Here is a 47217-nt window from a genome sequence, read left to right as displayed (position 1 = left end):
GGCCTCGGCGATGACCTGGATGTTGTCCCAGCCGACGAAGTTGGGGTTGAGCGAGCCGAACAGGGCGACGACGGCGACGAGGGCGCCGATCAGGCTGAGGTTCTGGCCGCCGATCGCGGCGAGCAGGGCGCGCGGGCCGCCGGTCCGGACGGGCAGGGCCCCGGCGTCCGGCGCCGGGGCGGTCGGGGGAGTGGCGGTGGTCATCGGGTCTCTCCGGTCTGGGCGGTGGTGGTGGCGGCGAGGTCGTCGGCCATGGCGAGGGCGAGGACGGCCTCCTCCGTCGCCCGGTCACGGGTCAGTTCGCCGGTCGTGCGGCCGTTCTGCATCACCACGACCCGGTCGGCGAGGCCGAGGACTTCGGGCAGTTCGGAGGAGATGACCAGGACGGCGGTGCCCTCGCGGGCGAGGTCGGCGATGATCTGGTAGATCTCGGCCTTGGCGCCGATGTCGACGCCCCGGGTGGGTTCGTCGAGGATCAGCAGGTCGGGCTTGCGGGCGAGCCAGCGGGCGAGGACGACCTTCTGCTGGTTGCCGCCGGACAGGGTGCGGACCTCGGCCTCGATGGAGGGGGCTCGCACCCGCAGCCGGTCGGCGTACTCCTGGGCGAGGGCCTTCTCCTGGCGCTGCTTGACGAACCGCCATCGGCTGAGCCGGCGCAGGCTGACCAGCGAGGTGTTGTCGCGGATCGTGCGCTGCAGGAACAGGGCCTGGGCCTTGCGCTCCTCGGGGGCCAGGCCGATGCCGGCGGCGATGGCGGCGCGCGGGTCCTTCAGGCGCAGGACCTCGCCGTTGAGGGCCACCGTGCCGGAGTGGATCGGGGCGTCGCCGGCCAGGGCGAGGGCGAGTTCGGAGCGTCCGGCGCCGATCAGGCCGGCCAGCGCCACGACCTCGCCGGCCCGGACGGTCAGGCTGACTCCGTGCACGTCGTCGGTGGTGAGGTCGCGGACGTCCAGCACGACGCGGTCGGTGGCGACCTGCTGGCGGACGAACAGCGAGGACAGGTCGCGGCCGACCATGAGCCGGACGAGTTCGCTCTCGTCGGTGGCGGCGGCCTCCACCACCCCGGCGACCCGGCCGTCGCGCAGCACGGCGATGCGGTCGGCGAGCCGGAAGATCTCCTTCATCCGGTGGGAGACGTAGACGACGGCGATGCCCTCGTCGCGCAGCCGCCCGATCAGGGCGAACAGGGCCTCGACCTCGTGCTCGGAGAGCGAGGAGGTGGGCTCGTCGAAGGCGATCGCCCGCGGCGGGACGGCGCCGGTCAGGGCCCGCATGATCTCGACCAACTGGCGCTGCGCGGCGGTGAGTTCGGACCCCAGAAGGTCGGGGTCGAGGACCTTGTCGAAGCCGAGGCGGGCCAGGTCCGCGGTGATGCGGCGGCGCAGCTCGGCGCGGTCCAGGCGGCGGCCGGCCCGGCGGGGCAGCGAGCCGGCGTAGACGTTCTCGGCGACCGGGACGTGCGGGATGATCTCGGGTTCCTGCGGGATGATCCGGATCCCGGCGCGGCGGGCGTCCTGGGGGGACTGCAGGTCCACGGTCTCGCCGTCCAGCAGCACGCGTCCCTCGGTGGGGCGGTGGTCGCCGGTCAGGATGCGCAGCAGGGTGGACTTCCCGGCGCCGTTCTCGCCCATCAGGGCGGTGACCCGGCCGGGCGGGAAGGTGAGGGTGACGTCCTCCAGGGCCCGGACGGAGCCGAAGCGCTTGGACACGCCCTCGGCGCTCAGGCCGGGGGCGCCGCTCGCCGGCGGGACGGGTGACGGTGCGGGTGTGGTCATCGGGGCCTCGTTGGCAGTGCGGTGCGTACGGTCTGGGGGAGCCGTGCACACGGTCGGCGGTGCCGGTGGTCGCGGTACGGTCTCCGGGAGCGCGCCGGTGCGGCGGGCGGATTCGGCAGGTCGGTGCCCGCCCGCCCCACCGGCGGCTCGGCGAGGCGTCAGCTGCAGGACACGCCCGCGGACTGCCAGGTGGCGGCGTCGACCATCGTGGTCGGGGCGAAGGCCTCCTGGGGGAAGTCCTTGCCGTTCTTGAGCTTGTCGTACATGGTCTGCACGGACAGGGCGCCGACGTCCTTGCCGTTGATGAACAGGGCGGCCTTCATCCCGGAGGGCTTGCCGGAGGCCCAGTTCTTGCACGCGAGGTAGGCGCCCAGGCCGACGCCGTCGATGTCGTCGGGGTTGATCCCGGCGTTCTGCAGGGCGGTGACGGCGCCCTGGACGTTCTCGTCGTTGCAGCCCCAGGTCACCCAGTGCTTGACCCCGGGGTTGGCGGTGATGGTGGCGGCGACCTTGTCCTGCGCGCCGGTCGGGGTGTTGTCGGTCGCGACGTCGATCAGCTGCACGCCCGGCACGGCCTGGTCGAAGGCGTCCTTGGCGGCCTTCACGCGGTCGCCGCAGACGGTGACGTCCTGCTTCCAGGCGGAGATGATCCGGGTGTCGGCCGGGTTCCAGCCGGCCTTCTTGAACTCCTCGGCGGCGCGCTGGCCGACCTGCTGGCCCATCTGCCGGCCGGAGAAGCCGATCCGGGGCACCAGGTCGGTCGCCGCGCACTGGGCCGGGGCCGGTCCGCTCGCGCAGACCTGGTCGTCGGAGGTCAGCAGTGCGGCCTTCGCGTCCCGGGCCGTCTGGACCACCTGCGGGCCGACCGCCGGGTCGGGCACCACGATGATCAGGCCGTTGCTCTTCTGCGCGATCGCGGCCTGCACCTCGCCGACCGTCTTGTTCGCGTCGTTGCCCAGGTTCACCACCTTCAGCTCGGCGCCGAGCTCGGCGGCCTTGGCCTTGGCGCCCGCGGCCTCGTCCACGAAGTACTGCTGGTCGCCCTGCTTCTGCAGGTAGGTGATCGTCACCTTGCCGGACACCGGGGCGACGGGCGCGTCCGCGCTGTTCGAGGACGTCTGCCCGGTGGAGCAGGCGGTCAGGCCGACGGAGGTGATCAGGCTCAGCGCGGCGATCGAGGCCAGGCGGCCACGGAGGGGGAGGTGCATGGAGGGGGCTCCTGAGGGTGGGGGCCGATCGGCAAGAAGCAACAAAACCAATCAGAAAGCACCACGATCAAACGTGGTGGGTCAAAAGAAAACGCCTGGCCCTGAGCTGAGTCAAGCTCATGTTTCCGGATCGGAGCCATCGAGACCGTCTCGTTATCCCGTCGCGCCGCGGATGGGGGGCCGAAGCCGGCGGATCGGGCCGCGATCTTCCGGATCGGAGCAGGTGGTGGCGTGTTCATCGGAACTTACTGATTGGTAGGTTGTTGTCGTGGACAGCTTCGGGCAAAGCCGGGGCGGCGTCAATAGCGCCTGGCAGGAGCATGTCTGAGGGGTGGTGCTGTGCCCCTGTGGCAAGCCGGCTCGGCCGCTGCCACCTGGTGGCGACCGGCCGATCGCGTTGTATTTCATCTGAAGTTGTTGATTACTGTTGAATGTTGGGTCTACTGTCCTCCCCGGCATGTCGGCATGCACCCGCCAGTCCCGGCCGCCCCGGCCGGGCCGAGTCCTGGTGGGCCCCGCTCCGGCCGACCCAGCCCGAGGACAGGAGTAGTCGATGACCGAACCACCCCACCCGCTCCGCCGGGGCGTCACCGCCCTGGCGGCGCTCGCACTCGGCGTCGCCGCCGCCCTGGCCGCGCCGGCCGCGGTGGCCGCGCCGGCTCCCACGACGAAGTCCGTGACACTGGACGGCCGTTCGCCGGGGCGGGCGTACGACGGACTCGGCGCGATCAGCGGCGGCGGCGCCACCTCGCGTCTGCTGGTCGACTACCCCGAGCCCCAGCGCAGCCAGGTGCTGGACTACCTGTTCAAGCCCGGTTACGGCGCCTCACTGCAGATGCTGAAGGTCGAGATCGGCGGTGACGCCAACTCCTCGGACGGCCCCGAACCGTCCCACATGCGCACCCCCACCGAGGTCGACTGCGACCGCGGGTACGAGTGGTGGCTCATGGAGCAGGCCAAGGCCCGCAACCCCGGGATCACCTTCTACGGCCTGGAATGGGCCGCGCCGGGCTGGCTGAACGGCGGCGTCTGGTCCCAGGACAACATCGATTACCTGGAGTCCTGGCTCGGTTGCGCCCGGCAGCACGGACTGAACGTCGGCTACCTCGGCGGCTGGAACGAGCGCGGCTACGACAAGGCCTGGTTCGAGAAGCTGCGCGCGGACCTGGACGGCCACGGCCACCAGGGCACCACCCTGGTCGCGTCCGACAGCGACGACGAGCACTGGTCGATCGCCGCGGACATGGCCGGCGACCCCGCCTTCGCCAAGGCCGTCGGCGTCATCGGCCTGCACGGCACCTGCTGGCACTCGACCCCCGTCTACACCGCCTGCCCCGGCAGCGACACCGCGACCGGGCTGGGCAAGCGGCTGTGGGCCTCCGAGGACGACAACGACAGCTACGGTGCCGACCCGGCCGCGCTGGCCCGCAACGTCAACCGCGAGTACCTCGACGCCCGGATCACCTCGGACATCAAGTGGGCGCTGGTCAGCTCCTGGCCCTCGAACCTGCCGTACGCGGGCGCCGGGCTGATGGCCGCCGACCAGCCGTGGTCCGGCAACTACGCGGTCGGCCGCGACATCTGGGTCATGGCGCACACCACCCAGTTCGCCAAGCCGGGTTGGCAGTACCTGGACGGGTCCAGCGGCTACCTGACCGGGACCGGTGCCAACGGCGACCCGCACAGCGGCAGTTACGTCACGCTCAAGTCAGGCCGGGACTACAGCACGGTCATCGAGGCCACCGACGCCACCGCCGCGCAGACCCTGACCTTCAAGGTCGCCGGCGGCCTGTCCACCGGCCAGGTGCACGTCTGGGCCACCGACATGAACTCCACCGACCCGTCGAAGTGGTTCGTCCACGCCCAGGACGTGACCCCGAAGAGCGGCTCGTACTCGCTCACCGTGCAGCCCGGTTACGTCTACACCGTCACGACCACCACCGGACAGGGCAAGGGCACCGCCGTGCCGCCTGCACCCGCCGCGATGCCACTGCCGTACCAGGCCGACCTCGGCGGCTACCGCGAAGGGGCCACCGCCCGCTACTTCCACGACTGGGCGGGCGCCTTCGAGACCGCGCCCTGCCCGTCCGGAGCGACCACCCCGGTGTGCCTGCGCCAGGTCATCAGCCGGGCGCCGATCCCGTGGCACGACGACATGAACTACACCCCGCTGACCCTCCTGGGCGACCCGTCCTGGGCCCACTACCAGGCGAGTTCGGACGTCGCCCTCGAACAGGCCGGCACCTCCGCCGAACTGCTCGGCCGCATCGACCACGTCGACCACGACCGCTCCGGCTACCATCTGAAGATCGACGACACCGGTGCCTGGAGCCTGTTCAGCGAGGACCGCTCCGGCGCCGACACCGTGCTGGCGAGCGGCAGCTACCCCGGCGCGGGGGCCGGAACCTGGCACAACCTCGCGCTGGCCGTCCAGGGCCAGACCATCACCGCGTCGATCGACCGCACCCAGGTCGCCTCCGTCGCCGACGCCGGGCACGGCATCGGCCAGATCGGCCTGGGCGTCGGCGGGTTCCAGCACGCCGACTTCGCCAACACCACCGTCACGCCGCTGGCCGCGCCGGCCACCCACACCGTGACCAGCGTCAACAGCGGCAAGTGCCTGGACGTCACGGGCGCTTCGAGCGCCGACGGCGCCCAGGTCGTGCAGTGGACGTGTGCCGCAGGCAAGGCCAACCAGCAGTGGACCCTCGTCCCGGACACCGGGGCCCGCATCCAGCTGGTCTCGGCGAACAGCGGCAAGTGCCTGGACGTCACGGGCGCTTCGAGCGCCGACGGCGCCCAGGTCGTCCAGTGGACCTGCGCCTCCGGCCGGGCCAACCAGCAGTGGACCGTTTCCTGACGGGACCGAGACGCCCCTGCCCGGACGTCGTGCCGGGCGCCCCGACCGGGCGCCCGGCACGGAGCAACACCGCCCCCACCCCTCCCCACCCTCGGAGACGCCCATGGGCCGTCAACACCCCTCCTCGACCTGGCGCACCGCCCTGAGCGCGGCGCTCGTCCTCGCCGGCGCGCTCGGCGGCCTGGCCGCGCCGCAGGCCGCCCTGGCCGCGACGGAGAGCGCCACCACCCCCACCGCCGCCACCTCCACCGCCGTCACCCTCGACGGCACCAAGCCGGGCCTGACCTTCGACGGGGTCGGCGCGATCTCCGGCGGCGGTGGCAACTCCCGCCTGCTGGTGGACTATCCGGAGCCCCAGCGCAGCCAACTGCTGGACTACCTGTTCAAGCCCGGCTACGGCGCCTCGCTGCAGGTGCTGAAGCTGGAGATCGGCGGCGACACCAACTCCACCGACGGCGCCGAGCCGAGCATCGAGCACACCAGGGGCACCGTCGACTGCAACCAGGGCTACGAGTGGTGGCTGGCCGAGCAGGCCAAGGCCCGCAACCCCGACATCACGTTCATCGGCCTGTCCTGGGGCGCCCCCGGCTGGATCGGGAACAGCGGCAGCGGCGGCAACTTCTGGTCCCAGGACTCCATCGACTACGTGATGTCGTGGATGGGCTGCGCCGGCCAGCACCACCTGAACGTCTCCTACCTCGGCGGCTGGAACGAGCGCGGCTTCGACAAGGCCTGGTACGAGAACCTCAAGAGCACGCTCGTCGCGCGCGGTTACGGCGCCACCAAGGTCGTCGCCGCCGACGACACCTGGGAGGTGGCCGACGCCATGGCCGCCGACCCGGCGTTCAAGAACGCCGTCGACGTCGTCGGCGTGCACTACCCCTGCGGGTACATGAGCTCCTTCACCGAGTGCCCGAGCACGCCGACCGCCCAGGCGCTCGGCAAGCCGCTGTGGGCGAGCGAGAACGGCTCCCAGGACCTCAACAGCGGCGCCCCGGCGGTGGCGCGCGGGATCAACCGGGGCTACCTCGACGGGAAGATGACCTCGTTCATCAACTGGCCGGTCATCGCCGCGCTCTACCCCGACCTCTTCTTCTCCACCGACGGCATGTCGATCGCCAACCAGCCGTGGTCCGGCAACTACGGCATCGGGAGGACGACCTGGGTCACCGCGCACACCACCCAGTTCACCAAGCCCGGCTGGAGCTACATCGACGCCGCGAGCGGCTACCTCGGCGGCGCACGCGCCAACGGCAGTTACGTCACGCTGAAGAGCACGAACAAGCGCGACTACAGCACCGTCATCGAGACCCTGGACGCCACCGCCGCCCAGACCGCGAACTTCACCGTCACCGGTGGCCTGTCCACCGGCAAGGTCCACGTCTGGTCCACCGACCTCGGCTCCACCGACCCGGCGCAGTGGTTCGTCAAGCAGAAGGACGTCACCCCGTCCGGGGGCCGCTACACCCTCACCCTCCAGCCCGGCCGGGTCTACACCGTGACCACCACCACCGGCCAGGGCAAGGGCACCGCCACCCCGCCGGCCGCCGCGCCGATGAAGCTGCCCTACGCGGACGGCTTCGACACCCCGGCCACGACCACCTCGCCGAAGTACTTCACGGACATGAACGGCGCCTTCCAGACCGTCGCCTGCGGCGGCGGGCGCACCGGCACCTGCCTGCGCCAGATGGCCCCGACCTCGCCGATCCGCTGGACCGACGAGCGCTACAACGCCCCGTACACGATGATGGGCGACGGCAGCTGGTCCAACTACACCGTCACCGCCGACACCATGTTCGAGCAGTCCGGCACCGTCGAGCTCCTCGGCCGGGCCAACCAGCAGGGCCGCAACAACAACGGCCTGAACGCCTACCACCTGCGGGTGAGCGACACCGGCGCCTGGTCCATCGACAAGAGCGACACCAGCTGGAACTTCACCACCCTCGCGAGCGGCACCACCGCCGCCCTCGGCACCGGCCGCTGGCACACCGTCGCGCTCACCCTCGACAACGAGACCCTCACGGCGAGCATCGACGGTGCCGCCGTGGGCAGCGCCACCGACGCGAGCTTCACCAACGGCCGCGCCGGCCTCGGCGTGACCGGCTACCAGACCGACCAGTTCGACAACTTCGCCCTCACCCCCGGCACGCCCACCACCCACACCGGCCCGATCGCCTCCGCCCTGCCCGGCACCTGCGCCCGTCCCGCCACCGGCACCAGCGGCGCCGCCGTGCAGCTCTGGGCCTGCGACGGCAGCGCGCAGCAGGTGTGGACCCGCTCCAACGGCACCCTCACCCACAACGGCAAGTGCCTGGACGTCACCGGCGGCGCCACCGTCAACGGCTCCCCGGTCGAACTGTGGGACTGCACCGGCGGCGCCAACCAGCAGTGGACGCCCCAGCCGGACGGCACCCTGAAGAGCACCCAGTCCGGCCGCTGCCTCGACGACCCCGCCGCGGCCACCGCCGACGGCACCCCGCTGGAGATCTGGGACTGCAACGGCGGCGCCAACCAGCGCTGGACCCTGCCGTAGCCGATCGACCCGCGGGGATCCGGAAGACCCCGCACGCGACCGGCCGGGTGCCCGTGACATCGCGGGCGCCCGGCCGGTCGCGCTCCTGGGTCCGGTGGCTGCTCGGCCGGGCCGGTCCCCAGGGGCACTCGTGCTCGGACTTTACATGTTGAGTGCGTGTTGCTGCTTATTTCGCCCGCCATCTTGTCAAGAACGAGCAGAGCCCCGTACAACTGATCCGGCTGGGACCACAGCAGCCACCCATGCCCTGACCCCGAGATCCCGTGAGGTCGAAGCGTGTCAACTGCCCTCCGCCGGTGGCTCCGTACCACCGTCGCCTGCTGTACGACGCTCGCCGCCGTGTCCACCGCTGCGCTCCTGGCACAGCCCGCGGTCGCCGCGGAGCCCTCCCCGCCCGGCACCGTCGCCGAGTACCCCAACTACGCCCCCACACCGCCCATGGGCTGGAACGACTGGTCGTACTACCAGTGCGGGATCGACGAGAAGGCCATCCTCGACAACGCCCGGGCCCTCGTCTCCACCGGGCTGGCGAAGAAGGGGTACGACACCGTCACCATCGACGACTGCTGGATGTCCGGGCAGCGCGACGCCCAGGGCAACCTGGTCGCCGACCCGCAGCTGTTCCCGCACGGCATGGCCTACATCGGCCGTCAAGTCCACGACCTCGGCCTGAAGTTCGGCATCTACGAGGACGCCGGGACCACCACCTGCGGCGGCTACCCCGGCTCCCTCGACCACTGGCAGCAGGACGCGGACCTGTTCGCGTCCTGGGCCGTCGACTACGTCAAGCTCGACGGCTGCAACGTCCCGGTCAAGCCCGGTGAGACCGAGGAGCAGAGCTACCGCGACACCTACACCGCGATGAGCCGGGCGCTGCTCAACACGCACCGCAGGATGGTCTTCTCGATCTCCGCGCCCGCCTACTTCCAGGGCACGCCGAACTGGGACTCGGTGATCCGCTGGTCCGCGCCGCTCGGCAACCTGTGGCGGGAGGGCGCGGACATCGCACTCGGCCAGGCCAGTGGCGCCGAGAAGTGGGCGTCGATCATGTACAACTACGGCTACAACGTCGGACTGGCCGATCTGCAGCGCCCCGGCCGGTGGAACGACCCCGACTTCCTGCTCGCCGGCGACTCCGGGCTCAGCCAGGACGAGATGCAGAGCCAGATCTCGCTGTGGGCCATGATGGCCGCGCCGCTGATCTCCAGCACCGACCTCACCCGCCTCTCCCCGGCCGCGCTGGACCTGCTCGGCAATCGCGACGTCATCGCCGTCGACCAGGACCGGCTGGGCGTCCAGGGGCGCGTCGTCCAGCACGGAACCGGCTACGACGTGCTGAGCAAGCCGCTGGCCGGCGGGGACCGCGCGGTCGCGCTCTTCAACTCCTCCGACACCGCGCAGACCATCACCACGACCGCCGCCCGGGCCGGCCTGCCCGCTGCCGCCGGCTACAGGCTCGACGACCTGGTGACCAAGCAGGTCGTCGGGACGACCGGCGTGATCTCCGCGAACGTGCCGCCGCACGCCACGGTGCTCTACCGGGTCCACCCCGGCGCGACCCACGGCCTGGCCCCCGCCACCGCCGTCACCTGGCAGGACGTCAGCACGGCCCAGGAGCCCGGGACGTACCGGATCACCCTGGCCGACCACGGCGCCGTCGCGCTGAACGACACCAACCTGCGGATCAGCGCCCCCGCCGACTGGACCGTCACCCCGGCGACCGTCGCGCTCCCGCGCATCGCTCCGGGCGCAACCGCGTCGGCCACGGTGACGGTGCACGGCCCCCAGGGCGCTCCCGGGACCACGGTCACGGCGATCACCGCCACCGCGAGCTACCGGGCCCGGCCGGCCGGGGTCGACACCGTCAGCGGTGAGCAGACGATCGTGCGGACCGTGCCCTACCCGTCGCTGGAGGCCGCGTTCAACAACGTCGGCGCCACCTCCGAGAGCGACACCGCTCCCGGCAACTTCGACGGCGCCGGGAACAGCTACTCGGCGCAGGCCCTGGCCCGGGCCGGCGCCACCGCGGGCGCCACGATCAGCGCCAACGGCCTCAGCTTCACCTGGCCGTCCGCGGCCGCCGGCACCAACGACAACGTGTCGGCCGCCGGCCAGGAGATCACCTTCGGCGGCCAGGGCAGCGCGCTGGGCTTCCTCGGCGCCGAAGCGGGCTTCGCCTCCGGCACGGTCACCGTCGCCTACACCGACGGCACCACCAGCAGCGGCCAGTTGGGCTTCCCCAACTGGTGCTGCACTCCGACCGACGCCTACGGCGCGAAGACCGCGTTCACCACGGACCACCGCAACACGCCCACCGGACCGGGCAACTTCGGCATCGGCTACGGCGTGTTCACCAACACCGTCCCGTTGACGCCCGGCAAGACGATCCGTTCCGTCACGCTGCCCAGTGCCGCAGCGATCCACGTGTTCGCGCTGGCCGTCCAGCCGTGATCCGCGCCGCCCGGCCCACCGGACCGGTTCCCGTGGGCCGGGCGGGCGGCGTTCCCCTGCCCGGGACTCCGCCCCTCCCCGCGAACGGCATCCAGGACCCACCCATGACCGTCACGAACCGCATCACCCTGGCCGGCGCCCGCCTGGTCCTGCCCGGCGGCGTCGTCGACGGCGACCTCGACCTGACCGGGTCCACCGTCGTCCCCGGCTTCGTCGACCTGCACGTCCACGTGGCGCTGTCGTGCGAGCCGATGGTGAGGGCGACGGTGCCGGTCGAGCGACTGGTCCGGTGCGCCCACAGGTCGCCGGTCGGGGGACGGCCCGGGCGGCTCACGACCTCGAAGGGGCGGTGGCCGGCGGCGTCGAGCGCGTCGGCCGCCACCCGTACCGCGCCGGCTTCCACGCCCGGCTCCGCGGCGCGTCGTCGTCCGCCGCCGAGCGCGTGATCGAGGCGGATGCCCCGTGCGATCCACTCTCCCCGGCGGGCGGGAGCCCGATCCGCTCCAGGATCTCGGCCGCGACCTCCGTCCCGGGTGCGGTGATGCACCCCCAGGACCGCGCGACCGCCGAGGCCGTGGACCCGTCGTCCCTTCGCTGCTCCGGCACGGGCTCAGCCGGCTCCGGCGAGGTTCTTCTCGAACGCGGCGAGGTAGTTGGGCAGGTGGTGGTCCTTGATCGCGTCGGTCTCGGGGGCGAACATGTCCTGGCGGTAGCCCTTCACCCGGTCCTGCAGGCCGGCGATGAGCGGCATGGCCTCGTGGAGCTCTCCGTCGGCGTCGAAGTAGCGGAGCGCGTCGACGTGGGTGTAGGCGGGCTCGGGCGGGAGCCGCGGAACGATGTCGTTGTTGTTGACGAAGCGGTAGCAGCGGTCTCTGAAGGCCGCGTTGTGGGCGCCGGCGAGGAGGCGTTCGCAGGTGCGGGGCTGGCCGAAGGTGTAGACGCCGTCGGGGAGTCGGCGGGGCTCCTCGAAGTACCAGCGGGCGCCGGCCAGCATGGCGAGGGCGCCGCCGAGGCTGTGGCCGGTGAACCAGACGCTCTGCCCGTCGCTGCGCAGTTCCTGGACGGTGTCGCGGATCTGGGGGTAGACGGACTGCAGGGCCTGGTGGAAGCCGTAGTGGACGAAGCCCTTGTTCGCCGGCCCGGGGACGGGCGGGGTGTCGACGTCGGTGAGCCAGTCGTAGATCTTCAGGACCTCGGTGCCCCGGAAGCCGGTGACGATCATGCGGTCGCTGGCCATGGTGTAGGCCTGGGTGTCCTCGATCGGGAACGGCATCCGGTGTGTCGACTCGAAGTGGCGTACTTCGTCGAAACCCCAGGCGTGGGCCCGGTCCTCGATGCCGGCGCGGTCCAGCACGGCCAGTCCGGCGGCCCGCGCCATCCAGTAGGCGTGGGGGAGGGAGTAGCGGGTCGTCGAGTGGTCCAGGGCGGGGATGGCCATCGGTGTCCTCCGAAATGCGCCGGCGGGTCGTCCAGCACCGTAGTGCTGTGTGCGAACGAAGAGGAGCCGGCGGCACTCAAGGTCACCCGGACGGACGCGATCGCTGCGGAAACCGGAGCCGTCGGGGCTTGTGAGGACCCGATCGCCGTCGCTCGGCGGGTCGGGGATCAGGTGGCCGGCCTCTCTCCCTCCGGCGGGTGCCGTCGTCACCCTGCCGGGCCTGCCGGAAGGGTGACCCGGTGCGACCACCGGCCGGTACTTGCGGTGCCGGTGGCAGTCCTCCGGTCGCCGGAGGACTGCCGGGCCCCTACGGTCGTGTTCTGACACGGGCCCGTCGTCGCGGAAGGCCAGGATCAGGATGCGGTACTACCGGTGGATTCTTGAGACGCAGGACGACGGCGGCCGCTGGTCCCGGCAGGACGGTGCTCCCATGCCGGACCCCGTGGAATACGAAGGGCCGCCCCAGCAGGCGGCCAATCATCTGCGGGACGTGTTCGTCCGTACCCTCTCCAGGCCCGCGCCCGGCCCCCGGGCGATCAGGCTCCGGGTCTGGGAGGGCCGGCATACGGTCGGCGAGCCCCAGGCCGAGACCGAGTGGTCACGCGAGTAGCCGGACCGGCCGCGGCCGTCGGGTGTCAGGGAGAGGAGGCCCGGTCGGTCCGGTGAGCCGGCCCGTCGGGGGAGGGGCGCTACGCGGAGAGGGCGGCGCGCCGGGGTGCCCGGCGTCGGTCGGAGGAGCCCTGGTTGTCGCGGCCGGAGGTGGCCCGGGTGTTGCCGCCGGTGGTGGCGGGGCCGCCGCGGCCGCGGCGGCCCCGGCTGGTGGACGTGCTGCGGCGCGGCCGCTCGACGACGGGGTCGGGGATCACGACGGGCACGCCGGTGGGCACCCGGGCGCCGGTGATGCGGACGAGCTCCTCGTCACCGGCGGTGACCCTGGTGGTGACGGGGGTGATGCCGGCGGTGGTCATCATGCGGGCCATCGCGCGGCGCTGGTTGGGCAGGACGAGGGTGACGACGGTGCCGGACTCGCCGGCCCGGGCGGTGCGGCCGCCGCGGTGCAGGTAGTCCTTGTGGTCGCCCGGCGGGTCGAGGTTGACGACGAGGTCGAGGCCGTCGACGTGGATGCCGCGGGCGGCGACGTTGGTGGCGATCAGCGCGGTGACCTGGCCGGTGCGGAACTGTTCCAGGGTGCGGGTGCGCTGGGGCTGGGACTTGCCGCCGTGCAGGGCGGCGGCCTTGACCCCGTTCGCGAGCAGGTTCTCGACCAGGCCGTCCGCGCCGTGCTTGGTGTCGGTGAACATGATCACCCTGCCGTCACGCGAGGCGATGTGGGCGATCGTGGCGTTCTTGTCGTAGTTCTGCACCTGCAGCACGTGGTGCTCCATGGTGCTGACCGTCGCCGCGGACGGGTCCACGGAGTGGGTGACCGGGTCCTTCAGGAAGCGCCGCACCAGGCGGTCGACGTTGCGGTCCAGCGTGGCGGAGAACAGCAGGGTCTGGCCGCCTTCGGCGACCTGTTCGAGGAGTTCGGTGACCTGGGGCAGGAAACCCAGGTCGGCCATCTGGTCGGCCTCGTCGAGCACCGTGATGTCGACCCGGTCCAGCCGGCAGTCGCCGCGCTGGATCAGGTCCTTGAGCCGGCCGGGCGTGGCCACCACGACCTCCGCCCCGCGGTTCAGCGCCTGGGCCTGGCGGCCGATCGACGTCCCGCCCACCACGGTCGTCATCCGCAGCCGTACCGCGTGCGCGAAGGGGGTGAGGGCGTCGGTGACCTGCTGGGCGAGCTCGCGGGTGGGGACCAGCACCAGGGCCAGCGGCTGGCGGGGGTCGGCCTTCCGGCCGGCGGTGCGGGCCAGCACGGCGAGGCCGAACGCGATGGTCTTGCCGGAGCCGGTGCGGCCCCGGCCCAGGACGTCGCGTCCGGCCAGCGAGTTCGGGAGCGTCGCGGCCTGGATCGGGAACGGCGCGGTGACGCCCTGCCGGGTCAGCGTGGAGAGCAGGGCCTTGGGCATGTCCAGTTCGGCGAACGCCTCGACGGCCGGGAGTGCCGGGGTGGTGCTCACCGGCATCGCGAACTCGTGCTGGGCGGAGGAGCCCTGGCGGACGGTACGGCCGCCGGAGGGCCGGTCTCCGTAGAAGGAGCTGCCACCGGCGCGGGTTCCGTGGGCGCGGCTGGAACGGGAGTTGGCGTTCTGGTACGAGGAGCGAGTGGAGCGGTTCATGCGGGAGACCTTCCTCGGGGCGGCACGTCACGGGGAAGGCTCCGGGGCGCGGTGCGCCGACGGAGACCGCAAGGGAACGGGCCGAGAGCTGTGACGGGTGGGGCGTGGACGGGGCAACCGTGCGGCACGCCACCTGCGGTCGGCGCCCACCGGCATGGGCGGGAGCGAGGACCTCGAATTGAGATGTCACGGCAGGGGGGTGATTCGGACGCGGCGCTGTGCGTCTCGCGTGGGGGCGACCGCCGGTGGCGGTGCTTGTCAGGGGGCCCGATGGCCGGGGGCGCGCCCGGGGCAACGCCGAGGGGCCCGCACCGGGCATTGTGTACGCGGTGCGGGCCCCTCGCTGCTTGGCGGGTGCCGTGGCAGAAGAATTACAGCGGGCGAATGTTCTCGGCCTGCGGGCCCTTCTGGCCCTGAGTGACGTCGAACTCCACCTTCTGGCCCTCGAGCAGCTCACGGAAGCCGTTGGCGTTGATGTTCGAGTAGTGGGCGAACACGTCCGGGCCGCCACCCTCCTGCTCGATGAAGCCGAAGCCCTTTTCCGAGTTGAACCACTTCACGGTGCCATTAGCCATTAAAAATCTCCTTCAAGGGGCTTGCCGAAGCACGCACAGCGCGAGCTCCGAGTCGCCGCGATGAGCACCCACCCGGGGAAGAGCCGGGAAACAAAAATGCGCCTGCGTAATACATCAGCAGGCGCACACAAAGTTCATGGGAACCACTACTGCAACTGAAACGACTCTAGCAGGCCCGGGCGGGCAACGGGCGGATATTTCACCTCCGGTTTCGGGGCAGCCTCGTCCGGGGCCGCCGGTCCCGAGCGAGGCAGGGACCCAACAGGCTTTGAGGGCAAGATGGTTGGCATGACGAGCACGGTCCGTGGCGGCGCCTCCCACCGGGGTGAATCCTCTGGGCGCGCCGTGTCCGACCGCGCACCCCTGCGCCCTGGCGCACTCCGAACGGGACACGTCCCCGTCGGCGACCGCTTCACCCGCGACACGTACGGGGACCGGGCCGTGCCCTACCCTGGGAACCATGTCGAACCCTGATGGGCTGCTCGTCGACATCGCCGCGATGGTGGAGTCCGAGCACAGCAACCAGATGGCCTTGACCGTGGTGGTCCCCGGCGCGGTGATCACCGGCAGACTCGCACCGGTGGCCCTGTGGTGGGAACGGGTGGCGGAGGTCCTCCAGGCCTCGGATCACCTGAAGCCGTTCGCCGCCCTCTTCGCCCCGCCCGCGGACGGTCCGCCCGCACGGCCCACCCACCTCCACCTCCACCGGGCGAAGATCCTGCAGGGCGACTTCGCGCTGCCCCACACCGGCGGCATGTACCGCATCGCCATCGAGGACATCAGCAGTTGGACGATCGGGGACCTCAGCTATTCCGACACCTGACAGCCCCGGCAGGCCGAGTGGTCGCAGGGCTTTGCCTCCTACGCCCACATGCCTCCGTGCCCGCCGCCCCGGCACTGCGCCGGGGTGGCGGGCGGTCCGGCCACGGTGCCGCCGCTTGCTAGACGTGGAACGGGACGGTCGTGACGACGACCTTCGGCAGGGGGCGCAGTGCCCGCCGCAGCCGAGCGGCGAGTCGGTTGTGCAGGGGGCGGTGGCGCCAGTGCCGCACGACGATCTCCGGGAGGATGACGGTCAGGGTGAGGTCCGGGCGCTGGTGGTGCAGCGACTCGATGTAGTCGATCAGCGGTGCGACGATCGCGCGGTAGGGGGAGAGGACGATCTTCAGCGGTAGGTGGTCGCCCCACAGGTTCCAGTACTCGCGGAAGCGTTGGGCCTCGTCCGCGCTGGAGCTGATGTGGATCGCGAGGACGGGCTGCTGGAGCGAGGCGGCGTAGGCGAGGGCTCGCATGCCGGCCTGGTCCAGTGTGGCGACCGGCACGATCGACAGCGGGTGGATCTCCTCGGGGGTCTCCTCGCTCTCCGCTTCCGCCCCGGCCTCGACCGCCGCCGGGGGCCGGGCGGCTCGTGGCATGCCGGCCCCCGGGCCCGGCGGCGTGATGGTACGGCTGGGGACTTCGACGGTGTGGGGGTGCAAGGCGACTGCTGCACGGACCGTGTCGTAGTGGTGCCGGATCCTTGTCGTCACCAGGATGAACAGTCCCACCGTGAGCACGGCGAACCAGGCGCCCTCGGTGAACTTGGTGATGCCGGCGGTGACGAAGACGACCGCTGAGAGCAGGGCGCCGGTGGCGTTGAAGGCCAGGCTCTTGCGCCAGTGGCGGTCGCGCAGCCGCCACCAGTGCACGACCATGCCTGCCTGTGACAGCGTGAAGGCCAGGAAGACACCCACGGCGTAGAGCGGGATCAGCGGGCCGGTCCTGCCGCCGAACGCCGCGTAGATCGCCGCCGCCGCGGCGGAGAGCAGGATGATCCCGTTGCTGAACGCCAGGCGGTCGCCCAGTCGCAGGAAGATCCGTGGTGCCTGGTGGTCGCGGGCCAACAGGTACAGGACGCGGGGGAAGTCGTTGTAGGCGGTGTTGGCGGCGAGGAGCAGGATCGCGGCGGTGGCGGCCTGGGTGAAGACGTACAGGAAGCTCGACCCGAAGGTGCGATGGGCGAGCTGCGACAGGACCGTCTCCTGTGAGTTCGGGACGATGCCGTCGAGGTGGACCAGGGCGATCGTGCTCGCGAACAGCGCGACGAGCAGGCCGACCATCCAGGTCAGTGTCGTGCGGGCATTGCGCCACTCGGTCGGCTGGAAGGCGGGTACCGCGTTGGAGATCGCCTCGATACCGGTCATCGCCGTCGAGCCGGAGGCGAAGGCCCGCAGGACCAGGAGCAGGCCGACGCCCTCGGTCGCGGTCAACGGTGGTGTCGCCGTCGGGTGGAAACCGCGGTCGGCCGCATCGGACAGACCCACGACGACGAGTACGAGGACCGCGAGGACGAAGGCGTACGTCGGTGCGGCGAACAGCGCACCCGCCTGCCGCACGCCGCGAAGGTTCCCCGCGAGCAGCACGGCGATCACGACGACGCCGATCGGCACAATGTCGGGTTCGAGCGACGGGAGCGCCGAGGTGACCGCCGCCATCCCGGAGGCGATCGAGACCGCGACCGTGAGGATGTAGTCGGTCATCAGACCGGCAGCCGCCGCCAGCCCCGGAACGCGGCCCAGGTTGGCGGTGGCCACGATGTACGAACCACCGCCGTGCGGATAGGCGCGGATCGTCTGACGGTAGGACACCCCGACCGCAAGCATCAGGAACACGATCGTCACGGCGATCGGCACCGAGTACCGCAACCCGGCGCCACCGGCGAGGACGAGGACGGTCAGCATCGCCTCGGGCCCGTACGCGACCGAGGAGAGCGCGTCGGCGGAGAGCACCGGCAACGCCACAAGCTTGCGCATCCGCTCGTGCGCGATCGCGGTACTCCGCAGCGGAGCCCCGAGCACCACGTGCCGCACCCTGGAACCGACCCGGCCGAGCCGGGAAGTCCACAGGCCCTCGCCGGTCGCCTCGACCGCCGGCGGTTGCCCGCCAATCGCGGCGACCCGCACGAAACGACCGAAGCGGACCGGCAGGACCTCCGAAGGAGCGGGATAGCGACCGAGATCCGGATCCACCGGCAGCGCACGCCGCCAGGCCTGCGGATCCCCGGAAACCCGGCCCCATTCAAGTCCCACCCGGCTCAACACCCCGAGCTGCTCCGCGTCCAGCGCCGACAGCGGGGCGTCGGGGCTCGGCGCCCCGCCTTCCTGGGCACTGCCACTGTCGCCACGGCTTGTACTTGACACGGGACACAGTGTTACGCACGGCGCCCCCGGCCCGGCGCAAGGCACACCTCAAGCCGCCACACGCTCGGCAGGGCGTGCAAGGGGCTTCGTGCACGTCCCTGCGGTCATGGGATGCTGAGCCGGTCCTCGAAGAAGAGCGAGAACCGGTTCGGCGCGCGGCGGACGGGCGCCGCGGTGCTCAGCTGTCCAGGCGGCGCCGGCTGAGCCAGGCGACCATCTCGGGGTCCCGGTGGTCGAAGAACAGCGTCGTGCCGGTGTCGAGGGCGGCGACGGCGGACATCTGGTCGTCGGTGAGTGCGAAGTCGAAGACGTCGATGTTCTGCGCCATCCGGTCGGGGTTGACCGACTTGGGAATGGTGACGATGTCGCGCTGGATCAGCCAGCGGAGCACGACCTGCGCCACGGACTTGCCGTGCGCCTCGCCGATCCCGGCGAGGACGGGGTTGGTGAACAGGTCGTTCCTGCCTTCGGCGAAGCCTCCCCAGGCCTGGTGCCGGACGCCGTGCTCGCGCATGAGGGCGTGGTCGGCGGCGCGCTGGAAGAAGGGGTGGGTCTCGATCTGGTCGACCGCCGGGGTGATCTCGTTGTTGAGGACCAGGTCGAGGAGTCGGTCGGGGTGGAAGTTGGCGACGCCGATCGCTTTGGCCAGGCCCTCGCGGTTGACGGCCTCCATGGCGCGCCACTGGCCGTACACGTCGCCGTAGGGCTGGTGCATCAGGTACAGGTCGACGTGGTCCAGGCCGAGCCTGGCCAGGGACGTCTCGAAGGCGCGGCGGGTGTTGGCCTCGGCGGGGGCGTCCTGGACCCAGAGCTTGGTGGTGACGAACAGCTCCTGGCGGGGGATTCCGCTGTTCTTGATCGCGTGGCCGACGGCTTCCTCGTTGCCGTAGGCGGCGGCGGTGTCCAGCAGGCGGTAGCCGGCGGCGAGGGCCTCGGTGACGGCCTGCTCGGTCCGGTCCGCCGGGATCTGGTAGACGCCGAAGCCGAGGATCGGCATCCGGACGCCGTTGTTCAGGGTGACGTGCTGCACGGGGGCTCCTGGAGAGGACCGGATGGAAAGGGGGCGGTGGTAGGTCGGCCGGTGGCTTCGGTGATCGCCGCCAGGACGCCGGTGGAGCGCCGTCCGGCGGCCTGCTGCTCCGCCCGGGTGGCCGTCCCAGGGTCCGCGCACGTCGGTGCCGCGCCATGGTGGTTCGCACTCTATCCATGACTCGTGCGAAGCGCGCCCGCGCGTCGTTTCCACGCCGACGGAGGCGGAGCGAGCACGGGAACGGTCACCACGGACGGTGTCGGGCAGGGACTGCCCGACAAGGTCACCGGATCACCCCTCGGCCGGGGCGGCGCGCGAACCGAGGAGCTGTGCGACCGGATCGGCGCTGCCCGTGGCGCTCAGCTCCTGCACCAGCTCGCAGTTCCTGGCGATCCTGGCGGCGATCCACTCGCGCAGCCACGCGGACAGCTGGGGGAGCGGCAGGTCGGACGGGGCCAGCCCGGTGAGTACGCAGCCGGTCGCCGCCGCGCCGCCGACGTTGACGACCACGTCCGGCAGGACGGTGTGACCGGCCTCGCGCAGCAGCCGGCGGGCCGGCGCGGTGCAGCTCAGGTTCCCGCCCTCGACCACCAGGCGGGCCCGGACCGCGGGCACCGCCTCCTCGTCGACCGCGGAGGCGGAGGCCGCCAGCACCAGCACGTCGGCGTCGACGTGCAGCCACGCCTGCCCGGGGCCGTGGACCGTGGCCCGGTCGGGCAGCCGGTTCCGGTCGATCGTGCCGTCGCTGCTGGTGAGCGAGGCGAGTTCGGCGACGGGCAGTCCGCGCTGGTCCTCGACGGTGCCCCGGACGTCGGCCACGGCCACCACCCGGTGGCCGTGGGCGGCCAGGTGACCGGCCACCGCGCGCCCGACGGTGCCGAAGCCCTGGATCGCGATGCGCTGCGGTGGCCGCGCGCCGGAGGCCCGTAGAGCGCCGAGTACCGCGACGGCCACGCCGAACCCGGTGATGTCGGCCATGTGGTCCCACAGTTCGGCCCAGCCGACGGTGAGGCGGGTGGTGCCGGGGAGGCGGGTGACGTCGTACCCGGCGGCCTCGAAGGCCAGCCGCCGGTCGGCGTAGGTGGTGCCCTGGTCGCACCCCAGGTACACCCCGCCGTGCAGCAGCGGGGCCGCGGCGCGGCCGAACTCCCGCATCACCGCCTCCCGTTCGACGCCAGCGCCCGGGTCGGGGGCGATGCCGGCCTTGGCGCCACCGATGGGCAGGCCGACCAGCGCCAGCTTGTGGGTCATCGCCCTGGCGAGCCCGGTCAGCTCCTGCTCGGTCACCGTCCGGGTCATCCTGGTGCCGCCCATGGCGAGGCCGTCGACCATGGAGTCGACGACGACCCAGCCCCGGGCCCGGCACTCCGGTAGGTCCAGGGCGGTGGAGAGCACGGGCCCGGTCGCCCCGCGCGCACCGTGCGGTGCGAGCGCCGGGTTCACTGCGCACCGTCCTCCGGGACGGACCGCAGGCGCAGGCTGCGGGGGCGCATGTCGGTCCACACGCGGTCGATGTGCGCGAGGCATTCGTCCTTCGCGCCCTGTACGCCGACCTCGTGCCAGCCCGCCGGCGACTCGCGGTCGGCGGACCAGATCGAGTACTGCTCCTCGTCGTTGACGACGACCTTCCACTGCTCGGTTGCCGCGCTGGTCATGGCGTTACCTCCGGATGTCGCTGATGGGTGGGGGGTCCGCCGGGCGGCGGACGGGTGGAGCCGGTTCGGGGCCGGCGTCGGGACGGGTGCCGAGGCGGGCGTCGAGGCCGTCCAGCCATCCCGGCAGGCTGACGGTGCGCAGGAGGCCCGTCCCGACGAGCACACCGGCGAAGCCCTCCCCGAGCAGGCGGGCGGCGTCGTCGGGGCAGCGGATGGCCCCGGCACTCACCGGGCACCGGGTGCCGCTGTTCAGCACCGCGGGCAGGAGCGAGGAGCTCCGCCCGAGGTCGCCCGCGCCGCGTTCGCGGGTGGCGATGTCCTTGTTGTTCACCGCGACCACGCAGTCCTCGGCGCGTGGCACGCGGCTGATCTCCTCCTCGGTGGTGACCTCGACGAACGGCGTCAGGCCCAGGCGCAGGCCGAGGTCGACCAGGTGGCCCAGGGTGGCGCGGGGCAGCAGCGCGGCGGTGAGCAGGACCGCGGACGCGCCGCTCTCGCGGGCCTGGTGCAGTTGGCTCCGGCGGGTGATGAAGTCCTTCTGCAGCACGGGCAGGTCCGTCGCCTCCACGACCTCGCGCAGCAGGTCCGGGGTGCCGCCGAACCACCGCCCGGTCACCACGGACAGGCAGGGTGCGCCGACGTCCCGGTAGTCGGAGACCAGGCGGGCGGCCGACCTGTCACCGAACAGGTCGTTTCCTGCGGAGTCCTGCCGCTTGAGCTCCATGATCACCGGTCGGCGGGCGTCCAGCAGCGCCTCGATGAACTCGGCCGTCATCCTGGCACCCCGCTGCCGTCCGTCGCTCGCCAGCCGCGCCGCAGGGCCGTGACCCGGTCGCTGCTCAGCCGTCCGTCGGGGTCCCTGGCCGCCGTGTCCACGTCGATGCCCAGGAACAGGGGGTGGTCGACCACCCCCCGGTAGTCCTCCTGGTTGCCGGCCGTGATGCCGCCGGCCAGCAGGAAGGGGCGTGAGAGGCGGTCCGCGATCCCGAGGACGGCCGCGCGGTCCGCCGGTTGCCCGGTACTGCCGATCCGGCCGTCCCCGGCCACCGCGTCCAGCAGGAAGAGGTCCGTTCCCGCCCGCTCGTACGCCGCGATCAGGGACCGCTCCGCGCGGGTGTCGGTACCGAGGTGCAGCACCTTGACCACGGTGAGGTCCGTGGTGCTCTTCAGGGCGCGGACCAGGCCCGGCGGCTGGTAGCCGTGCAGTTGGACCCACGGCACCCGGGCCGCGTCCGTCGCCGCACGCAGCGCCCCGGCGTCGTTCAGGAAGGTCACGAGGACCGGACGCAGTCGCGCCGTTCGGTGCACGGAATCGGCCAGCGAAGTTAGTTGACGGAGCGTCAGATTCGTGCGACCCCCCGGTACGCCGTGCCACAGGCCGACCAGGTCGGCTCCGGCCCTGTCGAGCGAGGCCACGTCCCCGGCCGAGGCGGCTCCGCAGATCTTGACCAGCATCAGGCGTCACAGCCCCAACATGGCGGCGACGCGGTTGCGTTGGATCTCCGAGGTGCCCGAGTAGATCGGGCCGGCGACCGCGTCGCGCACGTCCTTCTCCAGCCCGTACTCGGCCAGGTACCCGCTGCCGCCGAAGATCTGCACGGCGGCCAGTGCGGAGGAGAGGTTGCTCTCGCTGGCGACGAGCTTGCTGACGGCGATGTCCCTCGTGACGTTCTCGCCCTCCGTCAGCCGAACCGCCGTGTCGTAGAGCCATTTCCGTGCGGTGTCCAGGCCGATGCCCATGTCCACGAGCTTGTGGGAGATCGACTGGTACGACCCGATCGGATGGCCGAACTGGACGCGCTCCTTGGCGTACTCGACGCAGCGGTCGAGCCGGTACCGCATCTGCCCGGTGTTGATGACGAAGGAGCAGAGGATCTCCCACTTCATCACGTGGTCCAGGACCAGGAACCCGGATCCGACCCGGCCGATCACGGCGGACGCCGGGACCCTGCAGTCGTCGAAGTGCAGTTCACCCAGCGGAGCGGTCCGCAGCCCCATGGTGGCGACGGGTGGCCCGACGACGAGCCCCGGGGTGTCCCGCTCCACGACGAAGGCGGTGATGCCGAGCGGGCCGCCGTTCGGGTGGGTGCGCGCGTAGACCACGAACACGTCGGCCACCGGGCCGTTGGTGATGAAGGACTTGCCGCCCCGCAGCACGAAGCCGTCGTCCTCGCGGGCGGCCGTGGTCCTCATCGCCAGCGCGTCGGAGCCGCTCTCGGTCTCGCTGATCGCGTGCGCCCCGATCGTCTCTCCCGAGCAGATCCCCGGCAGGTAACGCGCCTTGAGCTCCGGTGAGCCGAACCGTTGCAGCGGGACCCCGGCGCCGACCAGGTGGGTGGCGACCGAGAAGTTCAGTCCGCCGTCACGGCATCCGGTCCCGAGCTGTTCGAGCACGTGCATGGTGGTGAGCAGATCCTGGCCCAGCCCGCCCCACCGCTCGTCGAACGGCAGGCCGAGGATTCCGGACCTCCGGATCAGCTTCCACTTGTCCCACGGGAAGGCGCCTTCGGCATCCCCTTCGAGATGGCCCGAGCTGAGTTCCTCGCACCACTGGGCGATCCCCTCGCCCAGGGCGATCTGGTCGGCGTTCCACCTGATCATCTGTCGGTCCCGTCAGTCCTGTCGGTCCTGTTAGTACTCGGAGAAATCGGCTGAGTCCAGGTTGTGGCGTTCGTCGCCGCGCAGCGCGGGCGAGAACACGCAGACCAGGCGGAGGTCCTCGTCCTGGCTCGCGATCAGGAAGTGGGCGTCGTGCCGGTCGAGCGCGTACAGCGTGCCCGGCTCGATCGGGTGGGACGTGCCGTCGGCGTCCACGACCTCGCCCGTTCCCTCGATGCAGTAGCAGGCCTCCAGGTGGCGGCGGTACTCCAGCCTCGACTTGGTGCCGGCGCGGACGGTGGTGTCCGTCATCGTGTAGCCCAGGCCGTCGGATTCGAGAAGGAACCTGCGGCTGAGCCCGTTGCCCCAGTCCACGGTCTTCGCTTCGTCAAGGCGTCGGACGATCATCGGGTGTGCCTCCTAGTGGTTGGCTGAACACGGCGAAAGGGTGTGCACGAAGGTGTGGAACTCCTCGACCACGTCGGCCCCTTCGGCGAGGGCCTGTTCGATCCGGGCGACCCCGGCGCTGCCCACGACCGCGGCGTCGGCGCCGAGGTCGTGCAGCAGGGCGATGTCCGCCCCGGAGCGGACGCCGAAACCGACGGCGATCGGCACGGCGGTCGCCGTCCGCAGTTCGGTCAGCGCGGCGGCCAGCTCCCGGCGGTCGGCCGTGAGCCTGCCGCCGCTGCGGCCGTAGTGGGCCACCAGGTACAGGTACGCGGTGGCGCACTCGGCGGCCGCGGCCTTCACCTCGGCCGTCGACGCGGCGTAGCAGGTGGCGACCATGGGCAGCCCCGCCTCCCGCACCGCTTCGAGGCAGCCGGCCCGTAGCCGCGGTGGCAGGCCGTGGACCAGCAGCCCGTGGACGCCCGAGTCGGCGACCCGCCGCACGAAGCCGGGCACGGTCAGGTCCCTGACCGTGTGGCTCCAGTCGGCCAGCAGGGCCACCCGCAGGTGGCGCAGCCGGGGCAGGATCCCGCCGAGGAAGTCGAGCACCTCGTCGAGTCCGCCGCCGTCGGCCAGGGCCCGCTGCGCCGATCGGCGGATGACGGGCCCGTCGGTGACCGAGTGGGGAAAGGGCACCGCCAGCTCCAGGCAGTCCACCCGGCAGTCGTCGAGCATCCGCATGACGTCGGCCAGTACGGGCAGCGGCGGGTCTCCGGCGTTGAGGAACATCGCCAGGCCGGGCCGGTCCGGCGGCCGGTGTGCGAAGAACCCGCTCACCGCGCACGCGCCGTGGCCGCCGTGCGGCGCGCCGGTCGGGCACGGAGGCGCTCGACGAGCTCGCGGGCGGCGCCGCCGCGCAGGGCGTCATCGGCCGCCCCGATCGCCTCCGGCCACCCCTCGATCAGCCCGCTCGCGACGGCCAGCGCGGCGGCGTTCAGGCGGACGGTCCGCGTCGCGAGACCCGTCCCCTCCCCGGAGAGCACGCCGAGGAAGTGGTCGACCACGTCCTCGCCCCTTCCGGCCGGCCGCAGTCCGGCGATCGCGTCGGTCCCGGTCCCGGTCCCGGTCCCCGGAGCCTCGGCCGGCAGCCGGATGCCGTCGGTGCCGTCATTGGTGAGGACGACGTTGTCGACGGAACTGACGAGCTCGTCGATGCCCAGCTCGTTGGAGCACAGCCAGATCCTCCGGCCGGCGACGGTGGCGGCGACATCGCCCAGAGTCGGCACCAGCGAACGGTCCGAGACGCCGACGAGCTGGGCGGAGACCGGCACCGCGGCCAGGAAGGGGCCGACGGAGTTGATGAATCCGCCGATCATCCGCAGGTCCATCGGCACGATGCTCCGGGCCAGCAGCGCGACCTCCCGCGGATAGACGAAGTTCCCCGGAAACGCGATCCCGGAGCGTTCCAGCAGGTCCTCGGTCTGCTCGTACGAGGTGGTCCTTCCGATGCCGAGACGGTCGAGCAGATCGTGGGAGCCACAGCTGCTCGTATAGGCGCGGGACCCCGTCTTGACGATGCGCACGCCCAGGGCCGCGGCGACGAACGCCGCCGCGGTGGAGATGTTGAACGTGGCCGGCCCGCCTCCGGTGCCGACGATGTTGGCCGCGCCGTCCAGCCGCGCGGGGACGGCCGGCCGCCGCTCGTCCAGCGAGCGGAGCATCGCGACCAGCGTGTCCCGATCGGGCATCCGGGTGGACAGCGAGGACAGCAGCGCCACCGTCTCGCCGGACCGCAGCGCGCCGTCGCGCAGCTGGTCCCAGAAGGACCCCCACAGCTCCTGGTCGACGGTGCGGTCCCGATCGATCAGCGCTCGCAATACCTCGTGCATGACTAGTGGGAGTCCGTCCGGTGCGGCTGGGCCTCCTCGATGAACCTGCTGATCGAGGCGACGGAGCGGAAGCTGTCCGGGTCGAGGTCGAACTCCTCGACGCGCAGGTCGAAGCGGTCCTCCAGCCAGGCGATCGTCTTGAGCAGGCCGAGGCTGTCGATGACCCCGCCGTCCACGAGGTCGTAGTCGGAGTCCAGCTCGTGCGCGCCGACGTCCGGCAGGAACTCCTCGATGATGAACCGGGTGACTGTCGCGGCGTGCTTCACGTGGCCGTTCCTTCGCTGGACTGGGACTGGGACTGGAGTTGGGACGGGGAGCAGGTGCGCTCGATGGGCGTGCGGTCGATCTTTCCGGTGGACGTCCTGGGCAGCGGGTCGTCCACGATCAGCAGGGTCGAGGGGACCGCGGTGAGCGGAAGCCGTTGTGCGCAGTGCCGGCGCAGTGCCAGCGAGTTCAGCCGACTGTCCGGGGCGCGACGGACCACGCTCCGCAGCAGGCGGCCGGCCACCGGGTCGGGCACGGCCAGCACGGCCGCTTCGACCACGTCGGGATGGTCGAGCAGCACCTGTTCGACCTCATGGGTGTTGACCCGCACGCCGCGGACCTTGACCTGGTGGTCGTTCCGGCCTTCCAGGGTGATGCGGCCGTCCCGCTCGCGCCGCACGAGGTCGCCGCTGCGGAAGTAGCGCCGTGTCTCCCCTGCGTGGCGGTGGGTCGCGAACCGGTCGGCGTTCTGGTCCCGGTCCAGGTAGCCGGCGGTCTGGAACGGCGTCGCGACATGGAGCTCGCCGGTTCCCGGCCCGGTCACGATCCCGCCGTCGGCATCGACGATCACCGCGTGGACGCCGGGCAGCGGGCGCCCGATCGGCACCGGGCCGTCCGCCGGCTCGGTGCCGTCGACCTCGTGCAGGAAGCTGTCGTTGGTCTCGGTGCAGCCGTAGACGTTGTAGAGCCGCGCGCCGGTGAACAGACGCGGCAGTTCGGCCAGGCAGCGGGCGGGCAGGCTGTCACCGGTGAAGACGACGTGCTCGACCGTGTCGAGCCGCCGGCCGCTCGCCGCGGCCGCGTCGACCAGCAGCCGGTAGAACATCGGTACCGCCTGGACGAGTTGGACCTGGTGGCGGGAGACGAGGTCCAGCAGGTGGCCCGGGTGGGTGGCCCGGGCCGGATCGACCAGGACGACGCGGCCGCCGTACTTGAGCGTGGTCCAGATGTCCAGCAGGCACAGGTCGAAGGTGAGCGGGGCGTAGTTGAGGACCGTGGTCCCCCGACGGATGCCGAACCGCTCGCCGGCCCAGGTGGTGAAGCGGTCCACCGCCCCCGTACTCAGCGGCACGATCTTCGGCCGCCCGGTGGAACCGGAGGTGGTGAACATGAAGGAGATGTCGGCGGGCTCCGTATCGCGCGGCGCCCTCGGTTCCGCAGGCCGGTCCACGGTGCCCGGTCCGGGCGCCGGGGCGCTGTCCGGCGTCAGGACGTGCCGGATTCCGGCCCGCTCCACCAGCGCGTGGGACGTTCCCCCCTCCGGCGTGGGTGCCGGCAGCAGCAGAAAGCGCCGCCCTTCGAGCAGGCAGGCGAGCACCAGGGCGATCGTCGAGGGCGACTTGGCGGCCGGGATGCCGATCGGCTCGTTCTCGTCCGGGGCGAGCCGGCCGATCCGGACGCGCTCCCGCTCTGCCAGTCGGTGGAGTTCACCGTAGGTCGTCTCTTCTCCGCGCCACACCAACGCCGGATCACCGGGGTGGCCGGTGGCGTGCGAGACGAATGAACCCACCAGGCTCTGCTGCTGCGTCATGCCTTCTCCGAGTTCATGCAAACGAAGTGGGTTCATATTCAACGGATGAGTTCATGCAACGGGTTCACCGATCTCATTCGGAACAATGAGGGGGTCGGCACGAAAGGGGCTCACCCGGCCGTCCACCTGGTGAAGGAAGAATTATCACGTGGCGCCCGCCCACGGAAGTGGGTTGGTCGACCGGAGTCATGACGGCACGTCAGAGACGGTTTCGCGGCCGGTCGCGCCGATGCTAGCCGTCGAGCGTGTTCGATCTACATAAGGAATCCGGTGGACTGGCGTAAAGATTGTCTTGATGCCTGCAACCCCGTTTCCTGTCTTGCGGAGTGAGACGGGAGCTGCCTACTATCCGCCGTACTGATCGCGATGTAGCGAATCGGCGAGGGGATTTCCGGGGCGTTCGAGCGTTCCCGATCGCCGTGAAAGGTGGATCCGTCATGCCTGGCTCCGATCGGCGCGCGCACGCTCCGACCCTGTTGTCCTTCGCCCAGCAACGGCTGTGGTTCCTCGACCGGCTGCGGCCGGGCCGGCCGGACCACAACGTCCCGACCGCGGTTCGCCTGCGCGGCCGGCTGGACCAGGGCGCGCTCGTCCGGGCGCTGACCGAAGTCGTGCGGCGCCACGAGGTGTTGCGCGGCAGGATCGTCGACACCGACGACGGCCCGCGCCACGTCACGGACCCGGTCGAGACCTTCGTGCCGACGATCACCGATCTGACGCACGCCCCGGCGGAGCAGGCCCGGCAGCGGGTCCGGGAGCTGGTGGCCGCCGATCCGGCGACCCCGTTCGACCTCGGGACCGCTCCGATGCTGCGGGCCCGGCTGATCCGCACCGCCCCGGACGACCATCTGCTGCTCCTGGTGATCCACCACATCGCCTGTGACGGCTGGTCGTTGTCGGTGCTGTGGCAGGAGATCTCCGCCGGATACGGTGCCGCCGTCGAAGGCCGGCCGATCGCCCTGGCGGACCTTCCCGTCCAGTACGCCGATTTCGCGGACTGGCAACGGGGCCACCAGGACGGAACGGCGCTGAAGGACCAACTCGCCTACTGGTGCGAGCACTTGGCCGACCTGAGCCCGTCGGTGCTCCCGACGGACCGGGCCCGCCCCGCGGTGTGGTCGGGCCGGGGCGACCAGGTCGAGATCGAGATCCCCACCGAACTCGCCGACCGCATCCGCGCACTGGGGCGCGCCCACGAGGTCACGCCGTTCATGACGCTGCTGGCCGCCTTCCAGGTCCTGCTCGCGCGCTGCACGGGACAGGCCGACGTGACGGTGGGGACGCCGATCTCCGGACGGACCCGGATCGAGCTGGAGCCGCTGATCGGCTTCTTCGTCAACACGCTCGTCCTGCGCACCGACCTGTCCGGCGACCCCGGCTTCACCGACGTGCTCGCCCGGGTGCGGCGGTGCGCGGTGGAGGCCTACGCCCACCAGGACGTCCCCTTCGAACGGCTGGTGCAGGAGCTGCGGCCCGAACGCGATCTCGGCCAGCACCCCCTGTTCACCGTCATGTTCCAGCTGGAGGATCCGCCGGCGCTCCCGTCCGGCCTCCCGGGGATCGAGGTGAGCGACCATCGGATACCGAACGAGGTGGCGAAGTTCGACATCGAGGTCTCCCTGACGGACCGCGGAGACCGCATCACCGGTGTCATCCGCTACGCCACCGACCTCTTCGACCGCGACACGGTGCGGCGACTCTCCGAGGGTTTCGAGGCGCTGCTCGACCAGCTCGTCGGCAGTCCCGAACGGCCGATATCGGCGTGGGAGACCCCTCCCGGCCTCCGTGCGAGCCGTTCCGCCCCCGCCACTCCCGCCGTGCCGCCCGCGGCCCCGCAGTCCGATGCCGACCGGGCCGGCGCTCCCGTCGCGAGGACCGCGACCGAGACCGAGCTTCTCGTGCTGGAGACCTGGGCCGAGGTGCTCGGTGCCGCCCCGGACGACGTGCACGGCGACTTCTTCGAGCTGGGCGGCCATTCGCTCCTCGCGTCGAAGATCATGTCCCGACTGGGCCGGGCACTCGACCTCGAACTGCCGGTCACCCTGCTGTTCTTCCACCCGACCGTCGCCGAACTCGCCGACGCCGTCGACGCGGCGTTGCTGGCGGACCTCGGCGCCGCCGAAGCGGAACCGCGCCCCGCCGAAGCCGCACCACTTACCGCCGAAGCCGCACCACTTACCGCCGAAGCCGCACCACTTACCGCCGAAGCCGAACCGCTCCCCGCCGGAAAGGCCCGTCACCCGTGAAGGCACCGCACAGTCGATCCGAGCCCGGCCGACCGACCGGCTCCACGCCGGCCACGACCCGGGCCCTGCTGGACCAACGCGTCCGCGCGGCCCGGAGCAGGGCCGCCGAGGGCGAGCCGGGGGACGCGGTCCCACGCCGCCCGGTGGGCGCGCAGGTGACCTCGTTCACCCAGGAACGCATGTGGCTGATCGAGCGGCTGTCCAACGGCCCCGCGATGTACAACGTCCACGAGGTCTTCCGGCTGCACGGCCCGCTGGACGTGGCCGCCCTCGGCCACAGCCTCACCGAGCTGGTGCGGCGCCACGAAGTCCTGCGCACCGCCTTCCCCGAGCAGGACGGGCGCCCCGTCCCCTCGGTCGAGCCGGCCCGGCCGCTCGACCTGCCCGTCACGGACCTCCGGGCCGAGCCCGCGGACCGCCGGACGCAGCTGGTCCTCGATCTCGTCCACGCCGAGATCCTGCGCCCGTTCGACCTGGCCACCGCCCCGCTGCTGCGCGCGGCACTGCTGCGGGTCGACGAGGACGAACACGTCCTGGTGGTGGTCGTCCACCACATCGCGGTCGACGGCTGGTCGATGCCGCTGCTGTGGGACGACCTGTCGGCGATGTACCGGAGCCGGCTGGAAGGCCGCGAGCACGAGCTGCCGCCCTTGCGGATCCAGTACGCGGACTTCGCCCACTGGCAGCGGGCCCGCCTCTCCGGCGAACGCCTGCAGCGCCAACTGGACTACTGGAGCGCACAGCTGTCCGGGCTGTCGCCGCTGGACCTGCCCACCGACCGCCCGCGCGGACCGGTCCGCGCGGGCCGGGGCGAGCGGATCACCTTCACCGTGCCCGAGGAACTGGCCGGGCGGTTGCGGCTGCTGGGCCGGCGGCACGGCGCGACGATGTTCATGACGCTGCTCGCCGCGTTCCAGGTCCTGCTCGCCCGCTACAGCGGGCAGTCGGACGTGGCGGTCGGCACCCCGGTCGCGGGCCGCACCCGTCCGGAACTCGACCCGCTGGTGGGCTCGTTCATCAACACCGTGGTCATCCGCACCGACCTCGCGGGCGACCCGAGCTTCGCCGAGCTGCTCGATCGGGTCCGCCGGACCGCCGCGGACGCCTACGCGCACCAGGACGTGCCGTTCGAACGGCTGGTGCAGGAGCTGCGGCCGGCCCGCGGTCTCGACCGCAACCCGCTGTTCCAGGTGATGTTCGCCGGCCTGTCCGACCCGACCGCCTCCCTCCGGCTGGTGGGGACGGAGGTCGAACGGATCGAGGTCGACAACGGCACGGCCAAGGTCGACCTCAGCCTGGTGATCGCCGACGGGCCGGCCGGCCCGGGCGGGACGACCGGGACGGTGGCCTTCGACACCGATCTGTTCGACCGCGCGAGCGTGGAGCGCCTGGTCGGCCACTACCTCCGGCTGCTGGACGCCGCGTCCGGCGATCCCGACCGTCCCGTCTCGCGCCTGGAGCTGCTCACCGAGGCCGAACGCGAGGCGCTGCTGGTGGCCGCCAACGCCACCGACGAACCCTTTCCCGCGGACCTCTGCGTGCACGAGCTGGTCGAGGAGCGGGCCCGGCGGACCCCCGACGCGGTGGCGGTCCGCTGCGGCGCCGAGCGGCTGACCTACCGGGAACTCGACCGCCGGGCCAACCGGTTGGCCCGGCACCTGCGAGCCCGGGGAGCCCGGCCGGAACGCCTGGTCGGGGTCTGCCTGCCGCGCTCGGCGGACCTGGTCGTGGCCCTGCTGGCCGTCCTCAAGTCGGGCGCCGCCTACCTGCCGCTGGACCCGGACCTCCCGGCACGGCGCATGTCGTTCATGCTCGCCGACGCCGACGTGCCGCTGCTGCTCACCCAGGACTCCCTGGCCGACCGGCTCCCGAGCCACGGCGCCGCCACGGTGCGGATGGACACCGAGGCCCGGGTCATCGCGGCCCAGCCGGAGGACCCGCTGCCACCGCTCGCGACGCCCGCCAACCTGGCGTACTCGATCTACACCTCCGGTTCGACCGGCCGCCCCAAGGCCGTGCTGGTCCCGCACGAGGGCGTGGTCAACTACCTGGTGGTCCGCGGCCGGCAGCTGGACCTCGGCGGGGACGACGTCGTCGCCTCGGTGGCCTCGATCTCCTTCGACGTCATCGTCCCCCAGGTGCTCATGCCCCTGGCCTGGGGCGCGAGCGTGGTGATCGCCCCGTCGGAGGTCGCGGTCGACGGCCCGCGCCTGACGGAGATGATGCGCGAGTTCGGCGTCACCACGCTCATGGCCACACCCGCCACCTGGCTCCTGCTGCTGGACGGCGGATGGCAGGGCGGCCGGTTCCAGGCGATCTGCGTGGGCGAACCGCTCCAGCCCGCCCTGGCCCGGCGGCTCCTCGACCGGGTCTCCACGCTGTGGAACGGCTACGGTCCCACCGAGGCGTCCGTCGGCTGTGTCACCCGGCGCGTGGACGCCGAACGGGACCTGGCCCGGCCGGGCGGGTCCGTGCCGATCGGCCGGCCGCTCGGCAACCTCCGGATCCACCTGCTGGACCCGGCGGGCGCCCCGGTGCCCGTCGGCGTACCGGGGGAGATCCACATCGGTGGGGTCGGCGTCACCCGCGGGTACGCCAACCGGCCGGGGCTGACCGCCGAGCGCTTCGTGCCGGATCCCTTCGGTGCGGCCGGCGGCCGGCTGTACCGGACCGGCGACCTGGCGCGGTACCTGCCGGACGGCAGCCTCGTCTTCCTCGGCCGCACCGACGAGCAGGTGAAGATCCGGGGATACCGGATCGAGCTGGGCGAGATCGAGGCCGCGCTGTGCGCGCAGCCCGGTGTCGCCAGGGCCGCGGTGACGGTGCGCGGCGGCGGGACGGACGCCGAACTGGCCGGCTACCTGGTGTGGCAGGACCGGCCCGGTGACCTGGGGGACCTGCGGCGCTCCCTGCGCGAGACCCTGCCCGAGTTCATGGTGCCGACGACGCTGACCGCACTCGACCGGATCCCGTTGACCACCAACGGCAAGGTGGACCGCGGGGCCCTGCCCGCGCCCGCCCGCCACGGCCACGAGGCGGGCGCGCTACCGCCGCGGGACCTGCCGGAACTCCTGATGACCGGGATCTGGGAGCGTGTGCTGGGCACCCCGCGGGTCGGCGTCCGGGACGACTTCTTCGCGCTGGGCGGGCACTCCCTCAGGGCGGTCGAGCTGGTGGAGGCGATCCGGCGGGAGTGGGGGGTCACCGTGCCGCTGAACACGGTGTTCCGCCATCCCACCGTCGAGGGCCTGTGCGCGGAACTGCCCCACGCGTCGCGGGCCCTGCGCCGGCTCGTCGTCCCGCTGGCCGAAGGTGACCGCCGCCGGGCGCCGCTGATCCTGGTGCACCCGCAGAGCGGCGACGTGTGCTCCTTCCTCCACCTGGCCGGACAGCTCACCGGGCGCCTCGCCGAATCCCCTGCGGGCGGCCGGCCCGTCCACGGCCTGGAGGCCGTCGGCTACAACACCGACGAGCCGCCCCTGGCCACCGTGGAGGAGCAGGCGCAGCGCTACCTGCGGGAGCTGCGGTCCGTCCTGCCCGACGGCCCGTACCTGCTGGCCGGCTGGTCCTTCGGCGGGCTGGTCGCCTTCGAGATGGCCCGCCTGCTGGAGGAACAGGGGAACCCCCCGGGATTCCTCGGGATCATCGACGTCGGAGCGCCCGCGTCCACCGCTGGAGCCGCCGACGGGTCGGTCGGGGACCTCCACGAACTCGACGAGCAGGACGCCCTCTCGCTGCTGCTCCACGACGCCGACGCCCGTGAGCGCCTTCCCCGGCGGGGGCGCACCGAGCAACTGCGCCGCATGGTGCGGGTCTTCACCACCAACGGCGACGCCGCCCGACGCTACCGGTCGACGGCACGGCTGCGGACACCGATCCACCTGTTCACGAGCGCCGAGGCCCACCCCTCGCTGACCGGCCCGGTCGTGGTCCCCGCCCGGTGGCGGGAACGCACCCGGGGGGCGTTGAGCGTGGTCGAGGTACCCGGCAACCACCACGACATGCTCTCGCCGCCCCATGTCGCGCCCTTCGCCGACGCGCTGTCGGCCGTCCTGGAGGAACTCGGATGAGCGACGGACACGAGTTGCCGCTGTCGTCGGCGCAGTCCGGCATCTGGTTCGCCCACCACCTGCGCCCCGGCAGCCCCGCCTACAACACCGGCGAGTACGTGGACATCCCCGGGCCTATCGACCCGGAGATGTTCGAGACGGCCGTGCGGCGCGTGGTGGACGAGACCGAGTCACTGCGGGTCCGCCTCACCGACGGCGCCGACGGCCCCCGGCAGGTCGTCACTCCGGCGCCCGACTGGACGATGCACCACGTCGACCTCACGTCGGCACCGGATCCGCTGCGGGCGGCCGAGCGCTGGATGCGCGCCGACCTGTCCACACCGGTCGGGCTCACCCGGGACCCGCTGTTCCGCCAGGCCCTGTTCACCGTCGCGCCGGACCGCTTCCTCTGGTACCAGCGCGTCCACCACATCGTGGTCGACGGCTTCAGCATGTCGCTCATCGCGCGCCGCGTCGCCAGGACCTACACCGGACTGGTCGAGGGCAGGGGCGGGACAGGACCGGCCTTCGGGCCGCTGAGCCTCCTGCTGGCGCACGACGCCGCCCACCACGCGTCGGAACAGCCCGAACAGGACCGGGCGTTCTGGGCGGCCCGGCTGGCCGGCCGACCGGATCCGGTCAGCCTCGCCAGCCGTTCGGCGGCCGCCTCGGACGGCTTCCTGCGCCGTACCGGCAGCCTCGACGCGCCCACCCTGGCCGCGCTGCGGCGGGCCGCGCGACCCGCCGGGGCGAGCTGGCCCACCGCCTTCACCGCGACGGTCGCCGCGTACCTCCACCGCCTCAGCGGCGAACGGGACATCGTGCTCAGCATGCCGGTGACCGGGCGCACCGGCTCCTCCGCGCCGGCCGTCCCCGGCATGGTGGCGAACGTGGTGCCGCTGCGGCTGAGCGTGCACCCCGAACAGGGTCTGTCCGCCCTCGCGCGACAGGTGGCCGAGGAGGTCGCCGCCCTGCGCCCGCACCAGCGCCACCGCAGCGAGGACCTGCGCCGGGAGCTGGATCCGGCACGCTCGGAGCGGGTCCTGTTCGGGCCCGTCGTCAACATCATGTCCTTCTACTACCACCTGGACTTCGCGGGGGTCCGGGCCACCGTGCACAACCTGTCCAACGGGCCGGTCGAGGACCTCTCGTTCTCCGTCTACGACCGCTCCGACGGCACCGAGCCCCGGCTCGACGTCGACGCGAACCCCGCGCTCTACTCCGAGGCCGAACTCGCCGCCCACCAGCAGCGGTTCCTCCGGTTCCTGAACGCGGTGGCCGCCGACCCGGACCGGCCGATCGGCCGGCCCGACCTCCTCACCGAAGCGGAACGGCACCGGACCGTCGTGGCCGGCAACCGCACCGCGCGGCCGCTGCCGCACCCGACGGTGCCGCTGGCCTTCGCGGCCGAGGCCGCGCGCAGGCCCGATGCGCCCGCCGTGGTGTCAGGGCAAACCACCCTGTCCTACGCGGAGTTGAACGCCCGCGCCAACCGGCTGGCCCACCGGCTCATCGCCCTGGGTGTCCGCTGCGACACCACGGTGGCCGTGCTCATGGAACGCTCCGCCGACGTGGTGGTGGCGGTCCTGGCGATCGGCAAGGCCGGCGGCGCCTACGTGCCGCTGGACACCCGGGCCCCGACGGCCCGCCTGCGGCGCGTCCTGGACGACACCGGGGCGTCGGTGCTGCTCACCCACCGGGCCACCCGGGAGCACGAACTGTCCCACGGCACACCGGATGTCGTCGTCGACGCCGACCCCGGCCTCGCCGACGAGCCGGCCACCGATCCCGTCGTGCCGCTGCGCCCGGACCACCTGGCGTGCGTGCTGTACACCTCGGGGTCCACGGGCACGCCGAAGGGCGTGGCCCTGAGCCACCGCAACGTCATCAGCCTGACCGCACAAGGCTGTTGGCGCGAACAGGACGGCCCGCGCGTGCTCGCGCACTCCCCGCACGCCTTCGACGCCTCCACCTTCGAGTGGTGGGTACCGCTGCTCAACGGGGGCCGGGTGGTCGTGGCCCCGCCCGGGGAGCTGGCGCTCTCCGACCTCCACCGGCTGATCGTCGACCACCGGGTCGGTGCGCTGTGGTTGACGGCCGGGCTGTTCCGGGTGTTCGCCGAGGAGTCGCCCGGCACGCTGGCCGGGGTCGGCCAGGTGTGGACCGGCGGTGACATCGTGCCGGCCGACGCGGTACGGCGCGTCCTGGCACGGTGTCCGGACTCCGTGGTGGTCGCCGGGTACGGCCCGACCGAAGCCGCCACGTTCACCACACGCCGGGTGCTCCGCCCCGGTGAGGCGGTTCCCGACGTCGTCCCCCTCGGCCGGCCGATGGACAACAGGCGGGTGTACGTCCTGGACGAGGCGCTGTCGCCGGTGCCGCCGGGGGTGGCCGGCATGCTGCACGTCGCCGGTGCGGGCGTGGCGCGCGGGTACCTGAACGACCCCCGCCGGACGGCCGGCCAGTTCCTGCCGTGCCCGTTCGGCGAACCGGGGGAGCGGATGTACCGCACGGGCGACGTGGTCCGCTGGAACGCGGAGGGGGAGCTGGAGTTCCTCGGCCGCGCGGACGAGCAGGTCAAGCTCCACGGCTTCCGCATCGAACTGGGCGAGATCGAGGCGGTGCTGGCCGGGCACCCCGCCGTCGCCCAGGCGACCGTGGTCGCCGGCCCGGGTGCCCCGCCCGGCCGACGCCTGATCGGCTACGTCGTCCCGGCCGGGGACCCGGCGCTCGACCCGGCGTCGGTGCGGGAGCACGCCTCGGCGGTGCTGCCGGACTACATGGTGCCCTCGGTGATCGTCACGCTCGACGCCTTCCCCCTGACCCCCAGAGGGAAGATCGACCGGGCCGCGCTGCCCGTCCCGGACCCCGCACCGGCGCCGTCCGGCCCCGGGCCGCGCACCCCGGCGGAGCGGACGATGTGCGCGCTGTTCGCCGAGGTGCTCGGCCGGCCCACGGTGGGCGTCGACGACGGTTTCTTCGCGCTGGGCGGCAATTCCCTGCTCGCGACCAGGCTGGTCAACCGGGTGCGGGTGAGGTTCGGCCGCGAACTCACCCTCGGCGCCCTGTTCCAGGCGCCCACGCCGGCGCGCCTGGTCGACGCGCTCGACGACGCCCCGGACGCCGCGGCCGTACCGGACCTCTCACCACGTACACGACTCTGACGACTCTGACAGCTCTGACAGCGATCACAGGAAGCACCTCGGCATGGCCCACACCCTCTCCCAGCCCGACGAGACACCGGCAGCGCCGGCACCACCCGAAACCCCGATCACGGCAGCACCCCCGACGGCCCCGGCGCTGGGAGTGTCCCAGGTCCGCCGGTACTACCAGCTCGTCGACGCCGGGGACGTGCCCGCGCTGGTCGCCCTGTTCACCCCGGACGCCCGCTACCACCGCCCCGGGTACCGACCCATGGTCGGGCATGCCGAACTGGAACGCTTCTACCGCGACCAGCGGGTGATCCGCACCGGCGTGCACACCCTGGCCACCGTGGTCACGACCGACGACGAGGTGGCGGTGCACGGCCTGTTCCGCGGCGTGCTGCACGACGGCGGTGAGGTCGAGCTGCGGTTCGCGGACTTCTTCCGGATGACGCCGCAGGGCCGCATCGCCGCGCGGGACACCTTCTTCCACGTGCCCGCGGTCTGAGCCGCGGCTCCAGCGGCTCCAGCAGCTGCAGCGGCGCCAACGGCGACGGCCCACGCGGTCGCGCGTTCAACCCCGACGGGGAAACTTCAGCACAGGAAAGCGGGAAGCAGTTGACCAAGACCGTCTTCACCTCCGACATCCCGGCGTTCGTCGGCAGCGGACGGCCACCGTTCGACGCCCGGGCGATCCACGAGCTGGTCGCCGAACAGGCGGAGCGGGCCCCGCACGCGCCCGCCGTCACCTGCGACGGACGGACCCTGACCTACCAGCAGCTCAACGACCGCGCCCACCGGCTCGCCGGGCGACTGCGAGCGGCCGGACTGGCGCAGGAGGACGTCGTGGGCGTGCTGGTGCCGCGCTCGCCGGAGCTGATCGTGGCCCTGCTCGCCGTCCTCGTCGCGGGCGGGGCGTACCTCGGACTCGAACCGGACGACCCGGCGAGCCGCCACGCGCTGCTGCTCAAGGACGCGGGCGCGGGCATGGTGATCACCGAAGAGTCCCTGCGGGAGCAACTGCCCGGCACCGTCGTCACGGTGACGGAAGGCCGCCCGGCGCAGGATCCGGCCACCGGGCCGGCGGCTCCGGCCCGCCCCGGCGACCCGGACCGGCTCGCCTACGTCAGCTACACCTCGGGCTCCACCGGCGAGCCCAAGGGCGTCGGCGTGCCCCACCGGGCGATCGACCGGCTCGTCCGGGGCGCGGACTGGATGGACGTCCGCGCCGAGGACGTCTTCTTCCACCTCGCGCCGGTCGCGTTCGACGCGTCCACGTTCGAGATCTGGGCCCCCCTCGTCAACGGCTGCCGGCTGGTCCTCTTCCCCCCGGTCGCCATCACGCTGGAGCACGTTGCGCGCGTCGTCCGGGCCGAGCGCGTGACGGTCCTGCTGCTGACCACCGGGCTCTTCCACCAGATGGCGAGCTCCCACCCGGAGGCGTTCGCCGACGTGCGGCACGTCCTCACCGGGGGCGACGTGGCCTCGCCGAACCACGTCCAGCACCTGCTGGCCCGCCACCCGGAGCTGCTCTTCACCAACGGCTACGGACCGACCGAGAACACCACGTACACGACCTGCTGGACCAGCAGCACCCTCCCGGAGCTGCGGAGCGTGCCGATCGGCCGCCCGATCAGCGGCACCAGGGTCGCCGTGCTCGACGGCGACCTCGGCCCGGTGCCCGTCGGCGAGTGCGGGGAACTGTACGTGGCCGGGGCGGGCCTGGCCCGCGGCTACCTGGGCCGCCCGGCCGCCACGGCCGAACGGTTCCTGCCCGACCCGTTCGGGACCGAGCCGGGCGCCCGGATGTACCGGACCGGCGACCTCGTGCGATGGCTGCCCGACGGCACCCTGGAGTTCGTCGGACGGGCGGACGACCAGGTCAAGGTCCAGGGCTACCGTGCCGAACCGCGCGCCGTCGAGGTCGAGCTGGAACGGCTCGCCGGGGTGCGGCACGCGGTCGTGCTGCCGCAGCCCGACCCGGCGGGCGGCACCCGGCTGCTGGCCTACGTCGTGCCCGCGGAACCCGAGCCGGCGGGCAACGCCGAGCTCGGCCGGCGGCTGCGCCACGAACTGCGGGACCGGCTGCCGGGTTACCTGATCCCCTGGGCGATCCTCGTCCGTCCCGAGCTGCCGGTGAACCGCAACGGCAAGATCGACCGCCGGGCCCTGCCCACCGCCACCCGGGTGCCGCGCAACGTGCCCAACGAGTTCGTCCCGCCCCTCACCGAGGTGCAGACGCGACTGGCCGAGTTGTGGGGCGACGCCCTCGGCGTCGAACCGGTCGGCGTCGACGACGACTTCTTCGACCTCGGCGGACACTCCCTGCTGGCCACCGACCTCCTGGTCGCCACCCAGCGCGAGTTCGACGTGGACCTCCCCGCGCAGACCCTGTACCTGTCGCCGACCGTCGCCGAGCTGGCGACGGCCCTCACCGCCCGGATGCGGACGCCGGGCCCGGACGGCCCGACGGACGGCCCGATGGGGGACCCGGCCGACGGGGCGGGGGAGGGGCAGCCCCGATGACGGCGGTTCCCCCGACCACGCGCTGCCCGGTCCTCGCCCCGCGGCCGGTCGATCTGATCGACCCCGACCTCTACCTCTCGGGCGGGGCGCACGAGGCGTGGCGACGGCTGCGCCGCGACGCCCCGGTGAGCTGGCAGCCGGTCGGCGACATCGGCTACTGGTCGATCGTCGCTCACGCCGAGGCCAACCGGGTACTGCGCGACCACGACACGTTCACCTCCGAACAGGGCACCCTGCTCAACCTCCTCGGCAAGGGCGACCCCGCCGGCGGCCGGCAGATGGCCGTGACCGACCCGCCCCGGCACTCGCGCCTGCGCGGCCCGCTGCAGCAGGCGCTGTCGATCAAGACGGTGGAGAACGACCGGGAGGCGATCCGCCGGGCCGTCGTCGAACTGCTCCGGCCGCTGGCCGACGGAGGCCCGTACGACTTCGCCGCCGCCATGGCCACCCTGCCGATGGCGGTGATCGGCACCATGATGGCGCTACCGGAGCAGGACTGGCCGCGGCTGGTCCGGCTCGCCCACGCCTGCATCGCCGCGGACGACCCCGAGTTCCAGCTCGCCGCCGGACCGCGGGCCACCCTCGTGACCGCCCACCGCGAACTGTTCGCCTACTTCCAGGACCTCGTCACCGCGCGTCGGCGCGCACCGGGCGGCGACCTGATCAGCGTGCTGCTCACCATGGAACTGGACGGACGCCGACTGTCGCCGGGCGAGATCGTGTCCAACTGCTACAGCCTGCTGCTCGGAGCGACCGTCACCACCGCCCAGCCGCCGATCGCGGCGATGGCCGAACTGGCCGGGACCGCCGTCCTGGACGACTGGGCGGCCCACCCGGAACTGCTCGGCAGCGGCGTGGAGGAGGCACTGCGGTGGGCCTCGCCCACCCAGCACTTCATGCGCCACGCCACCCGCGACGTCGAGATCCGGGGCGTGCCGATCCGCGCGGGGGACGCCGTCGTCGTGTGGCTGGCGTCGGCCAACCGCGACGAGACCGTGTTCGCCGACCCGGACACCTTCGACATCCGGCGGCGGCCCAACAAGCACATCGCGTTCGGCGTCGGCGCGCACTACTGCATCGGACACACCGTCGCCCGGGTGGCCCTGCGGATCCTCTTCGCCGAACTGCTCGGCCGGTTCACCGGCTTCGAACTCGCCGGGACGCCGCGGCGCATGCGCTCGAACATCATCGCGGGCTTCACGCACCTGCCGATCACCGCGCGGACCCGCTAGGAGCCGTCACCGCGGCCGCTGTCACCGCCGCTGCCGAACCCGAGAAGAAACCCCCCACACGGAAGGTCATCAGTGGACGCTCCGACGGCCCGTACCCGCAACAAGTGGTTCCTGCGCGAGCCGTCGCCGGTGGCACCGGCGCGGCTGTTCTGCCTGCCCTACTCCGGCTGCGGTGCGAGCATGTACCGCCAGTGGCCGTCACAGGTCGACGGCGTCGAGGTCTGCCCCGTGCAGCCGCCCGGCCGGGAGAACCGGATGCGCGAGCCCGCCCACACCACCTACGAGGCGCTGGCCGACGACCTCTGCGAAGCGCTGCGCCCCCACCTGGACCGTCCGTACGCCCTGTTCGGCCACTGCGGCTCCGCGCTGGCGGCGTACGAGACCGCCGTACGGCTGGTCCAGCGGGGCTGTCCCGCCCCGACCCGACTGTTCGTCTCCTCCGAGGTCGCGCCGCAGGACGGCCCCTACGGCCGCTTCCTCGGCATGAGCGACGACGAGCTGGCCGACGAACTGCGCGGGCTCGTCGCGGAACTGGGCGGCACCCTGGAACCGAGCCTGCTCGCGCTCTACCTCGGCGTCCTGCGCAACGACGTCGACATGAACAAGCGGTACCACGTGGCCGAGCCGGTCCGGCTGCCGTGCCCGGTCACCGCCATCGGCTGGACCGGGGACACGGGCATCGCGCCGTCCCTGATGACCGGATGGTCGGCCTGCGGCGAAACGACCTTCGAACTCCTGGAAGGGGGCCACTACCGCTTCATCGAGGCGCCGGCGGACCTGTTGGCGCTCTTGGTCGCGGACCTGACGCCCACCCGCTCCCGCACGCCCTGATGGGATGCGTCGGATCCATTCGCCGCCGGCTACCGGGTCTACGCGGTCCGTCCGAAGCGGGCCGCCCGGTTCAAGGAGCGCTACGGCACCTCCGGGGCCACGAGCGACAAGGGCGACGCGCACGCGCCGGCCGACATGGTCCGCGTCGACCGCGACCAGCTGCGGCCGATCGCCGGGGACAGTGACAAGGCCCAGGCCGTGCGCATCGTCGCCCGCACGCACCAGACCCTGATCCGGGAGCGCACCCGCACCTTCCAGCGGCTGCGGAGCACGCTGCGCGAGTACTTCCCCGGCGCGTCGGCCGCCTACGCCTCCCTGGAGCTCACCAGCACCGACGCACTCCATGACGAGGCCACCGCCTGGTCACACCACGCGATTATCCCGGCCGCAGCTTGACACCGCTACGGCATGGGATGTCTGACACCGGATCCGAGCGCGAGCAGCGGGGAGCGGCGGAGCCGGCACGGCGCCCTCCCGTTCGTGCACCCGGGCGGCCCCGGACGCGCCCGCCGTCCGGCGCGGCGCCCTCCGCCCGACGCGCTGTCCGAATGCCGCCAGCACGCGGCCCGTCCAAGGGCGACGATCGGAACAGCCCGACCGTGCGCCGCCCGCGGCCCTCCCGGTCTGCGGGCCCATGCCCTCGCCCGTCCCCGCCGCCAAGGATCCCTCCCGTGAACGACACCCTCCTCGCCACCGGCGCGCCCACCACCGCGGCGCCCGCCCCGGGCCCGGCCGTGCTGCCCGCGCTCGACTCGCTCGACTGGCAGGGCGTGCACGAGCAGTTGGACCGGGACGGTGCGGCGCTCACCGAGCCGCTGCTGTCGCCCGCCCAGTGCCGGGAGCTCGCCGCGCTCTACGACCGGCCCGAACTGTTCCGCACCACCGTCGACATGGCCCGCCACCGCTTCGGCTCCGGCCAGTACCGCTACTTCACCCACGACCTGCCCGAACCCGTCGCCGCCCTGCGCGAGGCCCTCTACCCCCGCCTGCTCACCGTCGCCCGTGCCTGGGCCGACAAGCTCGGCCGCCCCGCCCCCTGGCCCGACACCCTCGCCGAGTGGACCGCCAGGTGCCACGCCGCCGGCCAGGACAAGAGCTCCCAGATCCTGCTGCGCTACGGCCCCGGTGACTGGAACGCCCTGCACCGCGACGTCTTCGGCGACCTCGTCTTCCCCCTCCAGGTCGTCATCGGCCTCGACGCCCACGGCACCGACTACACCGGCGGCGAGTTCCTCCTCGTCGAACAGCGCCCCCGCGCCCAGTCCCGCGGCACCGCCACCGTCCTTCCCCAGGGGCACGGCCTGATCTTCACCACCCGCGACCGCCCCGTCCCCTCCGCCCGCGGCCACCGCGCCGGCCCCGTCCGCCACGGCGTCAGCACCGTGCGCACCGGCCGCCGCCACACCCTCGGCCTCGTCTTCCACGACGCCTGAACCCCGCCGCATGGCCGCCACCGGCACGCCCGCGCCCATACCCACACCCGCACCCACCGTCGCCACCGCCCCGGTCCTATCGCGCCGCTACACCCTGACCGGACCCGACAACCGCCCCTACCCCAGCACCACGCCCGGCACCCTCGGCGGCCACCGGCGAGGCCGCCGCTACGGCCGCCTCGACTGCCCCTCGGCCCTGCGCGCCCTCGCCGCCGGCGGCTACGTGCGCCACCGCGTCTTCTTCGCCGACGAGGCCACCGCGATCGCCGCCGCCTACCGGCCCTGCTCGGTGTGCCTGCCCGGGAAGTACCGGCAGTGGAAGACCCGCCAGAAGGACCGCACCCCATGAACCCCCGCCCCGCACCCGACCGCTCCCCGCTCCTTCCCGAACCCGGGCCCACCGCCTACGGCGACCTCCCCGCACCCGCCCCCCACACCGCCCCCGAACTCGCCGCCCTGCTGCGCCTGCTCGCCGAGCACCGCCGCCCACCCCTGCGCAGCGTCACGATCGGGCACAGCCGCGACGACGCCTCCCGCACGGCCGCCGCCGCGTTCGCCGACGCCTGGCACGCCGCCGGCAACGCCGTCCTGGCCGTCGTCGACTGGCCCGAACAGGCCGCCTCCTGGCTACGGCCCGCCCAGCGCCTCACCGACCGGGAACCCGACGCCCTCGTCATCGCCGCCGCCCCGCTCGGCTGGGCACAGCTCGCCCGACGCCTGCGCCACAGCACCTCCTGGCGCCCGGACCGCACGTTCGGCTTCGCGTCCCTCGCCGAGCCGGTCGCCGCTGCGCTCGCCGGGCCCGGCGTCCTGGACGGCGTGCGCGGCGCGAGCGCGGACGGCGGCACCTGGCGCATCGAATCCGGCTGGACCGCCTCCTTCCCGCCCCTCGCCCCGGGCGCCGCCGTGTGAACAGCACCCCCGCGCTGTTCGGCCCGCCGCCCGCCGGCTACGAGCGCCGCGAGATCGCGCCGGGCGCCGTCCACCTGCCCGGCTGGCTCACCCCCGACCGGCAGCGCGAGCTCGTCGCCGCGTGCCGCGCCTGGGCCGTCGGCCCCGTCCCGATCCGGCACACCCGGCTGCCGGGCGGTGGCGTCATGTCCGTGCAGACCGTGTGCCTGGGCTGGCACTGGCAGCCCTACGCCTACACCCGCACCGCCGACGACGTGAACGGCCGCCGCGTCGCCCGCCTCCCCGACCGGCTCGCCGACCTCGGCCGCCGGGCGGTGGCCGACGCCTACCAGGACCCCGACCAGGGCGCCGCCTACGAACCCGACGCCGCGCTGGTCAACTTCTACGACGCCGACGCCCGGCTCGGCATGCACCAGGACAAGGACGAGCGCTCCCTCGCCCCGGTGGTCTCCCTCAGCATCGGCGACACCTGCCTCTTCCGCTTCGGCAACACCCGCAGCCGCAACCGGCCCTGGACCGACCTGACCCTCGCCTCCGGCGACCTCCTCGTCTTCGGCGGCCCCTCCCGCCTCGCGTACCACGCCGTGCCGAAGATCCTCCCCGGCACCGGCGACCCCGCCATCGGCCCCGCCCGGGGCCGCCTCAACATCACCCTGCGCGTCACCGGCCTGACCGACCCCGCACCCGCTCCGACCGGATCGGCCCGGTGACCGCCCCCGCCCGGTGACTGCCCCCGCCCGGCCACCGGCCGGGATCAGGGCCTTGAGGCCGCGTCAACCCCGGGCGCGCCGAATGTGAACGCCGCATTAACCCAAACTGGTCAGTGTGTGACATATTCTTCCTCGGCGGATGAATTCGGACCAATCGTCCTGAACCCGCCCGGAGGGCATCCCCTCACCCTCCCGTACCCTCAAGCACTCCCAGGAGACCTACCTTGAGCGACCGCATACCATCCGTCACGAACGCGGTGCGGCCGATACCCGGACCCCGGGCCCGGCGCGTGCCCGGTCGTGCCGTACTCGGGGCTCTCGCCACCACGACGCTCGTGCTCGCGTCGTCCGTGCCGTTCGCCGTGCACGCCGCCGCGGCACCGCCGGCGAAGGCCGGTACGAGCGGGGCGCAGCGGCCGATCGGGCCGAAGCCGGCGCTGGATCTGCTGGCGCACGGCAACCTCACGATGGCGTCCAACTCGGTGGTCTCCTGCGACCCCGAGGACAGCGACTGCGACCTCAACGCCTACAACAACAACCGGGTCAACTGGGTCAAGACCGACCCCAAGGCCCCCGGCAACACCGCCTCCGCGGCCACCCTGACCGTCCCGCCGGGTGCCAAGGTGCTCAACGCCCGGCTGTACTGGCAGTCCAACCCCGTCGGAACCTCGCGGCTGTCCACCTCCGGTGACGCCTCCAAGGCCGACCAGGTCGAGTTCAAGGTCCCCGGCGCCACCGGCTACCAGCGGCTCACCGCCGATACCTACGACTGGTTCGACCAGAAGACCGGCGGCACGCCCCCGGCCCCGCTCACCGCCCACGCGGGTGTCAAGGACGTCACCGACCTGGTGCGGGCGGCCGGTTCCGGCGAGTACACCGTGGCCGACATCCAGGCCTGTCAGGGCCGCTCCTCCACCTCCGACTTCGGCGGCCAGAACGTCGGCTGCTGGGGCGGATGGTCCCTGGTCGTCGCCTACGAGGACGCCAAGGAGCCGCTGCGCTACCTGCAGGTCTGGGACGGCTACCAGCTCATCCGCCCGCCCGAGCCCAGCGTCACCATGACCCTCGACGGCATCCGCACCCCGGCCGGCCGCGCACCGGCCGCCACCATGGGCGTCATCGTCGGCGACGGCGACGCCCCCATCGCCGGGGACTCCCTGGAAGTCGGCCCCGACGCCGGCCGGCTGACACCGCTGCTGATGCCGACCGCCACCGGACCCGCCCCCGACAACGCCTTCACCAGCCGCATCGACCGGGTCGCGCCCGACGGCACCGGCACCAACCTCACCGACCGCAACCCGAACACGGTCAACAACGTCGGCTACGACGCCCGGACGATCGACGTCACCGGCAAGCTGCCCGCCGGCAGCAAGCAGGCCGTGGTCAAGGTCACCGGCCAGGGCGACGCGCTGCACCCCCAGGCGGTCTGGCTCGCCGTCGAGGCCCTGGAACCCGACCTCCAGGTCGTCAAGGCCAACACCCCGGCCGGTACCACCACGAACAGCCCGCCCGGGCTCGTCGACCCCGGAGCCGAGATCACCTACACCTTCACCATCGCCAACCGGCACCCCGACGGCACCACCGCCGACCTCGACACCGCCAGCGGCGTCACCCTGACCGACGTGCTGCCCCAGGGCACCAGTTACGTCGACGGTTCCGGCACCGGCTGCACCGCCACCGGACGCAACGTCAGCTGCCCCACCGCCGACCTCGCACCGGGCGCCGAGACCACCGTCTCCTTCCGGGCCAAGGTCGACGCCGGCCTCGCGCCGGGCACCAGGCTCGACGACACCGCCTCCCTCGCCTACCGCGGCACCCAGACCGGCCGCGAACAGCACCGCACCAGCAACACCGTGCGCAACACCGTCGCCGAGCACACCGGCTACCGGGTCACCAAGACCGCGGACAGGAGCCAGGCCGCCCCCGGCGACACCGTCACCTACCACGTGGACGTCACCAACACCGGGAACACGCCCCTCACCGCACTGACCGTCACCGACGACCTGAGCGCCGTCCTCGACGACGCCACCTACAACGGCGACGCCACCGCCACCCTCGGCACCCCCTCCTCCACGCAGCCGGTCCTCACCTGGACCGGCGACCTGCCGGCCGGCGGCAACGCCCGGCTCACCTACACCGTCAAGGTGAAGGACCCCGCCGCCGGGGACCACACGCTGCGCAACACCGTGGTGGCCGACCGGCCCGGCGGCAACTGCCCGCCCGGTGCGACGGCCGGGGAATGCACGGCCACCGTGACGGTGACCACGTCCTCACCGTCCCCGACGGCCTCCCCGACCACGTCGCCCTCCACCACGCCGACGTCCTCGCCCTCGCCGACCGCGACCGACGGCAACGGCGTCGACCCGGCGCCCACCGGCAAGCCGCAGCAGCCGGGCGGTGGCGGCGGTCTCGCCGCGACGGGCAGCCAGGTCGCGCTGATCGGCGGCATCGGCGCCGCCGTCCTCCTCGGCGGTGCGGCCCTCGTCCTCGCCTCCCGCCGCCGGCGCCACCGGCACTGACACCCCGTCCGACCCCTGACG

The 47217-nt window shown here is 72.6% G+C and carries 34 protein-coding genes and 2 pseudogenes; 18 read left to right on the top strand and 18 right to left on the bottom strand.

Annotated features, from left to right (window positions below; all coding sequences use genetic code 11):
• From ACWGKU_RS20105 to ACWGKU_RS20095, 3 genes and pseudogenes are all read right to left on the bottom strand, one after another.
• A pseudogene (locus ACWGKU_RS20105) lies at positions 1-204 on the bottom strand (ABC transporter permease); the annotation flags it as partial.
• The gene (locus ACWGKU_RS20100; protein ID WP_452180874.1) at positions 201-1775 is read right to left on the bottom strand and encodes a sugar ABC transporter ATP-binding protein; all 1575 of its coding nucleotides are present in this window, start codon (positions 1773-1775) and stop codon (positions 201-203) included. The gene ACWGKU_RS20100 and the pseudogene ACWGKU_RS20105, both read right to left, overlap by 4 nt.
• 158 nt (positions 1776-1933) lie before the next feature.
• Positions 1934-2983: a substrate-binding domain-containing protein gene (locus ACWGKU_RS20095; RefSeq protein WP_452180873.1), complete on the bottom strand. Its 1050-nt coding sequence runs from the start codon at positions 2981-2983 to the stop codon at positions 1934-1936.
• Positions 2984-3536: 553 nt separating this feature from the next.
• On the opposite strand from ACWGKU_RS20095, the gene ACWGKU_RS20090 reads away from it, so the two are divergent.
• The 4 genes from ACWGKU_RS20090 to ACWGKU_RS20075 all read left to right on the top strand — a co-directional run bounded on the left by ACWGKU_RS20090 (position 3537) and on the right by ACWGKU_RS20075 (position 11273).
• Positions 3537-5843 (top strand): RICIN domain-containing protein, encoded by a 2307-nt coding sequence (locus tag ACWGKU_RS20090; protein WP_452191504.1) that lies wholly within the window; start codon positions 3537-3539, stop codon positions 5841-5843.
• 103 nt (positions 5844-5946) lie between these two features.
• Complete coding sequence (locus ACWGKU_RS20085) at positions 5947-8376, top strand: ricin-type beta-trefoil lectin domain protein (RefSeq protein ID WP_452180872.1); 2430 nt, start codon at positions 5947-5949, stop codon at positions 8374-8376.
• 339 nt (positions 8377-8715) lie between these two features.
• Entirely contained in the window at positions 8716-10827 is a 2112-nt protein-coding gene (locus tag ACWGKU_RS20080) for an NEW3 domain-containing protein (protein WP_452179129.1), read from the top strand.
• Positions 10828-10931: 104 nt separating this feature from the next.
• Positions 10932-11273: a hypothetical protein gene (locus tag ACWGKU_RS20075; protein ID WP_452179128.1), complete on the top strand. Its 342-nt coding sequence runs from the start codon at positions 10932-10934 to the stop codon at positions 11271-11273.
• A 164-nt stretch (positions 11274-11437) separates the two neighbouring features.
• Here the strand turns inward: ACWGKU_RS20075 and ACWGKU_RS20070 are convergent, their stop codons facing one another.
• The 3 genes from ACWGKU_RS20070 to ACWGKU_RS20060 all read right to left on the bottom strand — a co-directional run bounded on the left by ACWGKU_RS20070 (position 11438) and on the right by ACWGKU_RS20060 (position 15062).
• Complete coding sequence (locus ACWGKU_RS20070) at positions 11438-12265, bottom strand: lipase family protein (RefSeq protein WP_452179127.1); 828 nt, start codon at positions 12263-12265, stop codon at positions 11438-11440.
• Between the two features lie 689 nt (positions 12266-12954).
• Positions 12955-14487, bottom strand: coding sequence for a DEAD/DEAH box helicase (locus tag ACWGKU_RS20065; RefSeq protein WP_452179126.1), 1533 nt, complete (start codon positions 14485-14487; stop codon positions 12955-12957).
• Positions 14488-14858: 371 nt separating this feature from the next.
• Positions 14859-15062 carry a cold-shock protein gene (locus tag ACWGKU_RS20060; RefSeq protein ID WP_045694210.1) on the bottom strand — a complete coding sequence of 68 codons (204 nt, stop codon included), beginning with the start codon at positions 15060-15062 and terminating at the stop codon, positions 14859-14861.
• Between the two features lie 460 nt (positions 15063-15522).
• On the opposite strand from ACWGKU_RS20060, the gene ACWGKU_RS20055 reads away from it, so the two are divergent.
• Positions 15523-15885 carry a hypothetical protein gene (locus tag ACWGKU_RS20055; protein WP_359908853.1) on the top strand — a complete coding sequence of 121 codons (363 nt, stop codon included), beginning with the start codon at positions 15523-15525 and terminating at the stop codon, positions 15883-15885.
• A gap of 118 nt (positions 15886-16003) precedes the next feature.
• On the opposite strand, the gene ACWGKU_RS20050 is transcribed toward ACWGKU_RS20055, so the two are convergent.
• The 12 genes from ACWGKU_RS20050 to ACWGKU_RS19995 form a co-directional block, all read right to left on the bottom strand.
• Complete coding sequence (locus ACWGKU_RS20050; protein ID WP_452179132.1) at positions 16004-17854, bottom strand: APC family permease; 1851 nt, start codon at positions 17852-17854, stop codon at positions 16004-16006.
• A gap of 565 nt (positions 17855-18419) precedes the next feature.
• Positions 18420-19271 (bottom strand): aldo/keto reductase, encoded by an 852-nt coding sequence (locus tag ACWGKU_RS20045; protein ID WP_452179125.1) that lies wholly within the window; start codon positions 19269-19271, stop codon positions 18420-18422.
• A gap of 291 nt (positions 19272-19562) precedes the next feature.
• The gene (locus ACWGKU_RS20040; protein WP_452179124.1) at positions 19563-20714 is read right to left on the bottom strand and encodes a Glu/Leu/Phe/Val dehydrogenase dimerization domain-containing protein; all 1152 of its coding nucleotides are present in this window, start codon (positions 20712-20714) and stop codon (positions 19563-19565) included.
• Positions 20711-20926, bottom strand: a complete 216-nt coding sequence (locus tag ACWGKU_RS20035; protein WP_401051022.1) for an MbtH family protein — start codon at positions 20924-20926, stop codon at positions 20711-20713. Before ACWGKU_RS20035 ends, ACWGKU_RS20040 begins: the two co-directional genes overlap by 4 nt.
• A gap of 4 nt (positions 20927-20930) precedes the next feature.
• Positions 20931-21701, bottom strand: a complete 771-nt coding sequence (locus ACWGKU_RS20030; protein WP_452179123.1) for an indole-3-glycerol-phosphate synthase — start codon at positions 21699-21701, stop codon at positions 20931-20933.
• On the bottom strand, positions 21698-22381 hold the full coding sequence (locus ACWGKU_RS20025) for a phosphoribosylanthranilate isomerase (RefSeq protein ID WP_452179122.1): 684 nt from the start codon (positions 22379-22381) through the stop codon (positions 21698-21700). Before ACWGKU_RS20025 ends, ACWGKU_RS20030 begins: the two co-directional genes overlap by 4 nt.
• 6 nt (positions 22382-22387) lie before the next feature.
• Complete coding sequence (locus tag ACWGKU_RS20020) at positions 22388-23527, bottom strand: acyl-CoA dehydrogenase family protein (protein ID WP_452179121.1); 1140 nt, start codon at positions 23525-23527, stop codon at positions 22388-22390.
• Positions 23528-23557: 30 nt separating this feature from the next.
• A complete protein-coding gene (locus ACWGKU_RS20015) occupies positions 23558-23932 on the bottom strand; it encodes an ectoine synthase (RefSeq protein ID WP_380550362.1) in 375 nt (124 codons plus the stop codon).
• Between the two features lie 12 nt (positions 23933-23944).
• The gene (gene trpA, locus ACWGKU_RS20010) at positions 23945-24748 is read right to left on the bottom strand and encodes a tryptophan synthase subunit alpha (protein ID WP_401047662.1); all 804 of its coding nucleotides are present in this window, start codon (positions 24746-24748) and stop codon (positions 23945-23947) included.
• Positions 24745-25800 (bottom strand): anthranilate phosphoribosyltransferase, encoded by a 1056-nt coding sequence (locus ACWGKU_RS20005; protein ID WP_452179120.1) that lies wholly within the window; start codon positions 25798-25800, stop codon positions 24745-24747. The genes trpA and ACWGKU_RS20005 overlap by 4 nt, the downstream gene beginning before the upstream one ends.
• A gap of 2 nt (positions 25801-25802) precedes the next feature.
• On the bottom strand, positions 25803-26066 hold the full coding sequence (locus ACWGKU_RS20000; protein WP_359908886.1) for an acyl carrier protein: 264 nt from the start codon (positions 26064-26066) through the stop codon (positions 25803-25805).
• Complete coding sequence (locus tag ACWGKU_RS19995) at positions 26063-27595, bottom strand: AMP-binding protein (protein WP_452179119.1); 1533 nt, start codon at positions 27593-27595, stop codon at positions 26063-26065. Before ACWGKU_RS19995 ends, ACWGKU_RS20000 begins: the two co-directional genes overlap by 4 nt.
• A gap of 437 nt (positions 27596-28032) precedes the next feature.
• Here ACWGKU_RS19995 and ACWGKU_RS19990 point away from each other — a divergent pair, with 437 nt between their 5' ends.
• From ACWGKU_RS19990 to ACWGKU_RS19930, 13 genes and pseudogenes are all read left to right on the top strand, one after another.
• Positions 28033-29841, top strand: a complete 1809-nt coding sequence (locus tag ACWGKU_RS19990) for a condensation domain-containing protein (protein ID WP_452179118.1) — start codon at positions 28033-28035, stop codon at positions 29839-29841.
• 155 nt (positions 29842-29996) lie between these two features.
• On the top strand, positions 29997-33911 hold the full coding sequence (locus ACWGKU_RS19985) for a non-ribosomal peptide synthetase (RefSeq protein WP_452191502.1): 3915 nt from the start codon (positions 29997-29999) through the stop codon (positions 33909-33911).
• On the top strand, positions 33908-37054 hold the full coding sequence (locus ACWGKU_RS19980; protein ID WP_452179116.1) for an amino acid adenylation domain-containing protein: 3147 nt from the start codon (positions 33908-33910) through the stop codon (positions 37052-37054). The genes ACWGKU_RS19985 and ACWGKU_RS19980 overlap by 4 nt, the downstream gene beginning before the upstream one ends.
• Positions 37055-37097: 43 nt before the next feature.
• The gene (locus tag ACWGKU_RS19975) at positions 37098-37541 is read left to right on the top strand and encodes a nuclear transport factor 2 family protein (RefSeq protein ID WP_401054304.1); all 444 of its coding nucleotides are present in this window, start codon (positions 37098-37100) and stop codon (positions 37539-37541) included.
• 110 nt (positions 37542-37651) lie between these two features.
• Positions 37652-39559, top strand: coding sequence for an amino acid adenylation domain-containing protein (locus ACWGKU_RS19970; RefSeq protein WP_452179115.1), 1908 nt, complete (start codon positions 37652-37654; stop codon positions 39557-39559).
• Entirely contained in the window at positions 39556-40791 is a 1236-nt protein-coding gene (locus tag ACWGKU_RS19965) for a cytochrome P450 (RefSeq protein WP_401054097.1), read from the top strand. Before ACWGKU_RS19970 ends, ACWGKU_RS19965 begins: the two co-directional genes overlap by 4 nt.
• A 72-nt stretch (positions 40792-40863) precedes the next feature.
• Positions 40864-41622 (top strand): thioesterase II family protein, encoded by a 759-nt coding sequence (locus ACWGKU_RS19960; RefSeq protein WP_452179114.1) that lies wholly within the window; start codon positions 40864-40866, stop codon positions 41620-41622.
• Between the two features lie 33 nt (positions 41623-41655).
• Positions 41656-42018 (top strand): annotated as a pseudogene (locus tag ACWGKU_RS19955) (IS110 family transposase); the annotation flags it as partial.
• A 338-nt stretch (positions 42019-42356) separates the two neighbouring features.
• Complete coding sequence (locus ACWGKU_RS19950; protein ID WP_452179131.1) at positions 42357-43055, top strand: 2OG-Fe(II) oxygenase; 699 nt, start codon at positions 42357-42359, stop codon at positions 43053-43055.
• Positions 43056-43065: 10 nt separating this feature from the next.
• Positions 43066-43404 carry a metal-binding protein gene (locus tag ACWGKU_RS19945; RefSeq protein ID WP_401054092.1) on the top strand — a complete coding sequence of 113 codons (339 nt, stop codon included), beginning with the start codon at positions 43066-43068 and terminating at the stop codon, positions 43402-43404.
• Positions 43401-43967: a hypothetical protein gene (locus ACWGKU_RS19940; RefSeq protein WP_452179113.1), complete on the top strand. Its 567-nt coding sequence runs from the start codon at positions 43401-43403 to the stop codon at positions 43965-43967. The genes ACWGKU_RS19945 and ACWGKU_RS19940 overlap by 4 nt, the downstream gene beginning before the upstream one ends.
• The gene (locus ACWGKU_RS19935) at positions 43964-44677 is read left to right on the top strand and encodes an alpha-ketoglutarate-dependent dioxygenase AlkB family protein (protein WP_452179112.1); all 714 of its coding nucleotides are present in this window, start codon (positions 43964-43966) and stop codon (positions 44675-44677) included. The genes ACWGKU_RS19940 and ACWGKU_RS19935 overlap by 4 nt, the downstream gene beginning before the upstream one ends.
• Positions 44678-45012: 335 nt before the next feature.
• Positions 45013-47196, top strand: a complete 2184-nt coding sequence (locus ACWGKU_RS19930) for a DUF7927 domain-containing protein (protein ID WP_452179111.1) — start codon at positions 45013-45015, stop codon at positions 47194-47196.
• The last annotated feature ends 21 nt before the right edge of the window (positions 47197-47217 follow it).

This window comes from Kitasatospora sp. NPDC054768 (assembly GCF_053612025.1).
The sequence above is the reverse complement of the archived record's forward strand: the minus strand, read 5'-3'. Positions and strand labels throughout refer to the sequence as shown.

Excerpts from the sequence above, each read along its gene's own strand:
- ACWGKU_RS20060 (WP_045694210.1), bottom strand. The coding sequence starts at position 15,062 with ATGGCTAATGGCACCGTGAAGTGGTTCAACTCGGAAAAGGGCTTCGGC.
- ACWGKU_RS19945 (WP_401054092.1), top strand. The coding sequence starts at position 43,066 with ATGGCCGCCACCGGCACGCCCGCGCCCATACCCACACCCGCACCCACC.
- ACWGKU_RS19940 (WP_452179113.1), top strand. The coding sequence starts at position 43,401 with ATGAACCCCCGCCCCGCACCCGACCGCTCCCCGCTCCTTCCCGAACCC.
- ACWGKU_RS20035 (WP_401051022.1), bottom strand. The coding sequence starts at position 20,926 with ATGACCAGCGCGGCAACCGAGCAGTGGAAGGTCGTCGTCAACGACGAG.
- ACWGKU_RS20050 (WP_452179132.1), bottom strand. The coding sequence starts at position 17,854 with ATGCGCAAGCTTGTGGCGTTGCCGGTGCTCTCCGCCGACGCGCTCTCC.
- ACWGKU_RS20090 (WP_452191504.1), top strand. The coding sequence starts at position 3,537 with ATGACCGAACCACCCCACCCGCTCCGCCGGGGCGTCACCGCCCTGGCG.
- ACWGKU_RS20095 (WP_452180873.1), bottom strand. The coding sequence starts at position 2,983 with ATGCACCTCCCCCTCCGTGGCCGCCTGGCCTCGATCGCCGCGCTGAGC.
- ACWGKU_RS20005 (WP_452179120.1), bottom strand. The coding sequence starts at position 25,800 with ATGCACGAGGTATTGCGAGCGCTGATCGATCGGGACCGCACCGTCGAC.
- ACWGKU_RS20025 (WP_452179122.1), bottom strand. The coding sequence starts at position 22,381 with ATGCTGGTCAAGATCTGCGGAGCCGCCTCGGCCGGGGACGTGGCCTCG.
- ACWGKU_RS20020 (WP_452179121.1), bottom strand. The coding sequence starts at position 23,527 with ATGATCAGGTGGAACGCCGACCAGATCGCCCTGGGCGAGGGGATCGCC.
- ACWGKU_RS19965 (WP_401054097.1), top strand. The coding sequence starts at position 39,556 with ATGACGGCGGTTCCCCCGACCACGCGCTGCCCGGTCCTCGCCCCGCGG.
- ACWGKU_RS20085 (WP_452180872.1), top strand. The coding sequence starts at position 5,947 with ATGGGCCGTCAACACCCCTCCTCGACCTGGCGCACCGCCCTGAGCGCG.
- ACWGKU_RS19995 (WP_452179119.1), bottom strand. The coding sequence starts at position 27,595 with ATGACGCAGCAGCAGAGCCTGGTGGGTTCATTCGTCTCGCACGCCACC.
- ACWGKU_RS19990 (WP_452179118.1), top strand. The coding sequence starts at position 28,033 with ATGCCTGGCTCCGATCGGCGCGCGCACGCTCCGACCCTGTTGTCCTTC.
- ACWGKU_RS20065 (WP_452179126.1), bottom strand. The coding sequence starts at position 14,487 with ATGAACCGCTCCACTCGCTCCTCGTACCAGAACGCCAACTCCCGTTCC.
- ACWGKU_RS20015 (WP_380550362.1), bottom strand. The coding sequence starts at position 23,932 with ATGATCGTCCGACGCCTTGACGAAGCGAAGACCGTGGACTGGGGCAAC.
- ACWGKU_RS20030 (WP_452179123.1), bottom strand. The coding sequence starts at position 21,701 with ATGACGGCCGAGTTCATCGAGGCGCTGCTGGACGCCCGCCGACCGGTG.
- ACWGKU_RS20055 (WP_359908853.1), top strand. The coding sequence starts at position 15,523 with ATGTCGAACCCTGATGGGCTGCTCGTCGACATCGCCGCGATGGTGGAG.
- ACWGKU_RS19980 (WP_452179116.1), top strand. The coding sequence starts at position 33,908 with ATGAGCGACGGACACGAGTTGCCGCTGTCGTCGGCGCAGTCCGGCATC.
- ACWGKU_RS20075 (WP_452179128.1), top strand. The coding sequence starts at position 10,932 with ATGACCGTCACGAACCGCATCACCCTGGCCGGCGCCCGCCTGGTCCTG.
- ACWGKU_RS19975 (WP_401054304.1), top strand. The coding sequence starts at position 37,098 with ATGGCCCACACCCTCTCCCAGCCCGACGAGACACCGGCAGCGCCGGCA.
- ACWGKU_RS20100 (WP_452180874.1), bottom strand. The coding sequence starts at position 1,775 with ATGACCACACCCGCACCGTCACCCGTCCCGCCGGCGAGCGGCGCCCCC.
- ACWGKU_RS20070 (WP_452179127.1), bottom strand. The coding sequence starts at position 12,265 with ATGGCCATCCCCGCCCTGGACCACTCGACGACCCGCTACTCCCTCCCC.